This is a genomic window from Streptococcus sp. KHUD_013 (genome assembly GCF_052588545.1).
The window spans coordinates 692059-749729 of sequence record NZ_CP186264.1 but is presented as its reverse complement, the minus strand read 5'-3'; the positions used below and the strand labels follow the sequence as shown (position 1 = coordinate 749729).

The following is a 57671-nucleotide window of genomic DNA, read 5'->3' as shown; positions in this document are numbered from 1 at the left end:
AACAGAGACCTTACCGGCTTCTTCCACTACAGTAGGCTTCTTCTTAGCGATTGGGAGAATACGATCTGCCAAGCTTGCATATTCGGTATCCTTTTCACTTGGTTGGTAGCGGAATAAGAGCGACCGACTAGCTTCGACAGTTGGGATGGTTGTTGAAATAGAGTCTGTTTTGAAGGTCACTTCATATGGATCCGCAAAATAGATATAATCCGGATCATAGGTGTGTAGACTCAAAACCAGACGATGACCTTTTTTCACTGTATACAAGTTTGGCTGCAAGTACATGGTGTAATCATGGAATTCATTTTCTTTCACATCGATGGACTTACTAGAGCTAGCAGAGTCATAGCGAGAAGCTGGATTGGCCAGATTCATCCACCCACGCGCAATTACCACACTCTTAACCTTGTGGGTCTTGTAACGTTTGAGAGGCAAGGTTTCAAGGTTGCTACCATTCCAGTAGCCTGTCTCATCGATGGTTTCTTTTTCCAGTGTGCGCGTGCTGTAGCCATCTTTATCATAGGTGATTTCTTCCTTAACGACATCAAATTCCTCATCGGAAACATCCATCAGGGTCGCACTGACATGGGCATGGTTCTTGTCTCCCTTGACAAAAGCTGCGCTAAAATGCACCGGAATATGACCTTTAATGGTCGTATCTTGGTCGACGGTGGCTGCATAGGAAGCTGCCACTTCGGAAGAATGGAAGGCTGCATCCTGGTTGCGTGTTGTCCAGTTGTTTCCCGTGCCATAATAATCCCCCGTTACCGTTACCTCTTCACGCTTGGAGTAGATCCGACCTGAGATAGCTTGATCCGTATCCCATTTGTCAAAACGGTGCCACTTGCTAGGATCCAAATTGTCCTGAGCCGTTACTTGTGGGAGATTTTCAATGCCATTTTCGATACCGTAGAGGTAATGGCTATACCAGAGATTCATCAGGTCATTAAAAGCTTGTCCTGCCACTTCTGTCCCTGACCAACGCGTGGATGGATAGATGTGATTGCCCTGGTGGAGCAAGACCTTGGGATCGATTCCTGCCTTCTTATAGGCTTCCAGCATAAGTTCGAAATGTTTAGGCTTGACATTGTCGTCATTGAGCCCTTGGATAATGAGAGGGGCCGCCTTTAAGTTGCTTGCATTTAAGGTGTAGTCACGTTTGACATACTCTTCGTTGTAATTATGACCATCCTTGTGTTGGAGCTCATTAAGCTTGGTAATATAGGCAGCATAGTAGTCCTTAACCTTGTCCCAATCCTCCTTATCAAGAATACGGCCTGAGGTATAGACTGATAACCAAGAGAGGTCATTGGAAGCTCCTGTATCAAGGGGAGATCCTTGGCTGTTGAAATGGTCATACCAACTGGCAATCCCTGCTGCTGGCACAATGGTCTTGAGTCCTTCCACCCCAGTAGACGCTACACCAAATGTCGTCGTACCTGCCCAAGACAAGCCTGTCATGGCGACATTGCCGTTGGACCAGTCTGCCTTGACTTCGTGGTTGCTAGTCTTATCAGAGTAGGCTTTTCGTTTGCCGTTAAGCCACTCCACGATATTCTTGTAAGCTGCCACTTCAAGGTCTGAGCCGGTCGTATTGATTCCGTCTGATCCTTTTGATCCCAAACCACTACTGGTCACCACTGCATAGCCACGAACCAAATAGTAATTGTACCAGTTGAGATTTTCATAGTCATAGTGTGTATAGTCATCCGAGCTTTCACGAGGATTGACATAGTACCATTCTTTTGGATCGGTCGCTTTGGCTACTTCTTCTGTCGTTACGGTTTTGCTGGCTTGGCGTTTGACAGGTTTTTTATAGAGCTTGGCCATCTCGAAGTTTCCACCTTCTTTCAGGCCAATCCCTTCTAAAGTCCGCTCTTCGGTCGTGCCTGTTACATAAGGGCTAGCTTCAAAGATACTGGCAGCCTTATAGTCCCCATTGACAGCAGCTTTTGGCACCTGTACAAAGGTCTTGACTAAATCAGGTTTACCGTCCCCATCGGTATCATAATCAGTTTCAACATAGACAATATAGCGGACGATGTCACTCTTGTCATAGGAATAATGCTCAATATCATCCCCAGGTGAAAATGGGAAGATAGGCTGTGCTCGTCCATTCAAAAAGAGAGGGGTCTTTCTGTCTGCGCGGTAAGCGGCACGGAGCTGTTTGGCTACATCAACCATCGAAGTGAGATTAGTAACTGGGGCAGAACCCTCCACTCCCTCCTTGACCATCCCCAGACTCTTAGCAAAAGCCAATCGGTCTTTATCAGTAGATCCGACTTGATTCTCCTTGGTCGAGGCCCAGTTCAAGAGCTGGTTGACAGCGTCTATCACTGTAGCTTCCTTCTTCACATCTGCCTCTGCTACTGGTTGACCTGTCACTTCTGAAAGTTCTCCTAGAGTCACTTTAGGAGCATTAGAAACAGGCAATGGATTCTTCTCTGCAACAGACACTTCTGCTGATTGAGGAGCATCACTAGTAGGCTGGACTGGAGCTTTTTCTGCTACAGCAGTCTCCTTGGTCGGAGAGGATTCATTTCCCGTTGTCGGCTGAATTGTTGTAGGACCTGTTTCAGCAGTCGCTTGGTCCAAGTTAGGTTGATTTGTAAGTTCCTTTTTAGGAGACAGCTCCCCACTTGCTGGAACTGCATCTGAAACAGGGGAGGCTTCAGCTGTACTTTCCTGTCCCACCTGGGTAGTCAAGGCTGGTTCTACACCATTCGTAGCCACTTCCTCCGCCTGGACATGACGCGCCAAAATAACTGGACTTATTAATAAACTTGCAAACACAATCGAAACAATGGTTGATTTTTTCATATACAAACTCCTTTGAAACGTGTCGTTTTGACCGTTTTAACCGAAACGACAAAAAATAGACAAAATCATTCTTTAATAGATGCAGTAAAAACGAACCCTCCTTTCAACAACAGCATCTCCTCCTGTCAGCAAGCTAGTTTTCCTCTTATCTGGTAGTCAGCTAGCTTTCAAACAGGATAACAACTTAACTGACAGCAGGGAAGATCCTACAGACATTCCTTCCTGTCAATCAAATGATGGAGACACTTCTTCGGCTTATAGTCTCTTTTTAGACAGATTGAGCCAACTTGAACAAAACCGAAAAAAATAGTTCCTATTCATGAGGGCAAATTCCCCATTTTTCTCATGCGAGAGCTCGTTTCCAGCCCATTTATCCTTAATCCAATAAAGACAGCGTTTTCGAGAGTGCAAACCTTTGCCCTATCCTTTCATTTTTGGTAAAATAAAGCATTAATTCACGAAAGATGAGAAACAAATGGAAAATCAAACCTTAATGCAATATTTTGAATGGTACTTGCCTTCGGATGGTCAACACTGGTCCCGCTTAGCTACAGATGCTCCTCACCTAGCAGACTTGGGTATTCGTAAAATATGGATGCCTCCTGCTTTTAAAGCCACTTCTGCCGATGATGTCGGCTACGGCGTCTATGACCTCTTTGACCTTGGAGAATTCGACCAAAAAGGGACTGTTCGGACCAAATATGGTTTCAAAGAGGACTACTTGCAAGCCATCCAAGCCTTAAAAGAAGCTGGAATCCAACCCATGGCCGATGTCGTTCTCAACCATAAAGCAGCTGCCGACGGTTTAGAAACATTTGAAGTGGTCGAAGTGGACCCTAACGATCGGACCATCGTCTTGACAGAGCCTTTTACGATCAAGGGTTGGACAAAATTTACCTTTGATGGTCGAAATGGGGCCTACAATGACTTCCACTGGCATTGGTACCACTTTACTGGTACCGATTACGATGCTTCCCGCAATAAGAGTGGGATTTACCAGATTCAAGGGGAAAACAAAGGTTGGGCACAAGACTACCTCGTTGATAGTGAGAACGGAAACTACGATTACCTCATGTACGCCGATATCGACTTTAAACACCCCGAAGTGATCGAAAACCTCAATCAATGGGCAGAATGGTTTATTGAAACAACTGGGGTTCAAGGCTTTCGTCTAGACGCTGTTAAACACATCGACTCCTTCTTCATGAAGAACTTCATCCAACAAATTACGGACAAATATGGAGAAGATTTCTATGTATTTGGTGAGTTTTGGAATGGGGATGAACAAAGCAACAATGACTACCTAGCCAGCATTGACTACAAGTTTGACTTAGTGGACGTTGCCCTCCACCAAAATCTCTTTAGAGCTAGCCAAGAAGGGGAAAACTTTGATTTAACGACTATTTTCAATGGTACACTTGCAAGTAATCATCCAGAAAGTGCGGTAACCTTTGTCGATAATCACGATACCCAAAGAGGACAAGCCCTTGAGTCCACAGTTGGTGAATGGTTCAAGCCTGCTGCTTACGCCCTCATTCTCCTCCGCGAGGCCGGACTTCCATGTGTCTTTTATGGAGACTACTACGGGATTTCAGGTGAGTTTGCCCAGCAAGATTTCCAAGCGGAGCTTGATCAACTCCTTCGTATCCGCAAAGACTTAGCCTACGGTGAACAAAGAGACTACTTTGACGATCCTAACTGTATTGGTTGGACGCGGTATGGAACTGAAGAGACTGCTCCTATCGCCTGCGTTATTTCAAATGCTGGTCCATCCGCAAAACGGATGGAAATCGGCCAAGTCTATGCAGGACGGACTTACTACGACGCTTTAGGAAATTACCAAGATACCATCCAAATTGAAGAAGACGGTTGGGCTGATTTCCCAGTCTCAGACCGCTCCGTCAGCGTATGGGTTTTAGCAGACTAACTAGAAAATAAGATCGACTGAAGAGGCTGGGACAAAAGTTCTAGCCTTTCAATTGTCTTTGGATTGTCGAGCCAGACGCAGTGGTTGAGTGGGACGACGAAATCGAATTCTAACGAATGACCGATTTCTGTCCCACTCTCTTTCTTCTATTTTATAGCAAACCACAGGTTCATTCTAACACCTTAGGAAAGCGCTGTCAATTCTTTATCTGATTCTGTTAACAACTTCATGAAAGAAAAAACTCGCTCACTTCCTAAGTTGGAAATGAACGAGTTTAATCATCTAAGAAGCAAGGGCTTCTTTTTTGTTAGCTTAATTCTGCAACAATCGCTTTGAGTTGTTCTTTGGTATGAACACCAGCAACTTGTTTCACCACTTGACCATCTTTCTTGAATAAGAGAGTCGGGATGGACATGATGCCGAAGTTGCGAGCAGTGTTTGGATTTTCATCCACATCCATCTTAAAGATTTTCAAGTCATCTTCATGGATTTCTTCTGCCAGCTGTTCTAAGATTGGTGCCTGCATCCGGCAAGGACCACACCAAGTTGCCCAGAAGTCGACCAAGACCAAACCTTGGCTAGTTTCTTGTTCAAATGTTGCATCTGTTAGTACGTGTACCATAGTTCCTCCTTTGATCAGTGATTGTCACTAATCTCTCATTGATAGTTCTATTCTACACCAAAATTGAAGTTTTTAGAAATATTTGCTACGTTCCTCAGCCTTGGTTCTCCTCTTTCTTTTTCTTCCAGAAAAGAAGGCTAGACAAGAAGAGGGTACCTAAACCATAGAATCCCATCCATTCCTCTGCGCTACCTGTTTGAGGAAGCTGACCTGCTTTTTCTTGTGCTGGAGTTGCTTCTTTAACCGTCTCAGAGACAAATCTTTGTCCATAAGCAACAGATAGAGACTCTGGTTTTGCCGTTTCTTTCTCAGCTGATTTGACGAGAGGAAGAAGACTTGGACTAGCAGGAATTTCTGGTTTTCCATATCTTTCAGGCTCTGGAAGGACTGGCAGATGGTATTCTTCGATAGAATGAATGGCTGGTTCTACTAATTTTGCTCCTTGAATCTCAGGAAGGGCAGCATATGCTGTATCAGCCGCGTTCGGAAGATAAGAGGCTACCTGGGAACGAGTCCCTTCTACGATCGGAATAGTCGCACGGATCGAATCTGTCTTGAATGTCACTTCATAAGGATTCTCAACGGTTAAGTCTGATGGATCATAAGTATTGAAGACTAGGGCTAGCTTGTGTCCTTTTTTAACCGTATAAAGGTTTGGTTGGAGATGGACCGTATAGTCGTGGAATTCTCCAATTTTTGGCTCGATGCTATTTCTTGAGCTCGCTGAATCATAGCCAGACTCAGGGTTGGCCAGGTTGATCCAACCTTTTGCGATGACCTTATACTTGGTCTTGATGGTTTCGAATTCAGCCACAGAAAGGTTGCTTAAATTGCTACCCATCCAGAAGCCATCTGCTTTTTTATCCGCCTTAACCCCACCGTTGCCGACCACATCAAATTCTTCATCCGATACGTCGACTAAAAGAGCATTGATTTGGAAGTTCTTTCCTTTCCCCTTAGCAAGGGCTGCCTTGAAGTGTACAGGGATATGTCCTTTGATAGTGGTGTCTTCTGTCACTTCCGATACGAAGGTCATGTTGGCTTTTGAAGAACCTTGGCTCACGGTTTCATCACGCTTGGCAACTTCGACACCAGCTCCAGCATAATCGCTCGAAATCGTTTCTTCCAAGCGTTTCGACTGCGCATTGAGGAAGAGGCGCTGCGTGGTCTTCCAATTATCATACGTGGTCCACTTGCTTGGGTCATAGTTATTTTGCGCCAAGACAGCTGGTAGATTTTCGACCTGATTCTCCACTCCATATAGGTAATGGGTCAACCAGGTATTGAGCAGGTCATAGAAATCTTGTCCATTAGCCTGAATACCATAACCACGGGACATAGCTGCTGGATAGACGTGGTCTCCTTGGTGGAGATAGAGTTTGACATCCTGCCCTGCTTTCTTAAGGGCATCGTACATGAGTTCAAAATGCTTGGTTTTGACATTGTCATCATTTAAACCATGAACCAGAAGGGCACTGGTCTTTAATTTTTCAGGATTGAGGGTATAATCCCGTTCCTTCCAGACATCGCTGTAATTGCGTTCATGTGCATTTTGATCCTTATTGAGCTGGTTGATGTAGTTGGCATAATTTTGCCAAATACCAGCCCAGTCAGCTTCATCCAAGATCCGAGTCCCTACGTAGAGGGACAACCAAGAAAGGTCACTGTATGGTGGGTTCCCATAGGCTGTTCCTTGACTGTTAAAATAGTCATACCAAGAAGCAATCCCAGCAGCTGGTACGATGGTCTTCAAACCTTCGACTCCTGTCGCTGCGACACCAAAGGTCGTAGTTCCAGCCCAGGATAGACCAGTCATGGCGACATTTCCTGTAGCCCAATCTGCCTTGATTTCGACATTGCTAGTCTTATCTGTGTAGGCTTTGCGCTTGCCATTGACCCACTCGATAATATTCTTGAAGGCATTGATTTCCAGATCAGACCCTGTCGTATTGAACCCTTCTGATCCCTTGGTTCCTAGACCAGCACTGGAGATAAAGGCATAACCTCTGACCAAGAAATAGTCATACCAGTTCAAGTTTTCGTAGTCATAGATATACTCGTAGGGACTGTAGTAATACCAATCCGAAGCCTTGGCTTTCTTGGCTGCTTCGACTGTCGAAGAGCTTCCGACTGCCTGGCGTTTAGCTGGTTGCTCCCGCAATTTCTTCATATCGTAAGAGCCATCTGTCGGTAAGCCCAAGCTTTCAAGGGTCACATTGTTCTCATCCAAGGTTCCTGCTACATATGGACGCGCTTCGAGAATGGTCGCCGCCTTAAAGTCTCCCCTGGCCACCGCCTTAGGCAACTGGACAATGGCCTTGACTAAGTCTGGCTTGCCATCCCCATCTGTATCGTAATCGGTCTCTACATAGACTGGGAAGCGAACAATTTCGCTATCCTCATAGTGATAGTCTTCATCTGCTTTTTCCCCTGTAGTATAAGGGAAGATCGGCTGAGCTCGCCCGTTTAAAAAGAGAGGAGCTTTCTTTTCAGAGCGATAGGCATCATAGAGCTTCTTGGCAATGCTGTACATATTAGTCAGCTCTTCCTGACTGACCTTACGATTCAAGTCCTCCTGGCTACTAATCATTCCCAGACTTTTAGCAAATCGTTCCCGATCTGCGGTCGATTGACCAGCCTGTTTGGGATCCTTCGCAGCCCACTGAAGCAATTCATCAACAGCATTTTGAACGGTTAATTCCTTGTCCTTAAGGTCACTATTTACCAAGCTGCCTGTATAAGAAGTTAAGGCTTGTCCAGTTGCCGGAGAAGATGTGCCTGCCGAAGTAGCTGGGCTAGCTTGTGCACCTGTTCCCTGAGGCGCCTGTGGGATATTAGTTTTCTCCACAGTCGTAAGATCCTTGTCTTGACCAACTGGCTTATCGACCTTCTCCGTCTCTGCCGGATCTATTGGACTCGCTATTGTTGGTTCAGAAGTCACGTCTTCCTTCTTTTGATCCACACTTGGGACTGATGCAGTCTGATCCGCTTGAGATTGGGAAGCTGCTCCTTCAGAAGTTACAGGCTCAGGAGCCACCTGAGTCACGACTTCTTTCGTTGGAGAAAGCTCTGGTAGATTCTCATCTGCTGCCACCACTTGATTTAAGATAAAGGGAGCTAGCAGGAGGCTAGAAGCCACCATCGACACCATTGTTTTCTTTTTCATAAAAGAGACCTCGCTATTTTGTAATCAATACAGCTATTATACTATGTAAGCGCTTTTATATCAAATTCTTTTTAACAAAAAAATCGAGGCGAACTGCCTCGATTAATTCATGCTTATTTCACATGGTTTTTTAATTCTTCTTGAGCTTTTTGGTTAGACTCTGCTTGCTCTTTCTTCCATTTTTCGAGAGCTTTGTTGTAGTCTTCAGTAGTAACAGCCTTGTCTTGAAGTTCCATACCTTTATAGACAACGTTGTCTTTTCCTTTACCACCGGTCCAGCCAAATGGTGCTGAGAATGGTACAACACGAGTCAAGAATGGACGACCAGTCTTAGATGTTGTTGGGATGACTAATGCACTATCTGTCAACCAAGCTTGAGCTGCAGCATATTTCTCATAACGTTTGTTAAGGTCTTGTGTTTCAGCTCCTGCTTCTGTTACCATCTTCTCAAAGTCGTACAAACCAACTTTCTTAGCTGCCTCATTGTTTTCGCTTGGGTCAAATCCAAGGAAGGTACGAGTGTTTTCACCAGAAGATGCTTTCAAGATATCAAGGTAAGTTGATGGGTCTTGATAGTCAGGGCTCCATCCAACGTTATCTGAGATATCCCAGTCTTCGTCTTCTGCTTTTGCAGCAAAGAGCGTTACGTTCAAGAGGTCTTCTTTGGATACCATATGGATGTCGACAACGACGTTTTCTTTTCCAAGCGTACTTTCAACCGATTGTTTGAAGGATTGAGCACGTTGAACCTTAGATTGAGTCGTTTGGTCTACTGGCATATCCAAGTGGATTGGGAATTTCACACCATCTGCTTCAAGTGCAGATTTAGCTTTCGCAAACTCTTCTTTGGCTTGTTTTGCGTTGTAAAGACCATTTTGACCATCGTCAAGATTTGCATCTTTCCACTCGTCTCCATAAGTCACCAACTCAGATTTAACCATCTCACCGAAGGACTTGCCATCTGCTTGAACGAATGTAGGTGGGATGTACAAGTTACGGATCAGTTTGCTTGCTCCATCTTTACCATTTGCTTGGGCAGCATAGGCTTCACGGTCAAAGGCAAAGCTGATCGCTTGACGGAAGTCCTTGTTCAAGAGAGCTTTCTTAGTAGATGATTTTTCTTCATCTGTTGTTTTTGATGTGTACTTGTATGACTGACGATCGATGTTGACACCGATAACGAAGGTGCTGGCATCTTGAGGAGTGTAGATGATTTCATCTTTAAACTTCTTAGCTTGGTCAGTAAATCCAGGTCCAGTTGGGAACAATTTAGCAAGGCTAAGAGCGTTATCCTCAAATGAGTTGGCCAATTTACTTTGGTCTTGACCATCATAGTATTCTAGCTTAACATCTGTGATGTGAACATTGTCTTTATCCCAGTAGTTTTCATTCTTGCTCATCTCGATAGATGATTTAGAAGTGAAGCTCTTCAAGATGTAAGGACCATTGTAAAGAAGAGAGCTAGTGTCACTTGCTTGGGCAAATTTATCCCCTTTAGATTCTACGAATTTCTCGTTGATAGGGAATGTAATTCCAAGAGTCAACTTAGAATTCCAGAAAGGCTCTGCTTGGTTCAAAGTGATTTGAAGGGTATGATCATCGACTGCTTTAATGCCAACATTTGAGAAATCAGAGGTCTTTCCTTCAACATAATCATTCAAGCCCTTGATGGAATTTTGAATGATGTAGAGCATTTCAGACTTGTGGTCAGCAGCATATTTGATACCTGCAACGAAGTCATCAGCTGTCACGTCCGCATACTCTTCCCCTTCTGAATCATACCATTTAGCATCATCACGAAGTTTGTAAGTATAAGTCAAGCCATCTTCTGAAACTGTCCAATCTTTAGCAAGTGAAGGAATCAAATTTCCATACTTGTCGTTTTCAAACAATCCATCAATCAAGTTTCCTGTGATTTCGTGGGTTGCAGCTTTACCAGATGTGATGTAGTTCAAGTTTTCAGGTTCTGTCTCATAGACATAAGAGAATTTTTGACCTGCTTCACTTGATTTTGAGCTTGAGCTAGATGATTTAGAACCACCAGAACATGCTGCAAGAATACCTGCTGAAAGAAGAGCTACTCCTGCAAGAGCAATGATATTTCTTTTTTTCATTGTTTTCTCCTAATAAATTTTTTAAGGTTGTCTTAAGATTATACCACAAAGATTTTCAGAAGAGAAGTAATTTTCTGAAAATTTATTAAATTTTGTAATTTTTCTTATCCTTAGCATTTATTAAAGTGGGAACCATAGTCTACAAAGTCCTTGACTTGGCTGGTTTTGCCCTCATGAAGGTCCCGAACAATTTTCGATCCGACGATGACACCATCTGATACCTGATTAAAGCGTTGGACATCTTCTTTGGTAGAGACCCCAAAACCTGTCAGTACTGGAATAGTGGCCAAGTCTCTCAAGGTCGCCAAGTGCTGATCCAAGTCATCCCGGTAGTTGCCCATTTTCCCAGTTACCCCATTAATGGCTACCGCATAGATAAAGCCTTCTGCTTCTTGGATCAAAGTCTTCTGGCGTTCGATACCAGTGGTCAAGCTGACCAAGGGAACGAGGGCAACGTCACTCTCTTTCAAGTAAGGGGCTATCATATCCGCATGCTCATTTGGCAGGTCCGGAATGATCAAACCTTTGACTGAGGTAGAAGCTAATTCTTTTATAAAGGCTTCTATCCCATATTGGTAGACCGGATTGATATAGGTCATGATGACGAGAGGAATCTTGGCCTCTTGTTCTTGGAGTTTTTTCACAATAGCTGTTAAGGTCACGCCCTTAGCTAAACTGCGTTGCCCAGCCATTTCGATGACCGGCCCATCTGCTACAGGATCAGACCAAGGAATACCCACTTCAATAGCCGATGCTCCACTTTCTTCCAAGAGCTGGATGGTATCAAATAGGCCATCCAGTCCTTGCTCGTGATCCCCCGCCATAATGTAAGGCACGAAGATCCCATGCTTACTGTCTTTGATGGCTTGTAAATACTCTGTTAGTGTTTTCGTCATTTCTACTTCCCTTCTGCTTCAAACCGTTCTTTTACCTGCATGACATCCTTGTCTCCACGACCAGATAGGCAGATGATCAGCGTTTGGTCCGGACTCATTTCCGCTGCGACTTTTTGCGCTAGAGCGATAGCATGACTGGACTCCAAGGCTGGGATAATCCCTTCCAAACGAGAAAGCAACTGAAATCCTTCTAGGGCTTCCTCATCCGTGATCGCATCATAGGTTGCCCGGCCAATTTCATTGAAATAGCAATGCTCTGGACCCACACCAGGATAATCCAAACCAGCAGAGATGGAGAAAGCTTCCATGATCTGTCCATGGGCATCTTGAAGCACTTCCATCAAGGCTCCGTGAAGGATTCCTGGACGACCTTTGGCAAAGGTAGCTGCGTGTTTGTCCGTATCCAAACCAAGACCAGACGCCTCTGCTCCGTACATAGCTACAGATTCATCTTCTACGAAGGGATAAAACATGCCAATGGCATTGGAACCCCCACCGATACAAGCTAGGACCGCGTCAGGAAGTTTTCCACCTGAGACCTCTGCAAACTGACGTTTTGCTTCCTTACCAATAACAGATTGAAAATCTCGAACAATCTCTGGAAAGGGAGCTGGTCCGAGGGCAGATCCCATGATGTAGTGGGTATCATCAATACCAGCTACCCATGCACGAAGGGCCGCATTGACCGCATCTTTCAGCACGCGCGACCCGTCTGTTACACTATGAACTTTTGCTCCCAAGAGCTCCATCCGAAAGACGTTGAGGGCTTGGCGTTTAACATCTTCTTCTCCCATGTAGATGGTACACTCCATCTCGAAGAGAGCCGCAGCCGTCGCAGTCGCTACCCCGTGTTGACCAGCCCCTGTCTCTGCGATGATCTTCTTCTTGCCCATCCGTTTAGCCAGCAAGACCTGCCCAAGGGCATTGTTAATCTTATGAGCCCCTGTGTGGTTGAGGTCTTCCCGTTTCAGGTAGATTTGAGCTCCACCGATGTGCTTGGAAAGACTCTTGGCATGGTAAAGGGGTGTCTCCCGACCTACATAATTCTTGAGCAAGTCATCCAATTCCGCTTGAAAGCTTGGATCTGCTTTGGCTTCTCTATAAGCCTTATCGAGTTCAATCACGGCTGTCATCAGGGTTTCTGGGACAAACTGTCCTCCAAATTTTCCATAAAACCCTTTTTCATCCGGTAGTTGATAATTCATGCTTTCGCTCCTTCTATAAATGCTTTTATCTTTTCTATATCTTTGCGACCGTCCGTTTCGACCCCCGAGGATACATCTACTGCATATGGCTGAAAGGTCTCTCTAGCTTGGCGGACATTGTCCACTGTCAAGCCTCCTGCTATAAAGAAGTCCTGCTGGATCTTCTGATCTTTCAGCAAGCCCCAATCAAAGGTTTGACCACTCCCAGCTACTGGAGCATCAAAGAGTAGATAATCTGCCTGGCTGCTTACTTGGGCTTCCTGATCACTGAGCTGGATCGCTCGAATGACGGGAACTGAAATCAATGGAATCAGAACTTCATCAAAAGTTCCATGAATCTGAACCATGTCTAAGGGAACCTGACCAATCGCTTGTTCCAAGTCTTCTAGACTCGGTGAGACAAAGACTCCGACAATTTTGGTCTTGCCAGTCACCCGTTTTGCCAATTCCTGGGCTTGCTCCAGACTGACTTGCCGTTTGCTCGCAGCGAACACAAAACCGATATAGTCTGCGCCTGCTAGGACAGCTGTCTCCACTGCTTCCACTGTAGACAGGCCACATATTTTAACCTTTGTCAATTTGTAACTCCTTGACCTTTTCTGCTACATCCCCTGCTGTCATGAGAGCAGTCCCTACTAAAATCCCATTAAAGTAGGGAGCGACTAGGCTTGCATCTGCTCCATTAAAAATAGCGGACTCAGATATATAAACGGGATGGTCTTTAAAATGCGTAGACAATTCAAGACTGGTATTCAGATCCGTTTCAAAGGTGACGAGGTTCCGGTTGTTGACCCCGATAATGTCAGCCCCGATCCGATGGGCTATTTCGAGCTCAGGTAAGTTATGGGTTTCTACAAGAACCTCCAAACCAAGCCCTGTCGCAAAGTCATAGAGTTCTTTGAGCCGGACTTCTGGTAGGGCTGCGACAATCAAGAGAATGACTGTAGCTCCCGCATTGCGAGAGCGGACAATTTGTTTCTCATCAATGATAAAATCTTTGGCCAAGGTTGGAATCGTTACCTGGGAAGAAATCTCACGAAGGTAGTCTAGATCCCCCTTAAAGAAGACTTTGTCAGTCAGGACCGAGATCATGGCTGCCCCATTTTCTTCATAGGTCTTAGCTTGGGCGACAATATCCACATCCAGATTGATATCCCCCATACTAGGACTGGCTTTCTTCACCTCGGCGATGATCTGTAAGTGCTCTTGATGACTCTTGAGAAAATCATAGAGACGGTAGGTCTGACGAAGAGGTTGGAGGTCTTCCATGACCATTTGAGCTACTTCTTTTTCTTTTTGTTCTAGGATCGTTGGTAGAAAGGCTTTACTCATACTTGAACCTCTTGTAAGTGTTGCAATTTAGCAAGGGCAGAACCATCCGCAATCAATTGACGTGCCAACTCTACACCTTCTTTGATCGTGGCGACTTTTCCATTAGCAAAGAAGCCAAGACCAGCGTTGAGAACCGTCGTTTCAAGATAAGGGCTGGCTTCATTCTTCAAGACACTGAGGAGAATGGCAGCATTTTCCTTGGCATCACCACCTGTAATTTCGGACAGCTCCACCTTTTCCATCCCCAGATCTTCATAGGTAAAGGTATGCTGGCTGATGTTCCCATCTTCTAGCAGGGTGTAGGTATTGGTCCCATAGAGAGCCGCTTCGTCCATATTGTCAGGACCTGTGATGACCACTGCACGTTTGCGTCCCAACTGTTGGATAGCATGGGCGACAATTTCTTGCAATTCGACACGATAAAGACCCATGAGTTGTGTTTCTAGATCCAGCGGATTCGCCAGAGGGCCGACCAGGTTCATGATCGTTGGAATCCCCATAGCTTGGCGAGCAGGGCCAATGAAGCGCATAGCCGGATGCATGGTCTGAGCAAAGATAAAGGCCAAACCAACCTCGTCCAAAGCCTTAGAGAGGGTTTCTGGCGAAGCAGCTACGTTGATGCCAAGCGCTTCTAGGACATCCGCAGAGCCTGACTTGGAAGAAACAGAGCGATTGCCGGCCTTGGCCATGCGGATCCCCCCAGCAGCCAGAACGAAGCAAACTGTCGTCGAAATGTTAAAGCTATAGGATTGATCGCCACCAGTTCCACAGTTACACATGGCATCTGAAAAGGTCTCGGGTAAAACCGTTGCATGATCCTTTAAGGCGCGCACAATCCCCGTAATTTCGTCCGCTGTTTCTCCCTTAGTTTTGAGTCCCATCAAAAAGGCAGCGATTTGACTTTCTGATAGTTGGTTCTGCAAGATTTGATCAAAGACTTCTTGGACTTGCTCTTGGGTCAAGTCTTGGCGATTAGAGATTTGTAAGAATAGTTCTTTCATAAGGAGTTCCTCTTGTCTTTTCTACAGGTTTATTCGGTATTCTATCTGCTTAGTACTATCGGTCTAGTCTAGGACTAGCTTCACAAAATTTTCGATCATTTTTAGGCCATCCGGACTACCGATACTCTCAGGATGGTATTGAAGCCCGTAGATAGGCAGACTCTTGTGTTGAATGGCCATGATTTCTTGGTCGTCTGTAGTAATGGCCGTGACCTCAAATTCTTCTGGCAGTTGATCAACGACAATCGAATGGTAACGCATGATGGGGACTTCATTGTCAATATCCTCAAAAATTGGTGAAGGTGTTTCAAAGATGATCTGACTTTGTTTCCCATGCATGACATTCTTAGCCAAGCGCAACTTGCCGCCAAATGTTTCTGCCAGAGCCTGATGACCAAGACAAATCCCTAACATGGGCTTTTTACCAGCGAAGTCCTTGATCATGGCTTCCATTTTCCCAGCATCTGCCGGCCAGCCTGGACCTGGAGAGAAGACAAGGGCATCTGCCAACTCCGCCTGCTCATACAAGCGCTCATCATCATTTCGCAAGACCTCAACCTCTGTAAATGTCCCCAGGTATTGGGCCAAATTATAGGTAAAGGAATCATAATTATCCACTAATAAAATCATTGAACATCTCCTATTCTTGTCATTGATTTTGCCTTGTTAATCGTTTCGTAAAATTCATTCTCCGGAACACTGTCGTAGACAATCCCTGCTCCAGCTTGGACATAGGCCTTCTGATTTTTGAGGATCATGGTCCGGATAGCAATGGCAAAATCCATATCCCCTGTAGCGGAGAGGTAGCCGATCGCACCCGCATAGACCCCACGTTTTTCCTCTTCCAACTCATAGATCCGACGCATGGCCCGTATCTTAGGAGCCCCGGAGACTGTTCCAGCTGGTAGTGTAGCTTTCAAAGCATCCAAGGCTGTTAGGTGAGGCAGGAGTTGCCCCTTGACCACACTAGTCAGATGCATGACATAACGGAAGTACTCCACTTCCATATACTTGGTCACCTCGACCGTCCCATTTTGGGCGATTTTTCCGATATCATTGCGACCCAGATCCACCAGCATGCGGTGCTCAGCTGTTTCCTTGATATCGTGAAGGAGTTCATGAGCCAAGGCTTGGTCCTCTTCCTCCGTCGTCCCACGAGGACGGGTTCCAGCGATTGGATTAGTCGTCACCTCTCCTTTTTTCACCGATACCAGACTTTCCGGACTGGCCCCAATGATTTGGTAGTCGCCAAAGTCGTAGAAATAAAGATAGTTGGATGGGTTAGTCACGCGTAAATTTCGGTAATAATCCAAGGGATCTCCTTCGAAGTCTGCTGAGAAGCGTTGACTGAGGACACACTGGAACATATCGCCTTCTCGGATCAGCTTCTTGGCCTTGGCCACCATCTCCATAAAGACTTCTTTTTCGATGTGGTTACTGAAGTGCAGGGCCTGCAAGGCCTGAGGAGTGAACTCATTTGGTGCTTGAGTTTGTAGATCAGTCACCACTTTCCCCAGTGATTGGCGGACTGCATCATTGCTCCGACCAGAGTAGATATTGTCCTCCACCACATAGACTTTTTCCTTCTTGTGGTCAAAAATCACATAGGACTCGTAGATGAAGAAATGCATGTCTGGTGTCCCGATCGTATCCTGAGGAATCCGTCCAATCTCTTCGTAAACCCCGATCATATCATAGCCTGCAAAACCGATAGCCCCTCCGGCAAAAGGAAGATCAGATGTCAACCCCTTGACCGTTACCTGATGGAGGTAGTCAAAAGGATCTTGCTCCAGCACCTTGCCATTCTCATATAGGATCCCATCCTGATAGGTCACCTCAAAGACTGGATTGTAAGCCACGATAGAAAAGCGGGCATTCTCCTTCTCACGCGGGATAGACTCAAGGATCACCTTATGGTCTCCTTGGACACGCATGTAGGCTAGGATGGGGGTTAAGGTATCAGCTGGTAAAATTTTTTTCATAGGAATTCCTTTCTTTTCCTAAGGACGAAGCCATGCAAGTCCTGATTCAATCACATCCAATACTCTTCAAAGTTAACAACTAGACCAACTTCAAAAGAATACAAAAAACCTCACAGAGTAAAACTCTGTGAGGGCATTAAATCGGATTTAACACGGTACCACCTCAGTTAATGGTCAAAAAGGGTAGAAAGCGACCATTATCTCTATCTCCTCTAACAAGGAGTTGCACGATAAGGGGTGCCTACCGAGAAGAATATGTGTTATCTTCTCCTACTCTAAACAATCAGCCCAATGTTCACTAACTCCGACTACCTGCTCACAATACCCGCAGGCTCCCTGAAAATCTTAGACTAGTTACTTTCTGATTTACTACATATTTTACTACAATTTTTTGGCTTGTCAAGAATTTTTTGACAGTTTATCCTAAAAAATCTGCCCAGTCAACTAGACTAGGCAGATACAAAGCTATTTTTGTGATACCTAAAAATTGAGCTTATTTCACCAAGTCACTCTTGAGATAGGCATCGACCATGCGTTCTGTCGCTACCACAGAATCCACATGGGTCCGCTCATAGGAGTGGCTAGACTCGATCCCTGCTCCGAGAAGACCATGCTTGACTTCTGCTCCTGCACTCATGGCTGCGGAGGCATCAGAGCCATAGAAAGGATAGATGTCCAGTTTGTAAGGGATGTTTTGCTCCTTGGCCAAGGCTACCAAGTGCTGGCGGAAACCATAGTGGTAAGGCCCAGAAGCATCTTTGACACAGATAGAAACCGTGTACTCATCTGTCTGCTGGTCATCTCCCATCGCCCCCATATCCACCGCCAAGTATTCGACAGCTTGAACCGGGATGCTAGAGTTAGCGCCATGCCCTACTTCTTCAAAGACAGAAAAGGCAAAGTGGGTCGTCACTGGAAGAGTCACTCCTTCTTCCTTGTAGACGCGCAAGAGGTTGAGCAAAATAGCAGCGCTGACCTTGTCATCCAAGTGACGAGACTTGATAAAGCCTGTATCCGTGACAATGGTCCGAGCATCAAAACTGATAAAGTCTCCCACTTCAATCCCCAAGTCACGCGTTTCTTTTTCATTGGTTACTTTTTCATCCAAGCGCACTTCCATATTGTCCTGAGTCCGCTCCACGGTTCCCGCATCCTTATAAACATGGCAAGAGGTTTGGTGGACAAGGATAGTACCCGAGTGGGTCTTACCAGTATTGGCTACATGGACAGTACAGTTTTCCCCTTCGATCATGTTCCAAGGAAAGCCCCCGATGCGATCCAGTTTGAGACGGCCATCTGGCTTCACTGCCCGTACGATCGCTCCAAGCGTATCCACATGGGCTGTGATATAGCGGTGTTGTTCGTCATTTTCACCCTTGAGGACAACTGTTACCCCTCCCTTGGCTGTACGGATCGGACTGTAGCCCATCTCTGTCAAGGTTTTCACCAAATAGGCTGCCACTTCTTCTGTAAAGCCTGTCGGTGATGCAATGGCTGTGAGTTCTTTTAGATATTCGACTGTTTGATTCATGAATTTCTCCTTCAATAATCTGCTAGTACGATTATAGCACGACTGCCTTTAAAAGACTAGCAAAGCAAGACAGCAAAAAAGAGTCAGAGAGTGGGACAGAAATCGGTAATTCGTTAGAATTCGATTTCGTCGTCCCACCTCCGCACAGTTGAGTAGGGCTGTAAAAGCTGATGAAATCAGCGTAGTAGAGCCCACTCAACCACTGCGTCTTGCTCGACAATCCAAAGTCAATTGAGAGGCTAGGACTTTTGTCCCAGCCTCTCACTCTTTTATTCATTTCGATCTTGATCCAATCTATAACTGCAGAAACTAAGTTCCCACAGAGAAGATAGGGGATTAGCTAGTCAAACCCCCAACAAACTTATAAGCAGTTACCAAAGCATTTGTCATGGTATCACGAGTTGCTTTGAAGGCCTCAATAAAGGCTGCACGGTGCTCTTCTGGGAAAAGCGTCGTATCATCTCCAAATTGAGTCAGTGTTTCATTCACAGAAGCCAACTCTTCATCCATCTTTTTGATACCAGGTTCCAAGGTCTTGAAGTAAGATTCTTGTTCAGATTTTGGCAATTTTTCTCCCAATTCATTGGCATGCTTCTTATAATTTTCAGCTAGTTTTGCATAAAGTCCCTTGATATCACCGATTGTTTTCGCGTTTTCAATTTCTTGATCTGTCACCAAAACAACTTCTGGAGCTGTTACTTGAGCGCCAGAGCCTGATGAAGACTGACTGGAAGAACTACTTGTATCATCCGTCAACTCAAATTTCTTTGAAGAAAATGATTTCTTCTTAGATGAGGATGTTTTCTTAGAGGAAGAAGATTTCTTTTCCACCTTGCTAGAAGATTTCTCTGAAGAAGCCTCTGGTTTTGCAGTTTGATTTCCCGAACATGCGACCAAGGTCAAGACTGAAAGCAAAGTGATTCCACTTGCGACTAATTTTTTCATGGTTCTCTCCTATAAATATTTTTACTTTTGTAAATTATATCTAAAATTATTTCGAATGTCAAAACACTATAATATCTATATTTCCCTCTCTTACCTTAGGGTTAACTCAGGATTAAATGGTCATTAGACTTTTCTTAAATTGTCGGACTTTTATCATTTGAGACAAAAGACTTGTAAAATTACCTGTTTTTAATTATAATCATTCTAAATAAGTAATTAGGAGACAAGTATGACTGAAACAAAACATGGGGTTGATGCCTCTTTTAACGACCGCTTAAATATCTTACGGGCTGGAGTGCTCGGTGCCAATGATGGCATTATCTCAATCGCTGGAGTTGTCATTGGGGTTGCCAGTGCGACCAGTAACCTCTGGATCATCTTTCTTTCTGGCCTTTCTGCAATTCTTGCTGGTGCCTTCTCTATGGCAGGTGGTGAATACGTGTCTGTATCGACTCAAAAGGATACAGAAGAAGCCGCTGTGAGTCGAGAACAAGCCCTTTTGGACCGCGATCCAAAAGCTGCACGCGACTCCCTCTACGCAGCCTATATTCAAAATGGGGAATGCGAAACAGCTGCTCAAATCATGACCGAGCGGGCCTTTCTCAAACACCCTCTCAAGGCCTTGGTGGAAGAAAAGTATGGCCTAGAGTTTGAAGAGTTTACCAATCCATGGCATGCGGCTATGTCTAGCTTTGTTGCCTTTGTCCTCGGATCTCTTCCTCCCATGCTGTCCATTCTTCTCTTTCCAAAAGAAATCCGAATTCCCGCAACGGTGATCATCGTAGCCCTTTCCCTTCTCTTTACTGGCTACACCAGCGCCAAGCTAGGAAAAGCCCCAACCAAGCAAGCCATGATCCGTAACTTGGTCATCGGCCTACTTACTATGGGCGTTACCTACCTCTTTGGACAATTGTTTAGTATTTAAAAAAGCTGAGACTTCTGTCTCAGCTATTGAAGATAAAATCTTCAAAAAAACTTTCCTTAGGTGAGTACGGAGGTTAGGTGAAATTATCCAGTGGATGATTTCAGCAATCCAGGAAGTTCCATGACTAATTATCGAGCCTCCTCGCTCTTTATTTTCTAGGCTCAGGCTAAAACAGTTCCCCAAACTGTTTTACTCTCAATAATTCCGAGTGCCTGAAACAATTGCGTTTCAAGCACTTTGCACACAGCGGAAAGTTTTAGATCTTCTTAAATGACTAAAAATAGAAGTCATTATATTGAAGAATCATCTAGATAGTTTACGTAAAAAGTAGTTTCTCTACATTCTAAGAGGCTGGGACAAAAATCCTAGCCTCTCAATTGTCTTTGGATTGTCGAGCAAGACGCAGTGGTTGAGTGGGCTCTACTACGCTGATTTCATCAGCTTTTACAGCCCTACTCAACTGTGCGGAGGTGGGACGACGAAATCGAATTCTAACGAATTACCGATTTCTGTCCCACTCTCTTTTCTTATGCTTCCAATAAAGCTTGGGCTTGTTTTTCTAATCCTGCGATTGCTTCGTCTGTCAAGACCAATTCGCCTGTTGCCCAGGCTTCTGGGTTAACGGTTGTTCCAGTGAAGTCTCCCACTACTTGGGTACGAACGAATGGTAAGAGAGCTTGGTAGGCTGCAAACATTGGCTCGTGTCCAGCATTAGCAACTGAAGAGACTGTTACGATCTTGTCTTGAAGAGCAGATGGGCCACGAGTTTCTGAAAGATCAAGGGCACGGCTGAGCCAATCGATCAAGTTTTTCACCACACCTGGAATGGCAAAGTTATAAACTGGTGAGAAGATCCAGATGGCATCCGCAGCAAGGACTGCATCACGCGCCCCTTGCACCGCTGGCAAGGTAGGAGTTTCCAAATCTTGGTTCATCATTGGGATGTCCTTGTAGTCCAAGTACGTCACTGTTGCTTTTCCTTCAAGAAGGCTTTCTGCTTTCTGAGCCATTTGGTGGTTGAAAGATCCTTGACGAAGAGATCCGACGATAAATAAAATGTTTTTCATAGATGTTTCTTCTTTCTGTTGTAAGATTATTTATTACAAGTACTATTCTACACGACCCAGATGTAAAGTCAAGAATTACATCTTAAATATTACTAATTCTTACTATTTTTTTATTTTTTCTCTCAAAAAGACAAATTTATCAAGTTTTCTAACCCTTTCTGACACGGGTCACAATTCCATCCGGGTCTATAAACTCGAGCTCACTTGAGGTCAACCAGGTGACAGCTGCCTCCTGCTCTTTTGCTCGCTCTGCGATGGCAACCAGGTCCTCTTTCTTTTCCACTTGGATGACGTAATAGGCGAGTCCAGGAAGGCGAGCTTCTCGTTTGGCCAAGTGCTTGCCAGCCCACTCATTGACTGCCAGGTGATGGTGGTAGTCTCCAGAGGCAATCCAGCTGGCAGATGGAAGAGTGAACTTATCAGATAATTCCAGCACCTTTTGGTAAAAGATGGACGCTGCCCTGCTATCCCTTACGGAGAGGTGGATATGTCCCATGCGGGTATCGGACGCTATCTGGAAGGGGTCCATCTTGCGCCCCATTTCATAGATTTCTTGAGCAGAGAGTTCCTCTGTCACCCCGATGATGCGACCATCCTCACGGATATCCCACTCCGCCACTGGCTTATCCCGATAGAGCTCGATGCCATTGCCCTCTGGATCTTCTATATAGAGAGCCTCACTGTAGCCATGGTCCGCTGCCCCGACAAAGGGAACCTTCAACTCAGCCATATGTTTGAAGACATCCGCCAAGTCCTCCCGACTAGGTAGGAGAATGGCCATGTGATAGAGACCATAGTTAGCCTTAAGAGCCTCCGTGCGGTCCGTTTGGATGAGGTGCACCAAGGCCTTGCCCCCAGCCCCAAGAAGGACTTCCTCCTCCGTCTGAGACAACATCTCCAAGCCCAGAATTTGGGTGTAAAAAGCGGTCTGGCGCGCCAAATCTTTCACATTTAGCGCTGTTTCTGCCAAGTAAATCTTGCTATTGTAAGCGTAGGTCATCGGTGTCTCCTTTTCGGTTTTGTCTTGTTGTAACTTTTTATATTACATTATTACACACTCTTTTTTCAAAGAAGCAAGAAAAACAACTCGACAGAAAACCCTCCCTAGAAAACTAAGGAGGGTTGTGTCTATTAAATGTGATGAAGAACTAGCCCTTAAACTCTTGGACAAATTTCTTGAGTTCGGCATCGGCTTCTGGCGTTGTTCCATGAAGCTGGCTGAGCATGTCTAAGAGGGAGGCTGTCTGAGTCTCAATCGTTGCGTTGGTTTGGTTGATCTTAGCCACGATATCAGTCAATGGCTCTACTTCTTCTTCCTCAAAGGTATCTACGTAGCGAGGGATATTGAGGTTGTAGTCATTTTCGACGATTTCTTCATAACTCGCTAGATGGGCAAACTTATCGATCTCCTCACGAGACTTGTAGGCTTCCAGGATCTTCTCGATATGAGCATCCGTCATGATATTCTGGTTTTTCCCCTTATCAAACTCCTTAGAGGCATCGATAAAGTAGACATCACGATTGGTACGGTTCTTTTTGAGAATGATGACTGTCGTTGGGATGCTAGTATTGAAGAAGATATTGGCAGGAAGTCCGATCACGGTATCAATAGCCCCTTCTTCCAGCAAGGCCTTGCGAATGGTTCCTTCAGCATTGCCACGGAAAAGGACTCCGTGAGGAAGGACGATGGCCATAACACCCTTATCTTGTTTCAAGTGATAGTAACCATGCAAGAGAAAGGCGAAGTCTGCCTTGGACTGAGGTGCCAGCTTACCAAATGGAGAGAAGCGTGGATCTTGGAGGAAGCCAGAGCTTGCAGACCATTTAGCTGAGTATGGTGGGTTCATGAGAACTCCATCAAAGTTGGTAGGCTCTTGGGTTGGCCAGTCTTCATCCAAGGTATCGGCATTGTGCAAGAACTGGTTTTCCACCGGAACCCCGTGTAGGATCATGTTCATCCGAGCCAGGTTATAGGTTGAGGTATTGAGCTCCTGACCAAAGTACTGAACGGTTTGAGGCTGGTGAGAAAACTTCTTGGCATTGAGCAAGAGCGAGCCCGATCCCATGGTGGCATCGTAGATGGTGAAGCCCTGCTCGTCTTCACGCCCTAAAAAAGCAATCTGGGTCATGAGCTTGGCTACAGGCTGAGGTGTATAGAACTCTCCTGCTTTCTTACCAGAGTCGGTCGCAAACTGACCAATCAAGTACTCATAAGCATCCCCCAGCATATCACCCGCATGACCTGCCACGTCCAGCACTGCCAATTCTTTCATAACGGCAGCAACTAGCTGGTTTTGCTTTTGAGGTGTCGCCCCTAGCTTTTTGGAGTAGAGATCAATGTCCTCAAAGAGATTTTCATAGAGGTCGTCACTTTGCTCGATGTCTCGGAATCCCTGAGCTAGATCTTCTAGCTGGAAGGTCCCTTCATTGACCCGATACACTAAAGCCGTAAAGGTCAAGTCCGGCTTGATGACATAGTTGAGCTCATCAGTGATGACAGAGATCAAGTCCTCTTGAGAGTCAGGATCCTCATAGTAGGACCGGTAAAGCGCCAAGGCTTCATCCAGACTTTCTGTCTCCTCCTCCATAGTCTCCGCCACGAAGAAGAGCAACTTATCTGAGAGGTACTTGTAAAAGATCATCCCCAAAAGGTAAGACTTATAGTCATTGGCATCCATCTTAGAGCGGAGCACGTCCGCTGAGTTCCACAGGGCTTGGTAGAGCGACTGGGAGGTTTGTGTTGTTTCCATAGTAATTCTTTCTGATTTCTTTTAGACCTTTTCTTGTTCCAGTGGGACGACAGCGAGTGTCTTGCCTAGACTGGCTAAGACTTTCAAGACCGTGTCCAATTGAGGGCTGGTCTTTCCTGTCTCCATCCGAGCGATGACTGGTTGACTGACCCCACTGAGTTCTTCTAGTTTCTTTTGGCTAATGCCCTTTTCATGCCGAGCCTCGATCAGCTCTGTCATAATCGCGACCCGCAGATCACTTTCCAGGATTTCTTCCTTAGTGAAGAGCTCTGCCCTCACATCTTTCCAATTGCTACCGATGGCACTATTCTTCATCTCTTAGCCCTCTTTCCTTCAAATCTTGCAACTCCCGCTTGGCTTTCTCGATCTCTCGTCTGGGTGTTTTTTGCGTCTTTTTGACAAAATGATGCAGTAAGACAAAGCTCCCATCCAGCCAAGCCACGAATAAAATCCGATCCCGCAAGGGTCTCAACTCCTAAATCTCCGCATCCAGATGCTTGATGTAGGGTTGACCAGCACGAGTTCCATGCTGGCTCAAAAGCTCAATATAGTCGTTGAGCTTGTTGAGTTTGACCCGGCTGTCCTTGCTATCGTGACGAGCTAGCTCTCTCATGTAGTCCAAGACCGGTTGATTCCCTTGTTTGTCCTTATAAAAATAAATAGCGTGCACAAAGCAACCTCTTTTCGAATTAATTATAACTCTAAAGTTATTAAAAGTAAATACTTTTAAGTTATTAAATACTAAGGAGCACCCTTTGAAAGGATCAAAGGGGCTCACTTATACTATTCGAAAAAGGGTGCGCTTATGGATACTGATAAGGTTATTTTTTGAAGGTTAGATAAACATATCTTGTAAGAGTTTCTTTTGTATCTATATCTAGAAATTAATTTAAAAATCAAGTTTTTTATTATTAAGTAGAGTTACAAATTCATTAAAATATTTTGTTCTTAATAATATATATAGTTCAGAATCCAGGGCTATACGACTTAAAGCTTTTTCTTTGAACTTAGGAGTTATTTCTGTGTTACCTCTGTATTCAATTATTTCTTTTTTTAAGTTACAAATCTTTAATATCCTTGAAAAATCAGATGAAGCCAAACTTTCTTCAACAATAGAATTAATTTTATTAAACGTTGAATCTACATCAAATTCAGAAGATAAGCTATCTAAAAACACATGAGCATCGTGTTCATTTGGTTCACTTATTTCAATTAAATGACTTTCCATGAATTCATCAAGTCTCTTTTTCAATGCTATACTTATTATTTTATCTTTGTTTGCTTTACAAGATTCAATAATACTTTGTTGAAAATTTTCAAATTTTCGTTGTTTTTCTTTGTCGTCATCAAAAGGTAAGCAAGACTTCACTACTGCTTCATCAATAAGTATCATCTCTACTTCATTAAATGGAAGAACAAAAATCCCCTCTTCTGTGTTCTCTTGAATACTACTTTCATTCATCCAATCATAATCAATAATGCCATATGCTTTATTTCCATGCATTTTGTTTAAATAATTATAAGCCTTTGTGTATTGAATAACTTGCTTATGCCCTTGAACTGGTTTGACAAAACAAAATTCACTGAATAATTTGGAATATATTTGGTAGTCCAGACTATTTTTAGTTCCTTCGCAAAACAAAATTGGCTTTTTTGCACCAGATATTTCATTTAATAACGGTAATGGTATTTCTTGTGATTCTTCCAACACCTGATAATCCAAATCATAAGGTGCTTCAAAATTCTTACACCATATATAGGTTGCATTTGTTCTAGATTGAACAAAGTCCATGTTATGTGAAGCAAAAATAAATTGACAATCAGGTCGCTCTGATATGAGCAAATCCCATAATTCATTATAGACAGCAGCATTAAGGAATGTTTCTGGTTCGTCAACGATAATATAACTATTTTCTGGAGCTAGAAGGACATTACCAATATAAAATAATACACAGCGTTCTCCATCACTAAGACCATTTATACTATATTTAGAACCATTTTTTTCAACTTTAACAACTCTATCATCAGGTTCAAGTTCAAATATTATTTCTGGGAAAATTTTATTCCATATTTGCTCTACTCTATCCCATAAAGTTAGAGGTAAATCTTTTTCTTTTCTTGATCTACGAGTAACTATGTTTGTATAGTCTTTTACCAATAATGTTATTAATTTCGTAAAAGTATTTGAAAAATTTGCATCAATCTGATTAAGGTATAGATCTATTGTTTCGTACTTTAGGCTTATATTGTTAAACTCAGTAATATAAGAGTCTTCATCAACTACATTCCTATCCTGAATATGAGTAGCAAAACACAACAGTTTTTGAGCAGGTAAAACATACATTTCATTACTATTAATCTTACTATTATTCTTTCTTAACTCATTAATAAGACTTGTTTTCCCTGCCCCATTAGCCCCAATGATAACTGTGGTAGAATCTATTTTAGCAATAAAAGAGAAAAGTTTAATTACTTTGAAATTATATATAATTTGAGGAAATAAAGAATCATACGAATGAATATCACCACCATAACAATTGCAGATACTTTCTAACAAATTATCACGTAATGTTTTATACCTTACCGTTACATCATTAGACAAAGCTTCTTCATCTAGCTCTTTGTTTATAAAAGAAATAAGTTCAAATAGATAATCATCTACTCGATTATATAAATCTTTTTCATAATCATATATTTGACTTAAATTATCTCGAAACCTTTTCTTTTCAGATTCTAGCTTTTCAATTAAGTCTGTTTTAGAACTATACATAACTCCTCCTTAAATAAACATATCCTGCAAGAGTTTCTTTTTCAGAGTCTCGAGCTGCGAAATTTTTTCTTGGTGAGTAGCGATGAGGTTATCGAGGTTAGAGAAATAGGCCCCGATGGCTTGTTGTTCTTCTAAAGATGGTATTTTTATTTTTAAAGAAGATACTTGTTCTAAGGAAAGATTTGGTTGTGCGCCTACTGTTGGATTTTTTCGGATATAATCTTTCACAACTTCCCCAGATAATACTACCAACAAAAAATATGCATCTAAATTATACCCTCTAATGATTGCAAGAGCTTGATTTGTATTAGCTGGAAGAATATTTTTTTTAACAATTGCAGTTCTACCAAGAGTACCTGCAATCGAAAATAATACATCTCCTTCATACAGTATAGATCTCTTCAAACTTCCGAAATGTTCTTCCTCTGAAATTTTAACAATAGGATAGATTTCATTATCTTTTAAGTTTTCAACCTTAATAAAGTTAACCTTTCCTTGTTCTGATTGCGATTTTCCTGTTGTTCCTTTTGTAATCAAATCACAAAAATCACCTAACTTGATTAGGTCCCACTCACCTTTATATCCATCCAAACGTATTTCAGGAACGGTCTGTCCAGCTTTTGGAAACATCTTAAAGAGCATGGTCGCCTTGAGAGATTGATAATTAGCAAGATTGTCCTTGTAGCTAGCCAGAAGGTCGTCGAGGGTGCGGAAGAGGGTGCCGATAGCAGTTTGTTCTTCTAGGCTAGGTAAATACAATTCAATACTTTTAACAATAGCCGCAGAAAGATTCCCTTGCCCACCTTGTAGATATTTTTCCAAAATATTATCTTTCTCTTTTTTCAGATAATTCATAATAAACTCAGAAGAATATCCTTGATTAGGCTTAATAGCAAGAATTGCCTGATTAATGGCGCCATTGATTTGACTTATCGCAACCTCCCCACTTGTTGCACCATACAGAGCATATAAAATATCACCTTGTGCTACTATTTTTGCTGAAGAGTTTTGTAAAGCTTCATTACTAATAAATAATTCTGTTTGTTTTGATTTAACTTCTCCTGACCTTATAAAGGGTATGTCCCCCTCGTAATAACTCTTATTACTTGATTTTGGAGTTCCTCCAGAAAAACTTGTGGTTATCTCTCCGATCTGTTTTCTTTCAAGAGAATTATCATATCCCTTAAATCTAATTTTTGAATTATTATGTTGATTCATTTAAAATCTCCACTAAAATACATCTAACAAAACCATGGCATAAAATGAGGAATAACCTCGTTCTTATAAAGAGTAACCTTTTCTTTACAATATTTGTAAATTTCTTGGTTTCTATTATCCTTTAAATAGGATAATATTGATTCTAAATCGACAAAATTTTCATCGTCAAAAAAGAACATCGGCGGTAATAAAGCATCTTCGCTTTTACCACATGCAAACATTTCCAATGCTAAAAAACCATCAGAATACCCTCGATCATAATAAGCTCGTAAATATTCATTTTCATTCATCCTTTGGTTATAGAAAAGTAAATATCTACGAACAACTTTATGAATATATTGTGGCATTAACATTCTTCCTGACTTTTTATCGGCATGACACCTCTGAAAAGCATGAATTAGGCCATCTTGATAAGCAATACTTAATAAAAGTTCGGGATATTCTTGTAAAATTTTATGAAATTTTGAATCATCCATCCACTTAACATGCTCATTTACTAAAGTATCATTTGCAAATTCAGTAAATTGGTATAACTCGCTATCAAAAATAATTTTTCTTTTAATAAGTTCCTTTTTTAAAGAATTAACAAAATACGTCCCATCTGTAATTATTGGAATTATATTTTCGGGGGGATTATCTAACCACTTTTCATCAATTGTAACTAAATAAAATTGATTAGCAAACTGTCCCAAATCATCTGAAAGAATTTCAATAATTTTATTCAAATCTTCATCACCAAAAGAAAAACCTATAAACACCACTGTCTTTGTAGATAAAATTGTTTTTAATCTATCACCAATAGGCTTTGTGGATAATTTTAAATAACAATTTTCATAATCTGCAGCGGTTGCAATAATTGAACCTAAATTCTTAATAGAGCCATGAATTTTAAATACTCTTTTTTCAAACGTATCCCACAGAGCAACATCCTCATTGTAAATAATTGGAAACATATCACAATTATCCTCAAAAAGACAATCCCAATTAGTCGTTATCACTGTTTCAATTTGAGGAATTTGTGAAACTTCAGTATGGAATTCAGAAGCTATTCTATACAATTCAGGAAAATTCTCAATCATCTGAAATCTCTTATTTATTTTTTGAAATAATTTTTTTCGACCATTAGAAACATTACTACAGTATAGGCTCATAAGAGATGAAAAAGATAAATCATCCCTCACATTAACTTTATTATCTTTTTTTAATTCTTCAAACACATCTGTATAAAATGTGTAAGGCATAACTTTTTTAGATTCTGTGCTAATACCTGCCCCACAAAATAGTACCAAATTTTTATTAATAACAGCTTGAATAATATCTTCAGGTAAAATAAAATCACTATTTTTCAAACATTGAAAGCAACCTTCTATATTTTCTCCACTAACATGTATCATAATTATAATCCACTCTCAATCAACTTAATTTTTTATATAAAATCCATCGTAATTAATTATCTTGTAAATAATAGAATTAATTCTATCAATTTCATCATCTACTATTTTCATTAAATTCTTAAAATTTATTTTAGTTTCATACTCAACCATATCTATAAAGTAACTACTAGAATTTAAAAAAACTAGTTCGGGAAATGATTGAATCTTGTAGTGAAATATATTATTTCTTAAGCTACAATTATTTGGAAAATACTTGTTTTTAACTTTAAAAGTACACTTGAAATCATCCTCATATTCTTTTTTTAGATATTCATTGTATTTATTATGTACTTTTATCAGATAATTAACACTTACAAGATAAGTTTGAATTTTTGATCTATAAAATAGAATACCTTTAGAATTAAATCCTTCTGATAATACACTAGTTATAAAATTATTCTGACATAATACATTGAAAAGCTGTAATTGAACCTCCATTGGAAGATTTCCTTGCAAAATATTTCTACGTTTCTCATCAATAAGAAAATAATCTTTATGGCTCATGTTATTACTGTCTAATTTGATTTTAGAACCTTTAGAAATAGAATTTGATTTATTAAATAGTTTTATTATATATTCAATAATAAATCCAATATGTTTAGAATACTCAAAAATAACCTTTTCTATTTCTAATGACCATGTTTTAAAAGATACATTTTCCTCAAACTTTATAAAATCTTCAAAATAAAGAAACTGTTGACTGGTATTTCCAAATGGAATATTATTTATACTAAAAACTCCAAAGTCACATTGCCCAAACAAATAAACAAAAAGTTTTTGTAAAGCATTATAATCTGTTTGAAGTATGGCTTTAAATTCTTCCGAATTCTTTCTTAGTAGTTTACCAGCCTTTGATAATTTTTTATCAGAGTATAATTTTAATCCAACCCTAGAACTTTTTAGTAATTCCTCAAAATTATAATCCCCTGTTTTAAAGACATCCATTTTTACATCTTCATCCTTAAATATTTCAAGCCATCCTAAACAAATAGATGAGATAATTGGAATTAAAGCAATATAAATTTCATTATTGCTAGCTTCATCTTTGGAATTATAAATAAATTCTAAAATTTGTCTTAATTCTATAGTTTCCTCTAGCAGAATTGATTTGGATACTTCGTGTAGACATTTTTGTTTCATTATTTAGCCATTCTAACGCTTTTCTATCTCACATATTGTCAGTTTATATACTTACAAAGTATAAATAACAAAATTTAGAAATTATATTCAATATTTTTTGTATTATATTTTTAGTACTTTTTTGCAATAAACGTTAAAATTATCGTTTATAATTTTACCTAAATCATCAATTAAATTAACTGATCTATTTTCAATATTAGATTTTTCAAAATTATCTCCTCTAAAAACTTTGTTAATGTAAAAATATAACTCATCCTCATCACGTAACACTCTCATTTTTTCTTCAAAATTTTTATCTGAGATTTTTACATTTGTATCCCTATGCAACAAGGTTAAATTCCCTAATCTATTCTCGTCTGAATCTTCCTTTTCAAAATTACTTTGGGGTATAATATGTTCCAACTGCCAAATCATTTTACCTTTATGATCTAATTCTGTAAAATCTATTGATCTCCCATTACTTTTAAATTTCTCAATACTAATAAGCAGAAAACGAGTGAAATGAACATGTGTCCCGCTATAATAATTAACTCGCTCTCTCTGTTCATCCTCAACAAATTTCTGAATTACTTTTTTATAGTCATTCAATTTTAAGTAATGGTGCTTCTTTTCCTGATTCTTAAAATATTCTAGAAACCGATTACCAAAAACTGTTTTAAAACTATCTAATAATTTATCCACATTATCTCCTCTACCTCCCCACTCTCAGTGGTTCAATCACTTCTTCAATCAGTTGGGTATAGGCTTCTTTGATTTGTTTTTTGTAGCTGAGTGGGTTGAGAGCATCTGTTACTTCTGCCTTGTAGTCTTTGTAGCGTTGGCTCTTGGTCAGCTGGCTTTCACCGGCTTGTTTTTTAGAGCCTTTACGGTAGTGTTGGATATAGTAACGGAGTTCGTCGGCTCCGATATACCAGTTTTTGGCGAAACTTACGATATGGCTATCAATGACGGATTCGATCATCTGGTCCAAGACTCCGGTAATGGATTGTCCTCGGTAGCGTTCGGGCTCTTCTTGGACTTGGGTCCAAAGGTTTTGGATGATCTCGGCTAGGCTTGGATTGGTCCGGTTCAGGCTCTCGATATAGCTATCCACAGTTGCGATGTCCTTGTCACTCAGGGTCTGCTCGTCATTTTCCTCCTGCTGGATCATACTCTGGATCAGCATCAGGATATAGGCATAGTTGATCTCATCGACTTGGACAGACTCTAGCTCATAGTGGATGTCCAGCTCATCTTGGCTGTCCACTTCTGGGTCCCTGCTCTTGATCTCCGCCAGGATATTTTGATAGAGTCCCAGATAGACTTCGAGCTGACTGTCGCTGAGGCCTGTTTCCCGATAGATCTCTTCCTTATCATACTCAGAGTAGACACGGATCGAGGCTTGGTACTTGTCAAAGACCTGATAGGCTTTGGCGACCTTACGGAGCTGAGCTGTTGGAGCTTGCTCGAGGGCGACGCCTTCTTCTTCGATGTCTGTGACTTGGCCTTTAAACTCTGCCCAGGCTTTTAAGAAGTTGCGCTTCTCTTCTTCCCAGCTAGGTGCTAGGACCTCATTTTCTCCTCCATTGGAGTAGAGCTTGAGGGCATTGTCAACGGCTTCCTTAAAGGCTTGAGGGCGCTGGAAGGTGATGATATGGCCGAAGTGTTTCTTGTCATCAAAGATCCGATTGGTCCGGCTGAAGGACTGGATCAAGTCCTGTGGGCGCATGGGCTTGCGATCGATAAAGAGCGTAGAAAGACAAGGTGCATCAAAACCAGTCAACAGACGGTCAACCACGATGACCAGATCCAACTGTTCATTGCGATAGAGATACTTGTCCTGCTTTCTGGCCAAGCGATTATTGACATCGGTGTTAAAGCCCCGCAGATCTGCTAGGCTAAAATGCGTTCCAAACTCTTGGTTGTAGTCCTCCATGACCTGCTTCATATGGTCTTGGTAGCCGATGGACTCTTCCTCATTTTCAGACACCGAGTAGGTGATGGTAAACTTTGGAAAATCTGGCAAATGGCGTTTGACCCGCTCGGAGACCTTGACCCGCTCCTTGCCCGCGAGTATGCTCTTGAGCAGATTGTAGTAAGCCTGTGCTCGTGGGATGGACTTGACTGTCAAGATAGCCTCATAGCTCTTTCCAACCCCTTTAGGGATATTGAGCTGTTGCTGGCTCTTATTGAGAATGGCATCTAGGACCTCTAGCATGTGCTCCTTGTCCTCATAGGCCTGGTCTGGGATCTCTTCTTCTAGGAGATTAGAGATGATGGTGTTGCGGTAGTCTACCTTAAAGCCAAGAACCGCTCCATCATGGATGGCTTCCTTGACCGTGTATTCATGCAGGCGATCACCATACTGTTGGTGGGTGGTCTGAGCCAGGTCTCCCACTTGTTTGCGTTTGTTTTCCTTGAAGATTGGAGTCCCTGTAAAGCCATACCAGAGAGAGTTTTTGAAGTAGGCTTTGATCTCTTTTTGCGTCTGTGGGGTGACCGCCCGGTGGCACTCATCCACGACAAAGGCCACGCGCAGATCCTTGATCTTCCCAGCATCCCGCTGATACTTTCCTTCTTCGAACTTGCGTATCATGGTCGTGATTTTCTGGATGGTCGTGACCACCACGCGTTTGTCATTGCCCCCTAGGCGCTTGACCAGTTCATGGGTATTGTCCGTCTCGTCGATGTCGATGACATCATTGGCCGCATAAGAGAGGAAGGACGAGGTCGTCTGTTGGTCCAAGTCTCTGCGGTCGACGACAAAGATGGTCTTTTGGATCGCTGGGATCTGCAAGAGATTGCGCGCTACCTTGTAAGAGGTCAGAGTCTTGCCTGATCCAGTCGTATGCCAGATATAGCCCGACTCTTGGCGACGAGAGGCTTCCTGTACAGCCTCGATGGCATGGATCTGGTAGGGACGCAGGAGGATGAGTGCTTTCTTGCTATCGTCGATGACTGAGTACTGCATGACCATCTGGTGGGCCCGAGGAATGGAGAGAACCTCATGGGCAAAGCTGTTGAGATCGATCATAGGTTGGTTATCCTTGTCCACCCACTTGGTCAGGAATTGCTTGTTTAGCTTGCTTTCACGGGCTGCAGCGATATAGCGTGTGTCGACTTTATTGGTCACGACAAACATCTGTAAGCTCGAGTAAATGCCCCGGAACTTACCTTCTCGGTCGTACTTTTTGATCTGGTGAAAGGCATCTAGAAAGGCTACTCGTGGACTCTTGAGTTCGATATGGATGAGAGGCAGGCCATTGATCAAAAGGGTCGTATCGAGCCGGCGATCTTGGTCTAGCGGATAGGCCTTGTCGCGTTCGACTTGGTTGACCACTTCATAGCTCGACTTCCCAGCAGCGATATTGTCCCGCCAGATGACCGCTAAGCGGATAGTTCCTAGACTAGCATCCTCCCGTTGGACTTCTACCTTGGCGATGCCATTTTCACCTGCTAGCCACTTGGCCGCTTCATAATAGCTGACAAAGTTGAGCTGGTTCTTGATCTGGCGCTTTTCTTGGTCGGTCAAGGGATGGTCCGCCAGCACGGCGACATTGTTTTGCGCGAGCTTATCAAAGAAATTGTCCCACAACTGGTCTTCATTCTTGAGATCCTCTCGGTAGGTCCACTGACTCTCTCCTGATGTCAACTGCTGGATCAACTGTCTTTCAATCTCAAGTTCTGGAGTTGCTACTGCCTTCATCCGTCTATCCTTTTCCTGTACATAATCTCCTATTATTATAGCATGTTTGGGAAAGAAATTAACGCTTTCAAAGCATTTTGTTGCTTTTTCGCGCAAAAAAACGAACCTGGTCTGGTCCGTTTTTTCTTAATCTAATTGAATCCCTTTTTCTGCTAGATTGTCTAGGCATTCTTGGAGGTAAGTAGCCTGATGCTCGGGATAGATGGGTGTACTCAAGGCTTCTTCTCCCAGTTCTGGGTAGGCTGGGCAGGTCTTGCCTCGGTAGGTCGGCTCCCACCACTCTGGGCTGACCTTGTAGCCACGAGCGGTCATCTCCTCCATGATGAGGCGGTGATAGGCATAGAGGCGATAGGGCGAGTAGTCAAAGACATAGTTGACCGTCGCGTGCTTCTTGCCCCAGCCGTTGCCTCGAAGGGCGCAGCATTCCCGATGTTGGCCGAGGAGCTGGGGACGAGGGAGTTTGCTAATCAAGTCTTGGTGCCACAGTCTCATCTATTGACCTCCTAGTAATGTCGAGTCTTGCAAGTAGCGATTGGGATAGCGCTCAAGGAGCGTCTGGATCCCCTTGATGAGATCCTCTTGGCTAGCTTGGCCATGCTGGTATTTCTCAAGTAGCAGCATGAAGTCGGCCTTTTCCTCAGGAGTCGCCTGCTTTTTGAAATAGCCCCAAATATGCTGGAAAGCATTGGAGACCTGGCCACGATTTTCCGGCAAGGCCAGCGCTTGCTGGATCAGGTCCTCGACGTGACTGACCTCAACCTGGTCTTGCTTGAGGTATTCTCGGATTTCCTTGTAAATGTTGCTGGAATGACTCAGCACCAGGTATTTATTTTTCGCCCATAGGACTTGGCAGTGATGTTTTTGATCCACTCGTGTCTCCTTTTGATCTTCTCTATCAATAGTCCTCCCATTATACCATGGAAATGAGTTAAGTCATAAAAAAAGTGGACCTACAAGGCCCGTTTTTCTCGCTGTTTTATTTATCAAAGGGAGGCTTTTAACTGCTCTATCTGCTCTTCACTTAAATCGGTATACCGTTGGACATCTTCGGTGCTAAAGCCATTGGCCAAGAGTCCTTGGGCGATACGAAGGGTAGCTTCTTCTCGTCCTTGTTCTAACCCCTGCATTCTTCCTTGTTCTAATGCAATCTTGCCAGCTTCTTCCTTGGTTTCTTTGAGCAAGGTTTCCATACACATATTCCAGTTTTCTCTGAGGCGGATGCGTTCATCTATCATGTCTTTTTCCTCCTTGGTCCAATTGGATGGGATTAAGAGCGACTCTGCTTGTTCGATCACTTGATCTGGTTGATGACTAAAGGGATGATTCCCGAAGAATTCTAGCCACTGTTGCAATGGATCACTCACTTGCGTCCCTCTCCTTTCATTATACTTGTCCAATTCTAAAAAGGCAAGTCGCAATAGATTATGACGTTGATTCCCCTTGCTATTAGCGAGAAGGGGACCCCCATGGATGGCATGACGCACTTCATACACATTGACAGGAGAAGCCTCATCAGGGAAAATACTCTTCTCCAAAATCGCAATCCCATAGACTGGAACCAGATCCTCGTACATCTGATGAGTTTGGCCTTTCTTCCGTTTTTTTCGGACATTTTCAATCAACTGGTTGGCCAGATAATAATAAAAACGATTGACAAAATACTCCTGCTTCATGACTTGAATCTCAATAATGACTTCTAGGCCCGAATCTAATTTTGCTCGCACATCTACAGAAGTCTCAAATGGGTAATCTCCTAAAAATCCTTGTTCATGAATTTGATTGCCTTCTAAGATTTCTACCGAGCGGATGGGTAAGTCCAGGACCTCTTGGATAAATTTTGCAGTGACATCTGGAATACTAAAAATTTTCTTTGCAATCAGATCCAGAGTGGGTGAAATATGGGGATGGCGTTTGCGCATCTTTTTCCTCCTTTTACATTCTTAATGAGGGAGAACCAACTCCTCCCTTACTTATATCATTCGTAAAAAGATTCTCTCCCACGAAAAAAAGCCTGAGACCTGCTCAGACTTTTTTTGTTAATCAATTTCAAGGCCACCGGTGTAGAGGCGGTAATAAGTCCCGCGTTCTGCCATCAAGGAAGCGTGGTTGCCTCGCTCGATGATGCGTCCCTTGTCCATGACCATGATCACATCAGAGTTGACGATGGTTGAGAGACGGTGGGCGATGACAAAGACAGTCCGTCCTGCCATCAGGCGATCCATCCCCTCTTGGACCATCTTCTCTGTCCGTGAGTCGATTGAGGAAGTTGCTTCATCAAGGATCAAGACTGGTGCATTGGCCAAGGCAGCACGCGCAATAGCAATCAACTGACGTTGACCGTTAGAGAGACCAGCTCCATCATCGTTCAAGACGGTATCGTATCCTTGGTCCAAATGTTTGACGAAGGAATCTACATTGGCAATGCGGGCTGCTTCCAGGATCTCCTCCCGGGTCGCATCTGATCGACCATAGGCGATATTTTCTGCGATGGTTCCAGTAAAGAGGTGGGTATCCTGCAAGACGATCCCAAGCGAACGACGGAGCGAATCCTTCTCGATCAGCTTCACATCAATCCCATCATAGGTGATAGATCCTGATTGAATATCGTAGAAACGATTGATCAAGTTGGTAATGGTGGTCTTTCCTGCTCCTGTCGCGCCGACAAAGGCCACCTTTTGCCCCTTGTCTGCGTAGAGGTTAATATCGTAAAGGATTTGGTTCTTCTCATTGTAGGAGAAGTCTACATTGGTAAAGACGACATTTCCGACCAGTTTGACCAGTTCGTAGTCGCCATTTTCCCGAGGGTGTTTCCAAGCCCAGAGATTGGTCTTCTTATCAGTGATGACCATGCGACCATCGACCTCTTCATAGTTGACCAAGGTGACTTTCCCTTCATCCACTTCGACTTCTTCATCCAAGAGATCAAAGATCCGATCCCCCCCAGCAAGAGCCATGAGGACAAAGTTCAACTGTTGCGATACTTGGGTGATAGGTCCGTTGAAGGAACGGTTGAGCTGGAGGAAGGCCATGAGTCCACCAATGGTGAGGCCACTGATACCATTCAAGGCAAAGATCCCTCCGACCAGTGAGGTCAAGACGAAGGAGACATTTCCCAGGTTCCCCAAGATAGGCATCAAGACATTGGCATAGCGGTTGGCTTGGTAGGAAGATTCAAAGAGCTGGTCATTAATCCTCTCAAAGGCTTCAATACTTTCTTTTTCATGAACGAAGGCCTTGACCACCTTTTGACCAGACATCATCTCTTCGATAAAGCCGTTTTCAATCCCTAGGTTCTTTTGCTGATCGGCGAAATAGCGACCAGATTTGCCAGAGATATCTTTGATGACATAGGCCATGACTCCGACCATCAAAAGAACGAGAAGGAAAAGGAGAGGGCTAATCATGATCATGCTGACAGCTACCCCGATAATGGTGATGGCAGACTGCAAGAGCTGCGGGATAGACTGCTCGATCGCTTGGCGAAGAGCATCGATGTCATTGGTATAGATAGACATGATATCCCCGTGCTGGTGGGTATCAAAGTACTTCACAGGGAGCTTCTGCATACGGGCAAAGAGCTGGTTTCGTAGAGAGCGCAGGGTATCTTGAGATACTGTCGCCATAATGAGGGAGAAGCCATAGTTGGCCAAAACACCCAAAATACCGACTACTGCCAGCATCATCAAGAAGCTGAGGAGAGGACCAAAGTCCTTGCTACCACTATCTAACATAGGTTGGATGTATTGGTCCACCAAGGCCCGGATAGAGGAGGTAATATAGACCGTAGAGAGGGAGGCTGCCACAATGAGGATAGCCGCTAGTAGGAGAACAAACTTATATTGTTTCCACATATAGTCTAGCAAGCGTACGAGAGAGCCCCAGCTAGCTTTTTTCTTATTCTTCATCTGCTTGTCCTCCTTTCCCTTGGGTTTGCATGTCATAGACTTCACGGTAGATGGCATTGGTCTCAATCAAGTCGTGGTGAGTACCAATCGCATCGATCTTCCCATCATTCATGACCACGATTCGGTCTGCATCTTGGATAGAAGAGATCCGTTGGCCAATGATGATCTTAGTTGTGTCTTTAAGACTGGTAGCCAATCCTTGACGGATCAGGCTATCGGTCTTAGTATCGACAGCCGAGGTCGAATCATCCAAGATCAAAATCTTTGGATTCATCAAGAGGGCGCGGGCGATACAGAGACGTTGACGCTGACCACCTGACACATTGGCTCCACCACGTTCGATCATGGTATCATAGCCATCCTTAAAGTTCTGGATAAATTCATCCGCTTGAGCAATCTTACAAGCTTCTATGATTTCTTCATCCGTCGCGTTCTTATTCCCCCAGCGCATATTTTCCTTGATGGTACCAGAGAAGAGGACATTGGTTTGAAGCACCATGGCTACTTGCTTGCGCAAATGATCCAAATCATAGTTTCGCACATCCTGACCAGCGACCTTGACGCTACCTGACTCCACATCATAGAGACGAGGGATGAGCTGGACCAGACTAGACTTACCGGAACCAGTCCCCCCAAGGATCCCGATCACTTCACCCGAGCGAATGCTGAGGTTGATATCGGACAAGACATGGGCCTTGTCGCCATTTTCGTCCGTGTAGGCAAAGTCCACATGGTCGAAGGTAATCGATCCATCCGCTACTTCTGTCAGACCATTCTCCGGAGAGACGATGGTTGACTCTGTCCCAAGGACTTCATTGATCCGTTCTACAGATGCCATAGAGATCGAGAGCATCACGAAGATCATCATAAACATCATGAGGGACATAAGGATGGTCATGACATAGGCAAACATAGACGTCAGCTCACCAGTGGTAAAGCTTCCACCCACGATGAGTTGTGCCCCGATCCAAGAGATCAAGATAAAGGAAGCATACAAGGAGAGCATCATGGCTGGACTACTCAAAATCACGATGCGAATAGCCTTCATGAACATGTTGTAGATCAAGCGAGAAGCTTTCTTAAACTTGACAGTCTCTTTTTCTTCCTTGACATAGGACTTGACCACGCGCATGTTGGTGATGTTTTCCTGGATGCTATTGTTCAAGTTATCATAGGCATCAAAGACCTTGGTAAAGAGTGGATAGACGATCTTAGTAATCACACCCAAGACCAGCCCTAAGAAAAGGGTAATCCCTACAAAGATACTAGCCATCTGCGGATTGATCAAGTAGCTAGCAACGATAGCAAAGATCAGATTGAGCGGTGCCCGCACACAGATCCGGATCACCATCTGATAGGAGTTCTGCACATTGGTCACATCCGTCATCATCCGGGTTACCAGACCACCTGAGGAGAAGCTATCGATGTTTTCGAAGGAGAAAGTTTGGATCTTCTTGAAAATTGCCTTCCGTAGGTTCTTAGCAAATCCAGCTGAAGCAAAAGCCCCGTAGCGAGCCGACTGCATCCCACAGAAAAGAGAGAGAAAGGCGAAGACCAACATGAGGAGACCATAGGTGAGAACAGTGGTCATATCCCCCTTCTGAACCCCCTTGTCCAAAAGCGTCGCCATAATGAATGGAATAGAAATCTCAAACATGACCTCAAACACCATATAGAGTGAGGCTAGAATAGAGGGTTTCTTGTATTCCTTGATTTCAGCAATCAATGACTGAAGCATAGTTACCTCCTAAAAATACTAGTTAGTAAAGTTTTCTTTACTGGCAGTCCATTTCCGAACAAAGAAACAGTCCTTCGTTCTGAGAGGATTGCGCCTACAAAAGAAAGCTATAGAAAGAGAAAGCACCCTGACAGCGTTACTGTAGGGACGACTTTCATTATTCATACTACTTAGTATAGAGGAATATGGAAGAAAAATCAAACATTTAGGTAACATCACTAAAGAATATTCCAATTTGGCCATCTTGAAACCTAGTAAGCCAGATTTCTATTTAAACCGTATTCCTATTCACTGGTACTGAGGGACACCAAGCTCAAGGCCGCAACCCCAATACCAATCACAAACTGCAGGAGGATCCCCACAGAGATAAAGGACCATTTGTTGCGCCAGATTAAGTAAAAGGCCCCCTTCAGGTCCTGCCAGTAGCTCCGTTTCATGATGTCTCCCTTTCATTTCTATTATTCCCCTAGAATAGCGGAAAAGCCTCTCTCTTTCAATCATTTATCACAAGCAAAAAAGGCTGGGAAGCCCAACCTTTTTAATAATTCTATGGCAGATCATTACCCGCAGCCAGGTAGATTTGGTACCATTCCTTACGCGTTAGGGTTACTGTTGTTGCTTTCCCCGCTTCAAGGACATGCTGGGGTTTGGTCGTTCCGATGACGGCCTGCATCTTACCCGGATAGCGGAGGATCCAGGCTAGGGCAATAGCGGTCGGAGTGACCTTGTATTTCTTCGCCAAGTCATTGAGGACATGATTGAGGGCCGCAAACTCTTCCTTGCCGACAAAATTCCCCTTGAAATAGCCATGCTGGAGGACAGACCAGGCTTGAATCACTGTATCCGTTAAACGACAATACTCAAAGACACTGCCATCTCGCACGGCTGCTTTTGGCCCTTCCATATTGACATGAAAACCAGCTTCAAAGCTCGGTGTAAAGGCGGCACTCAACTGCAACTGGTTAACCTTGAGAGGCTGTTTGACAGCCTTTTTGAGCAATTCCATCATCATAGGATTTTGATTGGACACTCCAAAATGACGGACCTTGCCCGCTTGCTCCAAGTGATCAAAAGCTGCTGCTACTTCTTCCGGCTCCATGAGAGCATCCGGTCGGTGAAGGAGGAGACTATCTAAGCGCTCGATCTGCAGGCGCTCGAGGATGCCATCGACGGAGTCCGAAATATAGTCCCTAGAAAAATCAAAATAGGTAAAGCCGTCTTTGCGAATGCCACACTTGGACTGGATCCACATCTGATCTCGAAGATCCGGACGGCGTTTGAGAACCTTACCCAACAGGACCTCACACTGGCCATCACCATAGATGTCCGCCAGATCAAAAGTGTTGATCCCAATTGACAAGGCTGCCTCCACCAAGGCCTCCACCTCATCTTCACTCATCTGGCTGATCCGCATCATCCCAAGGACAATCGTGGACAGATGCTCATTTTCAGCAAACTCAATATAGTTCATGTCCGCCTCCTTTTCATTCTACTTTCATTATAAAGTAAAGAGGACTAAACAGCAATGATTTCACAAAGCAAAGAGACTGGGACAAAAAGTCCTAGCCTCTCAATTGTCTTTGGATTGTCGAGCAAGACGCAGTGGTTGAGTGGGCTCTACTACGCTGATTTCATCAGCTTTTATAGCCCTACTCAACTGTGCGGAGGTGGGACGACGAAATCGAATTCTAATAAATTACCGATTTCTGTCCCACTCTCGTCTCTTTTAGCGATAGCTTAAAGCCTTTTTAACAGTCTTGACTAAACCTAGATCATCTGTTTGTAGGATGAGGCTTGAATAGATTTTTCCAATGATCATGGTGCCGAGGAGCGTGAAGGCCAAGGCAATTCCGAATGACCCCCACGATTCAAGTCCACTTGCATAGCCATTAATAGTACGGAATGGCATGAAGAAGGTTGAAATGAATGGAATGTAGGATCCAATCTTCAATAGAGGGACATCTCCTGCGCTACCCAAGGCAGTCACTCCAAAGAATCCAACCATCACTAACATCATCAGAGGAGAGAGGGCCTTTCCTGTATCTTCTGGACGAGCAACTGTTGAGCCTAGGAAAGCTGAAAGAACAACGTACATGAAGATTCCGAGAATGATAAAGAAGAAGGTGTTCAAGGAAATAGATTGTCCAATATGTTGGGTGATAGGAGAGTCTGGAGATAAAATATCTTTCACAAGAGGAATGGAATCTCTAAACATCCAAACACCTCCCAAGCCGACTGCATAGATACCAATATGGGTAAAAATTACTCCAAAAAGACCAATCATGCGAGCATAGAAATAGTGAGTTGCACGAATGCTTGAGAAGACCACTTCCATAATCTTGGTTCCTTTTTCACTGGCTACCTCTTGAGCAGTGATACTTGAATAAAAGATCAGAATCATGTAAAGAAGAAAACCGATTCCTCCAGCTACCATGGTTTGCACCATTTTTAGCCCTTCTTTCTTCTCATCAATTTTTTCAGTCAATGAGACCTGTTGCGAAAGGGCTGTTAACTGCTCTTGGCTTAAGTCCGCCTTAGAAACATTGAGCATTTGTTGGACCTGACTCAATTTTGCCATAAGGACTGATTTGAAATCTGGCTTCATGGCATCCTCACTCTGGTAGCGAGCCTCTAGCTGGCCATCCTTTTCTTCAACTGTGAGGATTCCCTTGATTTCTTCCTCTTTCATGGCCTTCTTAGCTGCTGCTTCATCCTTATAGTCAAAGGTCAAGCCATCAGTTCCTTTCAAGCCTTCCTTGACAGGAGCTTGATCTGTAATCAAGGCAATATTGCTTTTCGCAGAGGTAGAAGAGCCAACGAAGTAGTTTATTCCGATCGTCAATCCAATGAAGATAAAGGGAGAAAGAACCATCAGGAAAAAGCTCCATGATTTCACTTGGCGTAAATAAGTTTCTTTGATAACAATCAGCATCTGTTTCATACTTCTACTCCTGATTCTAGTTTAAAGATTTCATCAATGGTTGGGGCTTGTTGGTCAAAGGTTGCAATATAGCGACCCTTGGTCAACTGGTCAAAGAGGTCTGGACCTGCTGTCTCATCATCCAATACCAACTTCCATAGACCTTGCTTGGTCATAGTCACTTTAGTCACATGAGGCAATACTTCCAACTCCTCTTTACTGAAGTCATTGGATACGAAGAGACGAGTCTTCCCGAAACTATTGCGAACTTCTTGTACGGGACCTGAAAGAATCACTGATCCATCACGAATCATAACCAACTCATCACAGAGTTCTTCCACATTGGTCATGACGTGGTCAGAGAAGATAATGGTCGCACCGCGTTCTTTTTCTTCAAAGATGACCTGCTTGAGCACTTCCGTATTGACAGGATCCAGTCCACTAAAAGGCTCATCCAAAATGATCAATTTTGGCTCATGGATCATGGTAATAATCAATTGAACCTTTTGCTGATTCCCTTTTGAAAGGCTCTTAATCTTATCGGTTAATTTCCCTTTTACTTGGAGCTTTTCCATCCAGATTGGCAGTTTCTCCTTGACCTCAGCAGTTGACATTCCTTTGAGATTAGCAAGGTAACGGACTTGCTCATAGATGGTTAACTTAGGCATAAGGCTTCGCTCTTCTGGCAGGTAGCCAATTTCCTTATAGGTTTCTTGACTGATTGCTTGGCCATCCAATTGGATATCACCACTGTAGTCAAGGAAGCGGAGGATACTATGAAAGATAGTGGTCTTCCCAGCTCCGTTCTTCCCGATCAAACCTAAGATGGATCCTTTTTTCGCAGTCAAGTCAATCCCGAACAAGACCTGCTTCTTGCCAAAACTCTTTTCTAAATTTCTAATTTCTAACATGGATGACTCCTTTACTCTTTATAATAACGTTTGGTAATCTTGTATTGTGAAATAAGGATATAAATATAGATGATGGAGACAACGAACAAAGCTAAGAGAATATCCGTATGGAAGGCAATCCCAATGATTAAGAGACCAATGAGAAGGCTCGGCAAGATATAATTGCTTAACTTGACCACCACTTCAAAATTTTCCTCGTAGTTAATCTGCTTTTCTGCTTCATCCATCATACTCATCATAAATTCCCGCACTTCCTTGGCATTGGCATTGCGGGGAATCGGTTTTCCATAAATCAGATGGAAGGTCTTGCGAAAGAAGATATCCGATAGGAAAAATAGGGCAAACAAGACAAGAAAGAGATAGAGCATGGTAAAAGTTCCAAAGATAAAAGCCAAGTGCCCTGTGGAAGGTCTATCCATATACACCAATTGACTATAAAAGATGACGACTAAAAAGTATGGCAAGATCATGATACCTTTAAAAATGGTCGCTAACCCATACAGTTTTTCCTTCTGGATGTCATAGTGATAGGCTTCGTCTTCGTCTTCTATCTGGAGCATTTTTTGATGGACTTTTCTCGCGCTTATGAGTAAGGCTATCGTGACCATAAACAAGATAAGAAACAAAAGTATTGAGCCCAAAAGGAGTACTTCTTTACTAAAGAAGGATTGGATTTCAAGGGGCTTTTCGGATCCGAACATGCCTATCAAAAAACCAATGACTCCTCCAATCAAGCCGGAACCTGTGATGATTCCGACATTTCTCCAAAAACGGTAACGAGCGGATCGTTCTTGTTGTTGCTTTTTCATTGTTATTCCTCTCCCTCTACTAGACTAAAGACATTCTCCACCGGTTCCTTGAAAATTTGGGCGATTGTGATGGCAATAATAACCGAGGGGGTGTATTCCCCCCGCTCCAAGAGACTGATGGACTGGCGCGAGACCCCTGCTAGCTTAGCTAGCTCGGATTGGTTGAGTCCATCACGCGCCCTCAGCTCTTTCAGTCGATTTTTTAAGATCATGGCTTTCGCCCCCTTATAGTTGAATACCTTGAATATCTTCGATGCGGACTAATTTGGTTTCCCTTTGTTGTTTATGATTCACACGAGTCAGTTTAACCCAATCTTCATCGATATCCAAAATTTCATACTCGAATCCAACACCACTTACTAAAACAGTGGCCGTTTGGCCTTTCAATTCTTCTAAAAGTCTAGACATGTCTTGATTTCCTTTCACTTGTTTTTCTAATCTTTTGATGCGTTTGTTCAACCTTTTTATCTTCTTTTCTGAGCTTGCATAAATGATAATCAGAAAAAGGATAAAAATAATCCACACGGCTCCCATAAGAAAACCTCCTCTTCTTTCAACTAAAATCATTGTAACACTTCTTTTTCTTTTTGACAAGTATATTTGTCAAAAAAATAAAAATATTTGTCAAAAATAGAAAGATGGTTGACATGGATATTTTGAATCCTTAAAGGAATTTCTTTATTTTTATAGGGTTTTAAGCTCTATATCAAGTAAATTCTGTAAGAAAAAAACAGCTGAGAAATTCTCAACTGTTCCAAATTTTTACGATTTACCGCACTTCTGCGTCTACTTTTTCTTCAAGGGAAGCTTGGATTTTTTCCATGTAGCGTGCGACTTCTTCGTCTGTCAAGCTATCTTCTGGATTTTGGAAGGTCAGACTGTAGGCCATAGACTTCATTCCGACACCCAGTTTTTCACCTGAGAAGACGTCAAAGAGCTTGATGTCTGTCAAGCGTTTCACGCCCGCAGCTTGGATGGCATCGACCACTTCTTGGTGGGTCACTTCAGCTTTGAGGAGAAGAGCGATATCACGGCTCACCGCTGGGAACTTGGTGATTTCCACAAATGGAGCGGCTGGTTGAAGGGCTGCTTCGATAGCTGAAAGGTTAAGCTCTGCTACATACGTCTCTGGAATATCATAAGCCTTAGCCGTTACAGGATGCACTTGACCGAGGAAACCAAGGACTTGGTCACCGAGTGAAATCAAGGCTGTCCGTCCTGGGTGAAGACTCTTGATCTCTTGCGTTGCGGTATAAGTCACCTCAAGACCCAAGCGAGCAAAGAGGGCTTCCAAGATTCCCTTGGCATAGAAGAAATCAACTGGAACAGCTGGCGTTTGGAAGTCTTTTTCAGCGACTAAACCTGTCAAAGCAAAGGCAAAACTGTTGATTTCGTTTGGCAATTCTTCTTTTGGATTTCCAGTTTGCTCGAAGACTTTTCCAATCTCGTAAAGGGCCAAGTCTTTGTTCTTACGAGCCACGTTGTAAGCAACGGTATCCAAAATACCTGAAACCATATTTTGACGAAGGACTGAACGATCCACAGTCATTGGCCACATGAGCTCAGTTAAGTTGCTTGGTGTAGTCGTAAATTCAATCGCTTTTTCAGGTGTTGTCAAAGCATAGGTGATGATTTCAGTCAGTCCTGCTCCTTCTGCAATGGTGCGAACTTTACGACGCAATTTTTGAGTCACAGTCAATTCACCGGCTGTCCCATCGTCTTTTGGAAGACTGGTTGGCAAGCGGTCATAGCCATAGATACGTGCGATTTCTTCAAAGAGGTCCGCTTCGATGGTGATATCCCAACGGCGACGTGGTACGCTAACTGTGAAGCTCTCTGCATTTCCAGAAAGACCAAATCCAAGACGACGGAAGACATCTTCTACATCCGCGTAGGAAAGTTCTGTACCAAGGACACGGTTAACGTCTGCAAGGGTGGAAGAAACCTCTACATCCGAAGTATCCAACTGGCCTGCTGAAACGATCCCCTTCCGCACTGTCGCACCAGCCAATTCAGCAATCATGCTTGCTGCCGCATCAAGGGCTTCATTAACAGTTGCCACGTTGATGCCTTTTTCAAAGCGAGAAGATGATTCCGAACGAAGGTTGAGGCGACCGCTGGTCTTACGGATTGATTTACCATTGAAGACAGCAGCTTCAAGGACAACACGAGTAGAGTTTTCAGAGATTTCTGTAGCTTGTCCGCCCATGACACCTGCAAGGGCTACTGGTTTGTCAGCAACCGTAATCACTAAGTCAGTTACTTCCAAGTCACGTTCTTCCCCATCCAAGGTCACCAATTTCTCACCAGCACGCGCTTCACGCACACGGATGTCGTTTCCTTCAAAGGTATCCAAGTCAAAGGCATGCATAGGCTGACCAAAGTAAAGCAGGATATAGTTGGTCACGTCGACGACATTGTTGATTGGACGAATGCCTTCATTCATGAGAAGGTTTTGCAACCATTGTGGACTTGGCGCAATAGTCACATTGTCCAAGATACGGGCTGCATAGTAAGGTGCCTTGTCTGTGTCAATGCTGACTGAAAGAGCATCTGCTGCAGCTTCGGTCGTTTCTGTTAAAGTAAATTCTTTGAAGGTCACTGCCTTGTCATAGATGGCTACCACTTCGTACGCAACCCCACGCATAGAAAGAGCGTCTGCACGGTTTGGAGTGATGGAAAGTTCGATAATTTCATCATCCAAGTCTAGGTAAGAGAATACTTCCTCACCTGGTACTGCATCATCCGGCAAGATTTGGATGCCATCCGCAAATTCCTTTGGCACAACGGAGTCAGAAATGCCCAATTCACCAAGTGAACAGATCATCCCTAATGACTCTAAGCCACGGATTTTCCCTTTTTTGATCTTGTAGTTATCCGCGATGCGGGCACCCGGAAGAGCTACCATAACCTTGATGCCAGCGCGCACATTTGGTGCTCCACAGACGATTTGACGGGCTTCTTCTTCACCCACATTGACTTGGCAGACATGAAGATGAGTTTCTGGCACATCTTCACAAGACAAGACTTCTCCGACAACAATTTTTGAGAGACCAGTAGCTGGTGATTCCACACCTTCTACCTCGATCCCTGTGGTTGACATTTTTTCAGCCAACTCTTGTGATGGCACATCAATGTCCACCAATTCTTTTAACCATTTATAACTAACTAACATATGTAAGATACCAAGGGTTCTACTGAAATCTAGATGACTGTCCTAGATTTCCTTTGACCCTCGTTTAGATCCTTTCATTTTGTGTTTTCCAACTCGAGGCTGGCTTAGGTAGGTCTAGTAACCTCCCCTTCTCTAGAATAGAAGATTCTTGTCCATTCTAGGTCAATTTCTTTCTCAACAACCAATCTATATCCACGGTATCTCCGGTAATATACTGGTGCTCACTAAATCGTTCAAATCCAAATCTGTAGTAAAAATCTTGCGCCTTAAAGTTGCGTTCCCAGACACCTAGCCAAGCCCATTCAAAGCCACGGCTTTTCGCTTGATCCAGCGCAAAGGTAAACATTTCCTTGCCGAAACCAGCCCCATGATATTCCTTTTTGACATAGATCCGTTGGATCTCAAAGGACTTGTCCATCTCTACTGGCTCCGTCTGCGCTTGCCCCCAGTTGATCTTGAGAAAACCACAGATTTCTTGTTCTTCATTGAGGACAAAATAGGTTTCGGATTCTGGATCTAGCAGATCCTTCTCGATTTGCTCCAAAGAGAGCACCGTAGAGAAGTACTCTTCCAAGTCTTCCTCAACAATATAGGGACCAAAGGTATCCCGATAGGTTTCCACCTCTAGGTCGCGTAAGGTCTGCAATTGATCGATTTTTACTCTAACTAACATGATTATTTAAACTGTTCTGAGAAGCGAACATCTCCTTGATAGAAGCCACGGATATCATTGATTCCATAACGAAGCATGGCTACACGCTCCTGACCAAGTCCAAAGGCGAATCCTGAATAGACTGTTGAATCAATACCACTCATCTCAAGTACGCGTGGGTGAACCATACCGGCCCCCATGATTTCGATCCAACCTGTCTTCTTACATACATTACATCCTGCTCCACCACATTTGAAGCAAGAGACATCTACCTCAACGGATGGCTCTGTAAATGGGAAATAAGAAGGACGCAGACGGATTTGGCGTTCTGCACCAAACATCTTCTGCACGATCAACTGAAGCGTTCCTTGAAGGTCTGCCATAGAAATGTTCTTCCCAACGACCAAGCCTTCGATCTGATGGAACTGGTGGCTGTGGGTCGCATCGTCTGTATCCCGGCGGAACACACGCCCTGGAGAGATCATTTTCAAAGGTCCCTTGCTAAAGTCATGCGCATCCATGGCACGCGCCTGAACTGGTGATGTGTGGGTCCGAAGCAAGATTTCTTCTGTGATATAGAAGGTATCCTGCATATCACGAGCTGGGTGATCCTTTGGCAAGTTCATGCGTTCAAAGTTGTAGTAGTCTTTTTCGACTTCAAAGCCATCTACAACTTGGTAGCCCATCCCGATAAAGATATCTTCGATTTCTTCACTGGTTTGGGTCAAGACATGGCGGTGACCACTTGCAACTGGACGTCCCGGAAGGGTCACGTCGATACTTTCACTAGCCAATTTAGCTTGAACTTTCTTTTCTTCCAAGAGCTTGGCTGTTTCTTCAAAGGCAGCCGTCAAGACATCACGGGCTTCATTGACATGTTTCCCGATGACCGGACGCATTTCAGCAGAGACATCTTTCATCCCTTTAAGGATTTCAGTAAGGGAACCTTTTTTCCCAAGGAGAGAAACGCGTAGCTCTTGCATCTCTTTTTCATTTTCAGCAGAGATCTGCTTCAAGGCTGCCAGCGTTTCTTCTCGAAGCGCTTTTAGTTGTTCTTCAATCGTTGACATATTTCCTCCATCATGGTCCTCACTCAGACATAGAAAAAACCACGTGCCACACCCATATTCGGAGCGTTGACACGCGGTACCATCCGTTTTTTATCTGAAACTCAGACCTTAATTTCTAAATCCTTGCGCAAGTGAATTCACTCAGCTTTCATGCAAAGAGCTTTCAGTCACGGCTCTTCTCCCTGTTGCACTTCCCTTGAGGTACTAGTCTTGCAGATTTCTATTCAATTACTATCTAGTTTAGCAGAATTTTAGTTAAAAAACAAGTTAGATGAGACTAATTTCAACATAGAAGGGAACAAGACGCAGTGCATTATCTATTTGCCTTGTCTCTTTCATCTACTTTCTTTTTTAATAGAAGAGTTGCTGCTTGGTTAAAGCCATCACACCAGTTATACCATTTCGCTTCATACTCATCTTGAGGTAAGATATGATTTTTTAAGTCCAAAACAGAGCAAATCTTTCTTTCCTCACAAGCTTGCGCATAGAGATCATACAACTCATCGCCACCATCTCTATCAAACTCAGCAGAAATTGTATCTTGACCTGCCAATAAAGCCTGATAAGCCCTGTGATGCCCATCTGTAATCAACAAGCCATTGCCAAATGCCAGAATACTAATTGGATCAAGATTGATAATTTCTTCCGACTGATAAAGCAACTGGATATTTTGTAACTTCTTTTCTGATAAATATAGTTGGGTCGGATGAAGATCTGCTATCTTGACTTTCATTTCTTTCTCCTCAAAGAAATTCGTTTTTATTCGATGACTTGTCCTGCTTCTTTCAAGACAGATTCTGGAATGGTAATGCCTAATTCTGCTGCCACTTTTTTGTTAATGACAGACTTACCATCTGTGAAGATTTCAACTGGTGTGTCAGCTGGTTTTTGACCTTTCAAGATCTTCGCAGCCATTTTACCAGTTGCCACGCCAAGATCATGCTGGTCTACGACCACAGATCCTAAACCACCTGCTTCGACCATGGCCGTCGCACTTGGGAAGATTGGCTTTTTAGCTGTTTTGTTGGCTTCAACAACAGTTGAGAAGGCTGATGCAATGGTGTTATCGATTGGAACCCAGATAGCATCGACTTTACCAGTCATAACAGAAACTGTTGAAGCAACTTCGTTTGTTGAAGGTACAGAGTAAGGAATCACCTTGAAACCTGCTTTTTCAGCCAATTTTGTAAATTCTTCTACTTGAGATTTAGAATTGTCTTCACTGGTTGAGTAAAGGGCACCGATTGTTTTTACGTTCGGAGTCAATTCTTTGATCAATTTCAATTGTTGCTCCGTTGGATTGTGGTCAGATACTCCTGTGATATTGCCACCAGGTTTTTTCAAATCTTTAACCAAGTTAGCTCCGACTGGGTCTGTGATAGCACCCATGACGATTGGTTTGTCCTTAGTCGCACTAGCCAAACCTTGAGCAGATGGGGTTGCAATTCCGATCAAGACGTCGTTGTTGTTTTGGACCAATTGTTTGCTCATGGTTGCAACCTTGTTTTGGTCTCCTTCCGCATTGAGGAATTCGATCTCAATCTTGTCCTTGTCGTAGCCTTCTTCAGCCAAGCCATCTTGAATCCCCTTGTAGATTTCGTCTAGCGATGGGTGGCTGACCAACTGCAAGACACCTACTTTTACCTTCTTAGTTCCATTTGTTTTATTCGCATCATTTTTGTTGGTCAACATTGGATAAACAACAGCTACCAAAATAACAGCTAATAAAGCACCAATCATTCCCAATACACGTTTGTTTTTCATATTTTTTACCTCTATCATTTATTTTTTCGTTTTTTTTCATCTTTGTTAAAAACTGAGTCGCCATCGTTTCTTCATCTTCTTTTCTCCCTTCTTTCTTGAAACAAAAAACACGCCTACACATAGCGAAAGCTATGTGAGGACGTGTCATCGCGGTGCCACCTCACTTATGGGAAAATTGATAAACTCCTCCCACATCTCTGTCTTGTCTAGCAACAAGTTGCACGATAAGGTGTGCCGACCGAATTTTTATTGTTTCAAATTCATCTCATCATTAGTCCAATTTCATAAATGTCCACTACCCACTTTCACCAACCGTGAGCTCTCTAATAAATTTTCATTTATTACTTTTCTAATTGAATCCATTGTAAATGTTTCTGTAAGCCTTGTCAATACTTTTTTATGTTTTTTTTGAAAACGTTCGTCATTTCCTGAAATTCTTTTCCTAGTGAGGTTGTTTTTGCAAAATGTTTGTCCTTCTTCTTCCTAGGTTTTCAGGCACTTTTTTGATATAATTTACTAGAACTAGTCTAGAATGTTGAGGAAACCCATGTCTTTTGATGGATTTTTTTTACACCATATGGTGGATGAATTACAAAGCGAACTCTTAAATGGTCGCATCCAAAAAATTAACCAACCCTTTGAACAAGAGTTGGTTTTACAAATTCGTAGCAACCGCAAGAATCAAAAACTCTTGCTTTCTTCTCACTCTGTTTTTGGACGGATCCAACGAACCCAGACCAACTTCGAGAATCCTGCCTTCCCCAATACCTTTATCATGGTCATGCGCAAGTATCTCCAAGGGGCAGTCATTGAGCAGATCCAGCAAGTGGAGAATGACCGCATTTTAGAAATCGCCGTCTCCAATAAAAATGAAATTGGAGATGATATATCTGTGACTTTGATTATTGAAATCATGGGCAAGCACAGCAATATCATTCTTCTGGACAAGGCGACAGGAAAAATTATCGAAGCAATCAAACATGTTGGCTTCTCTCAAAATAGCTACCGGACCATTTTGCCAGGCTCGACCTATCTAGCTCCTCCAAAAACCGATGCGGTCAACCCTTTTACAATCAAGGACGAAGTATTATTCGCCTTTCTCCACCGGGAAGAGTTAACACCTAAAAACCTTCAAACCCATTTCCAGGGTCTTGGCCGAGATACTGCTCAAGAATTGGCCAGTCGATTAGAAACTGGAGAAAAATTAAAAACCTTCCGGGCATTCTTTGAGGCTCCAACAGATCCTCGTCTAACGACAAAATCCTTCGCTGCTCTCGCTTTTGCTGATAGCCAGGAGGAAACCTTTGAGACCTTATCGGATCTACTCGACCACTATTACTTGGACAAGGCCGAGCGCGACCGGGTCCAACAACAAGCTGGAGAACTCATTCGCAAGGTGGACAATGAACTAGAAAAAAACCGGAAAAAGTTGGCCAAACAGGAAGCCGAACTGGCAGCGACAGAAAATGCCGAAGACTTCCGGCAAAAAGGGGAGCTTCTCACCACCTTCCTCCATCAAGTCCCAAATGATCAAGATCAGGTCACCTTGGACAACTACTATACCAATCAACCTATAACCATTGCCTTGGATAAGGCTTTGACCCCCAGTCAAAATGCGCAACGCTACTTCAAGCGTTACCAGAAGTTAAAAGAAGCTGTTAAACATTTGACCTCTCTCATCCAGGAAACCAAGGAAACCATCTCCTACCTGGAAACAGTCGAAACCGCTCTGGCCCAAGCAAGCCTTTCTGAAGTCGCCGAGATTCGAGAAGAGCTGATCCAAACAGGCTTTATCAAACGACGCAACCGAGAAAAGATCCACAAACGCAAAAAACCAGAGAAGTATTTAGCTTCTGACGGGAAAACCATTATCTTGGTCGGCCGAAACAATCTTCAAAACGAAGAATTGACCTTTAAGATAGCTAAGAAAGATGAACTCTGGTTCCACGCCAAGGATATTCCAGGTAGTCACGTGGTTATTACTGGTAACCTCAATCCTTCAGATGAGGTCAAGACAGATGCAGCTGAGCTAGCGGCTTATTTCTCTAAGGGACGACTCTCTAATCTAGTTCAAGTCGACATGATTGAAATCAAAAAACTCAACAAACCGACCGGAGGAAAACCTGGCTTTGTAACCTATACTGGTCAGAAAACCCTACGGGTCACCCCTGAAGAAGAAAAAATTAAATCCATGAAACTAGCAGATTAATGTCAAAAAGGTTGAGCGACGCTCAACCTTTTATTCTGCTTTATTGATATCCTCTTTGACCTGATCAACATTAAACTTAGCAAAGAGATACTGGCGATCCTGGACAGGGAAACGTTGATCCAATTGATCAATGGCCCCAACTTCAACAATCCCTTCTTTGATAACAAAATCCATGACATGACCTCCGAAGGTATGATCATCTGAGATAAAGTGAAGGTGATAGCCTGCTACACTGACCCCATGGAAAATCTCTGGTGTCCAAAAACCAACAATAGTTCCTGTAACATTTTCTCGCGTAAATTCAGGCTGATGGGTCGCCACATCTGCAAATTTGGTGTCTGAAGTTGATTTGGGAATCATACGCACATGCATCTTGGCGAAATCACCGTGAATCTTGATGGAACGAAACAAATTTTCGCCATCATAATAAGATTCAATGCGAGCCTCTAATTCCTCATCCGTCATTTCAAAGCGCTGACGAAAAATCACTTCGGCCTGATGGGGCACGATGGCCGCATAAGGGACTGTCGCATCCGGGGCCACTTCCACAATCTCTGGCTCCTCTCCTGATCCCTTAGCTTGGTAGGCTTTACCATCTAAGACAATCAGTTCGCCATCAATGGAGTCCAGGGTCCCAATTCCAAGATCTCCATGCTCTAGTAATTCTTTAATGGTAAAGGATCCTCCATAGAGACCAGCCATCAAAGCCCCCAAGGTATTGTATTGAAACAATTTCACCGGTTCCATTATCTTCTCCCTCATTCATCTTGTCTTCTTTTCAGCCCTTCCAGTATACCACAATCTCAAGGACAATGACAGAAAGACTGATTAAAAAAAGAGCGGGCCAGAACAAGGATGCACACTTGTTCTGATTCCCGCCCTTCAAGGGTCAAGTAGTTAATCTTCTAACAGGCTCTCATAGAAAGCTTGCATTTGCCCATCATCTGGGACTAGCTGCAAATAGCCTTCTGCCACTTCCCGGGCTTTTGCGACATAACCCAACTCTCTCAAGAGGTAACTATAGCTTTCTAAGTACTCTGGATTTTCTTTCAAATCTGGGAAGAGCTCTTCATAGATCGGAGCCGCTTTTTCAACCTCTTCGAGTGCTACCAAGGCACGAGCGATATTCCAACGGGTGACGACATTTTCCACTTCCACTTCTTGCCATTCAAGGACGTCTTCATAGCGTTCCTGTTCCAAATAAAGAGTTGTTAGGCGAAGGGCGATATCTTCAAGATCCTCAGCAACTTCTTTGGCTTCTAACAAATACTTCTCTGCCTTTTCTGGCTGGTGCAACTCGTAGGCCAATTGGGAGGCTAGAAGGAGGAGATAAGCGTCAAAAGGATTCTTTTGGATCCCTTGCTCTGCTATTGCTAACGCTGTTTCTCGGTCATTCTCAGCTTGTAGAGCCAAGGCATAGCCGTATTCATACCCTTCAAAGTCTGGCGACAGTGTATCAATCTGCTTGAAGTAGATCAGAGCACGTTGATACTCTTCTCGGTCAGAGAGAAGGGTTGCCAATTCATAGGCAATCTGGTCATCAAACTCAATTTCCAAGGCCTTTTCTAGAAACTCAATAGCAGACTCAAACCGACCCAGATTCGCATAAGCATAGCCAATCCGCTGGTAGGTGGAAATGCCCGTTTCTTCTAAAATGAGACGGTTGTCTAACTGAGCATACTCTTGAATGGCTTCTTGGTAATTTTCAAGTTCTAAATCAATCTCTGCCAAGCCTAGTTGAATAATAGGGTCATCTGAAAGAGTCGCTGCTTCCATCAGTTTTTCTCGAGCCACATCTGCCAAGCCCTCACTTTGGTAGAGGTCTGCCTTGACTAAAAGGCTGGCTAGATACCATTCCGAACTTTCCGGGATTTCTTCCAAATAAGCAAAGGCTTCTTCCATTAGGCCATCTTCCGCTACGATGGTGGCTAGACTCAAATAGACCTCTGGAAAATCATCTCTTAGATGCAAGTAGGTTTGCTTGGCTTCTGGGTAAAAACCAATACTTTCAAAATATTGTCCCAATTCTAACAAGGTTGCTGGATCATCTTCTAGCAAAGCCTTATCCAAATAAGCTGGTAGACGATCTAGCTCTTGTTTCTCAATTGCTTCTAAAATTTTTTGACTATTCTTCACTTTGAATTTCCTCAACTTCGTCCTTTTCGTACAAACCACTGACCTCTTTGTACCATTCAAATAGAGCACTGATGACTACTTTAGCCGAAGCATAAACCGGGATTCCTAAGAAGACTCCCCAGATTCCAAACATAGAGCCAGAAGTAATCAATACAAACAGAATCGTGATTGGGTGGATATTGAGCTGACTCCCCAAGACAAATGGGGAAACGAAACGTCCCTCGATGGTTTGCTCAACAATAAAGACAATGACGACTTTGACAAACATCTCTGGTCCTGCCACCAACCCCAAGACTAAGGCTGGGAGCATGGCCAAGAAGCTACCCAAGTATGGTATCAAGTTCAAAAAACAAGCGGTTACACCGAGTGTCACAGCGTAACGAAGCCCAATGATCTTAAACAAAAGAATAAACATTAAAGCTACGATGATAGCAACAGTAATCTGACCTCTGACATAATTGGCCAATTGTGTATTGACATCAGACAGGACTTTGTCTGCAGATTTACGAATCTTGGTTGGCAAGAAACGGATGATTTGCCCTTTTAAGTTCTTTCCATCTCTCAAAAGATAGAAGACGATAAAAGGCATAATAATCAAAGCGATAATGACCTGAGAGGCGACAGTAATCAGATTGCTGACCCAGTTGACTGCTCGGGCGGAAAAAGAACTCGCCCAACTGGTAATATTCTGCGACAATTGGCTGGTCCATTCATCCAGCTGAGGCTTGATTTCTGGAGACACTTTGTTGTCTAAGACATCATCGATGGTCATATTAGCCTTTTCCAAGTAATCTGGCAGGTTCTTCATAAAACTAAGAACCTGACGTTGAATGGCTGGAATAGCGACAGCCAAGCCCCATAAAATGAGAAGCGCGATCAAAATAAAGACGATGGAAATTGCAATAATCCGTTTGACCCGGTGCCTTTCCAAAAAGTCGACGATTGGATTTAACAAATAATAGAGGAGCCCTGAAATAATGACTGGCAGCATGACTGCTGCTCCGAACTCTAACAGGGGTGTAAAAATAAAACTAATCTTGCTGAGAACTAAAATATTCAATCCCATCAGCAAGGTTACTAGAAAAACAGTAATGGCCTTATTATCTACAAACCATTTAAAAAACCAGGATAAACTAAAATCTTTTTCTTTATGTTCCACGGGAATCTCCTTCGTTTTCAATCTGTTTTTATTTTAACATTTTTAGTCCATAATTTCACGATATAGCTGAAATGTGAGCTTTTTTTTAATGCTTAGCTTGTCAATCCTTCACCTAATCGTTTTCCATCCCCTTCTTTTCTGATATAATGGAGCTATCAACAAAGTCGAGGTGCATGTGATGCAAGATATTTATTTCGGAACCTATACCAAACGAGACTCTAAAGGAATTTATAAGGCTTCCTTCGATGAAAGAACTGGTCAACTTAGCGACTTACAACTAGTTGCTCAAGAGCCAAACCCAACCTATCTCGCTTTTTCAAAAGCTGGTTTCTTATACAGTGTGGGTGCGGACCAAGGTCTTGGCGGCATTGCAAGCTTTAGTCCTGACCATCAGTTAATCAATCATGTGGTCGAGGAAGGGGCGCCCCTCTGTTATGTCTCTGTTGATGAAGCCCGGGGGTTGGTCTATGGAGCTAACTACCACAAGGGACAAGTTCTCTCTTATCGCATCCATGAAGATGGCCATTTAACTTTTGTCGACCAAGCGACTCATCAGGGTTCTGGACCTCACGAAAACCAAGCGAGTCCCCATGTACATTATGCAGATCTCACTCCCGATAAGCTACTCATCACTTGTGATTTGGGTACCGATCAAGTAGTGGTCTATCAAGTCGATGATCTTGGAAAACTAACG

At 43.2% G+C, this 57671-nt stretch carries 47 protein-coding genes, 1 pseudogene and 1 other annotated feature (2 of these 49 only partly in view); of the genes and pseudogenes, 4 read left to right on the top strand and 44 right to left on the bottom strand.

All coding sequences use genetic code 11. From position 1 onward, the window contains the following. On the bottom strand, positions 1 to 2820 hold the 5' portion of the coding sequence (locus tag ACOXXR_RS03365) for a CocE/NonD family hydrolase (RefSeq protein ID WP_445278725.1). Its footprint begins 273 nt before the window's first position; only the first 2820 of its 3093 coding nucleotides appear in the window; its start codon is at positions 2818 to 2820; its stop codon lies beyond the left edge, outside the window. Between the two features lie 475 nt (positions 2821 to 3295). Here ACOXXR_RS03365 and ACOXXR_RS03360 point away from each other — a divergent pair, with 475 nt between their 5' ends. Further along, positions 3296 to 4747, top strand: a complete 1452-nt coding sequence (locus ACOXXR_RS03360) for an alpha-amylase (protein ID WP_445278724.1) — start codon at positions 3296 to 3298, stop codon at positions 4745 to 4747. Between the two features lie 307 nt (positions 4748 to 5054). Here the strand turns inward: ACOXXR_RS03360 and trxA are convergent, their stop codons facing one another. The 12 genes from trxA to ACOXXR_RS03300 all read right to left on the bottom strand — a co-directional run bounded on the left by trxA (position 5055) and on the right by ACOXXR_RS03300 (position 19541). After that, positions 5055 to 5369 carry a thioredoxin gene (gene trxA / locus ACOXXR_RS03355; RefSeq protein ID WP_006595996.1) on the bottom strand — a complete coding sequence of 105 codons (315 nt, stop codon included), beginning with the start codon at positions 5367 to 5369 and terminating at the stop codon, positions 5055 to 5057. Positions 5370 to 5463: 94 nt separating this feature from the next. After that, positions 5464 to 8535: a CocE/NonD family hydrolase gene (locus tag ACOXXR_RS03350; RefSeq protein ID WP_445278723.1), complete on the bottom strand. Its 3072-nt coding sequence runs from the start codon at positions 8533 to 8535 to the stop codon at positions 5464 to 5466. A 113-nt stretch (positions 8536 to 8648) separates the two neighbouring features. Beyond that, on the bottom strand, positions 8649 to 10649 hold the full coding sequence (locus ACOXXR_RS03345; RefSeq protein ID WP_270285329.1) for a peptide ABC transporter substrate-binding protein: 2001 nt from the start codon (positions 10647 to 10649) through the stop codon (positions 8649 to 8651). Positions 10650 to 10759: 110 nt separating this feature from the next. Further along, on the bottom strand, positions 10760 to 11545 hold the full coding sequence (trpA, locus tag ACOXXR_RS03340; protein WP_445278722.1) for a tryptophan synthase subunit alpha: 786 nt from the start codon (positions 11543 to 11545) through the stop codon (positions 10760 to 10762). A 2-nt stretch (positions 11546 to 11547) separates the two neighbouring features. Further along, complete coding sequence (trpB, locus tag ACOXXR_RS03335) at positions 11548 to 12750, bottom strand: tryptophan synthase subunit beta (RefSeq protein WP_445278721.1); 1203 nt, start codon at positions 12748 to 12750, stop codon at positions 11548 to 11550. Further along, positions 12747 to 13328 carry a phosphoribosylanthranilate isomerase gene (locus tag ACOXXR_RS03330; RefSeq protein ID WP_445278720.1) on the bottom strand — a complete coding sequence of 194 codons (582 nt, stop codon included), beginning with the start codon at positions 13326 to 13328 and terminating at the stop codon, positions 12747 to 12749. Before ACOXXR_RS03330 ends, trpB begins: the two co-directional genes overlap by 4 nt. Next, positions 13315 to 14082, bottom strand: coding sequence for an indole-3-glycerol phosphate synthase TrpC (trpC, locus tag ACOXXR_RS03325; protein WP_445278719.1), 768 nt, complete (start codon positions 14080 to 14082; stop codon positions 13315 to 13317). The genes ACOXXR_RS03330 and trpC overlap by 14 nt, the downstream gene beginning before the upstream one ends. Beyond that, positions 14079 to 15083 carry an anthranilate phosphoribosyltransferase gene (trpD, locus tag ACOXXR_RS03320; RefSeq protein WP_342992048.1) on the bottom strand — a complete coding sequence of 335 codons (1005 nt, stop codon included), beginning with the start codon at positions 15081 to 15083 and terminating at the stop codon, positions 14079 to 14081. The genes trpC and trpD overlap by 4 nt, the downstream gene beginning before the upstream one ends. Positions 15084 to 15146: 63 nt before the next feature. Continuing rightward, complete coding sequence (locus ACOXXR_RS03315; RefSeq protein WP_342992049.1) at positions 15147 to 15713, bottom strand: aminodeoxychorismate/anthranilate synthase component II; 567 nt, start codon at positions 15711 to 15713, stop codon at positions 15147 to 15149. Next, on the bottom strand, positions 15710 to 17065 hold the full coding sequence (gene trpE, locus ACOXXR_RS03310) for an anthranilate synthase component I (RefSeq protein ID WP_445278718.1): 1356 nt from the start codon (positions 17063 to 17065) through the stop codon (positions 15710 to 15712). The genes ACOXXR_RS03315 and trpE overlap by 4 nt, the downstream gene beginning before the upstream one ends. Positions 17066 to 17558: 493 nt before the next feature. After that, a complete protein-coding gene (locus ACOXXR_RS03305) occupies positions 17559 to 18596 on the bottom strand; it encodes a M42 family metallopeptidase (RefSeq protein ID WP_445278717.1) in 1038 nt (345 codons plus the stop codon). Positions 18597 to 18932: 336 nt separating this feature from the next. Beyond that, positions 18933 to 19541, bottom strand: a complete 609-nt coding sequence (locus ACOXXR_RS03300; RefSeq protein WP_195348321.1) for a hypothetical protein — start codon at positions 19539 to 19541, stop codon at positions 18933 to 18935. 229 nt (positions 19542 to 19770) lie between these two features. Between ACOXXR_RS03300 and ACOXXR_RS03295 the strand changes: the two genes are divergently transcribed. Then, positions 19771 to 20466 carry a VIT1/CCC1 transporter family protein gene (locus tag ACOXXR_RS03295; RefSeq protein WP_117744435.1) on the top strand — a complete coding sequence of 232 codons (696 nt, stop codon included), beginning with the start codon at positions 19771 to 19773 and terminating at the stop codon, positions 20464 to 20466. Positions 20467 to 20993: 527 nt separating this feature from the next. Here ACOXXR_RS03295 and ACOXXR_RS03290 read toward each other — a convergent pair. The 28 genes and pseudogenes from ACOXXR_RS03290 to trpX all read right to left on the bottom strand — a co-directional run bounded on the left by ACOXXR_RS03290 (position 20994) and on the right by trpX (position 51401). Then, positions 20994 to 21533: an NADPH-dependent FMN reductase gene (locus ACOXXR_RS03290; RefSeq protein WP_445278716.1), complete on the bottom strand. Its 540-nt coding sequence runs from the start codon at positions 21531 to 21533 to the stop codon at positions 20994 to 20996. A gap of 148 nt (positions 21534 to 21681) precedes the next feature. Then, the gene (locus tag ACOXXR_RS03285) at positions 21682 to 22533 is read right to left on the bottom strand and encodes a VOC family protein (protein ID WP_445278715.1); all 852 of its coding nucleotides are present in this window, start codon (positions 22531 to 22533) and stop codon (positions 21682 to 21684) included. A gap of 148 nt (positions 22534 to 22681) precedes the next feature. Next, positions 22682 to 24283, bottom strand: a complete 1602-nt coding sequence (locus ACOXXR_RS03280; protein WP_445278714.1) for a type I restriction-modification system subunit M — start codon at positions 24281 to 24283, stop codon at positions 22682 to 22684. Between the two features lie 21 nt (positions 24284 to 24304). Next, positions 24305 to 24598, bottom strand: a complete 294-nt coding sequence (locus tag ACOXXR_RS03275; RefSeq protein WP_021144391.1) for a helix-turn-helix domain-containing protein — start codon at positions 24596 to 24598, stop codon at positions 24305 to 24307. Beyond that, positions 24588 to 24953, bottom strand: a pseudogene (locus tag ACOXXR_RS03270) (type II toxin-antitoxin system RelE/ParE family toxin). The gene ACOXXR_RS03275 and the pseudogene ACOXXR_RS03270 overlap by 11 nt, the downstream one beginning before the upstream one ends. A gap of 219 nt (positions 24954 to 25172) precedes the next feature. Then, positions 25173 to 27053, bottom strand: a complete 1881-nt coding sequence (locus ACOXXR_RS03265; RefSeq protein WP_445278713.1) for an ATP-binding protein — start codon at positions 27051 to 27053, stop codon at positions 25173 to 25175. A gap of 9 nt (positions 27054 to 27062) precedes the next feature. Next, positions 27063 to 28271, bottom strand: a complete 1209-nt coding sequence (locus ACOXXR_RS03260; protein ID WP_445278712.1) for a restriction endonuclease subunit S — start codon at positions 28269 to 28271, stop codon at positions 27063 to 27065. A 23-nt stretch (positions 28272 to 28294) separates the two neighbouring features. Then, complete coding sequence (locus tag ACOXXR_RS03255; RefSeq protein WP_445278711.1) at positions 28295 to 29665, bottom strand: SIR2 family protein; 1371 nt, start codon at positions 29663 to 29665, stop codon at positions 28295 to 28297. A 24-nt stretch (positions 29666 to 29689) separates the two neighbouring features. Continuing rightward, a complete protein-coding gene (locus ACOXXR_RS03250; RefSeq protein WP_445278710.1) occupies positions 29690 to 30844 on the bottom strand; it encodes a hypothetical protein in 1155 nt (384 codons plus the stop codon). Positions 30845 to 30946: 102 nt separating this feature from the next. After that, a complete protein-coding gene (locus tag ACOXXR_RS03245; protein ID WP_445278709.1) occupies positions 30947 to 31525 on the bottom strand; it encodes an HNH endonuclease family protein in 579 nt (192 codons plus the stop codon). Positions 31526 to 31535: 10 nt separating this feature from the next. Then, a complete protein-coding gene (locus ACOXXR_RS03240) occupies positions 31536 to 34529 on the bottom strand; it encodes a type I restriction endonuclease subunit R (protein ID WP_445278708.1) in 2994 nt (997 codons plus the stop codon). 126 nt (positions 34530 to 34655) lie between these two features. Next, on the bottom strand, positions 34656 to 35021 hold the full coding sequence (locus ACOXXR_RS03235; protein ID WP_445278707.1) for a TIGR02328 family protein: 366 nt from the start codon (positions 35019 to 35021) through the stop codon (positions 34656 to 34658). After that, positions 35022 to 35399, bottom strand: coding sequence for a YbgA family protein (locus ACOXXR_RS03230; protein WP_003017122.1), 378 nt, complete (start codon positions 35397 to 35399; stop codon positions 35022 to 35024). It abuts the gene before it with no gap. Between the two features lie 113 nt (positions 35400 to 35512). Further along, positions 35513 to 36448, bottom strand: a complete 936-nt coding sequence (locus ACOXXR_RS03225; protein WP_445278706.1) for an Rpn family recombination-promoting nuclease/putative transposase — start codon at positions 36446 to 36448, stop codon at positions 35513 to 35515. A gap of 117 nt (positions 36449 to 36565) precedes the next feature. Continuing rightward, positions 36566 to 38434 (bottom strand): ABC transporter ATP-binding protein, encoded by a 1869-nt coding sequence (locus ACOXXR_RS03220; protein WP_445278705.1) that lies wholly within the window; start codon positions 38432 to 38434, stop codon positions 36566 to 36568. Then, a complete protein-coding gene (locus tag ACOXXR_RS03215) occupies positions 38424 to 40172 on the bottom strand; it encodes an ABC transporter ATP-binding protein (RefSeq protein WP_445278704.1) in 1749 nt (582 codons plus the stop codon). The genes ACOXXR_RS03220 and ACOXXR_RS03215 overlap by 11 nt, the downstream gene beginning before the upstream one ends. A gap of 284 nt (positions 40173 to 40456) precedes the next feature. Further along, complete coding sequence (locus ACOXXR_RS03210) at positions 40457 to 40609, bottom strand: dTDP-6-deoxy-D-glucose-3,5-epimerase (RefSeq protein ID WP_123159054.1); 153 nt, start codon at positions 40607 to 40609, stop codon at positions 40457 to 40459. 110 nt (positions 40610 to 40719) lie between these two features. Next, positions 40720 to 41643: an aldo/keto reductase gene (locus tag ACOXXR_RS03205; RefSeq protein ID WP_445278703.1), complete on the bottom strand. Its 924-nt coding sequence runs from the start codon at positions 41641 to 41643 to the stop codon at positions 40720 to 40722. Positions 41644 to 41898: 255 nt separating this feature from the next. Next, positions 41899 to 43113 carry an ABC transporter permease gene (locus ACOXXR_RS03200; protein ID WP_445278702.1) on the bottom strand — a complete coding sequence of 405 codons (1215 nt, stop codon included), beginning with the start codon at positions 43111 to 43113 and terminating at the stop codon, positions 41899 to 41901. Continuing rightward, complete coding sequence (locus tag ACOXXR_RS03195) at positions 43110 to 44003, bottom strand: ABC transporter ATP-binding protein (protein ID WP_129821914.1); 894 nt, start codon at positions 44001 to 44003, stop codon at positions 43110 to 43112. Before ACOXXR_RS03195 ends, ACOXXR_RS03200 begins: the two co-directional genes overlap by 4 nt. Before the next feature lie 11 nt (positions 44004 to 44014). Beyond that, positions 44015 to 44812 (bottom strand): DUF3169 family protein, encoded by a 798-nt coding sequence (locus tag ACOXXR_RS03190; RefSeq protein ID WP_023027049.1) that lies wholly within the window; start codon positions 44810 to 44812, stop codon positions 44015 to 44017. A gap of 2 nt (positions 44813 to 44814) precedes the next feature. Next, positions 44815 to 45024, bottom strand: a complete 210-nt coding sequence (locus ACOXXR_RS03185; RefSeq protein WP_003002675.1) for a helix-turn-helix transcriptional regulator — start codon at positions 45022 to 45024, stop codon at positions 44815 to 44817. A 13-nt stretch (positions 45025 to 45037) separates the two neighbouring features. Beyond that, entirely contained in the window at positions 45038 to 45346 is a 309-nt protein-coding gene (locus ACOXXR_RS03180; RefSeq protein ID WP_023027050.1) for a hypothetical protein, read from the bottom strand. Between the two features lie 235 nt (positions 45347 to 45581). Further along, positions 45582 to 47987, bottom strand: coding sequence for a phenylalanine--tRNA ligase subunit beta (pheT, locus tag ACOXXR_RS03175; RefSeq protein WP_445278701.1), 2406 nt, complete (start codon positions 47985 to 47987; stop codon positions 45582 to 45584). A gap of 157 nt (positions 47988 to 48144) precedes the next feature. Beyond that, a complete protein-coding gene (locus ACOXXR_RS03170) occupies positions 48145 to 48660 on the bottom strand; it encodes a GNAT family N-acetyltransferase (protein WP_270615679.1) in 516 nt (171 codons plus the stop codon). A gap of 2 nt (positions 48661 to 48662) precedes the next feature. Further along, positions 48663 to 49709 carry a phenylalanine--tRNA ligase subunit alpha gene (gene pheS / locus ACOXXR_RS03165; protein WP_445278700.1) on the bottom strand — a complete coding sequence of 349 codons (1047 nt, stop codon included), beginning with the start codon at positions 49707 to 49709 and terminating at the stop codon, positions 48663 to 48665. A 313-nt stretch (positions 49710 to 50022) separates the two neighbouring features. Beyond that, positions 50023 to 50442: a chromosome partitioning protein ParB gene (locus ACOXXR_RS03160; protein ID WP_342992064.1), complete on the bottom strand. Its 420-nt coding sequence runs from the start codon at positions 50440 to 50442 to the stop codon at positions 50023 to 50025. A 26-nt stretch (positions 50443 to 50468) separates the two neighbouring features. Beyond that, positions 50469 to 51401 carry a tryptophan ABC transporter substrate-binding protein gene (gene trpX, locus ACOXXR_RS03155; protein ID WP_445278864.1) on the bottom strand — a complete coding sequence of 311 codons (933 nt, stop codon included), beginning with the start codon at positions 51399 to 51401 and terminating at the stop codon, positions 50469 to 50471. Positions 51402 to 51605: 204 nt separating this feature from the next. Further along, positions 51606 to 51840, bottom strand: a binding site (T-box leader). 180 nt (positions 51841 to 52020) lie between these two features. Between trpX and ACOXXR_RS03150 the strand changes: the two genes are divergently transcribed. Beyond that, positions 52021 to 53682 (top strand): Rqc2 family fibronectin-binding protein, encoded by a 1662-nt coding sequence (locus ACOXXR_RS03150; RefSeq protein WP_445278699.1) that lies wholly within the window; start codon positions 52021 to 52023, stop codon positions 53680 to 53682. Positions 53683 to 53712: 30 nt separating this feature from the next. Here the strand turns inward: ACOXXR_RS03150 and budA are convergent, their stop codons facing one another. From budA to ACOXXR_RS03135, 3 genes are all read right to left on the bottom strand, one after another. Then, positions 53713 to 54444, bottom strand: a complete 732-nt coding sequence (budA, locus tag ACOXXR_RS03145; RefSeq protein WP_023027055.1) for an acetolactate decarboxylase — start codon at positions 54442 to 54444, stop codon at positions 53713 to 53715. Positions 54445 to 54579: 135 nt separating this feature from the next. Then, positions 54580 to 55818, bottom strand: a complete 1239-nt coding sequence (locus ACOXXR_RS03140; RefSeq protein WP_270285308.1) for a tetratricopeptide repeat protein — start codon at positions 55816 to 55818, stop codon at positions 54580 to 54582. Next, positions 55808 to 56977 (bottom strand): AI-2E family transporter, encoded by a 1170-nt coding sequence (locus ACOXXR_RS03135; protein ID WP_154853366.1) that lies wholly within the window; start codon positions 56975 to 56977, stop codon positions 55808 to 55810. Before ACOXXR_RS03135 ends, ACOXXR_RS03140 begins: the two co-directional genes overlap by 11 nt. A 175-nt stretch (positions 56978 to 57152) precedes the next feature. Between ACOXXR_RS03135 and ACOXXR_RS03130 the strand changes: the two genes are divergently transcribed. Further along, on the top strand, positions 57153 to 57671 hold the 5' portion of the coding sequence (locus ACOXXR_RS03130; protein WP_445278698.1) for a lactonase family protein. The gene runs 492 nt beyond the window's last position; only the first 519 of its 1011 coding nucleotides appear in the window; the start codon lies at positions 57153 to 57155; the stop codon falls past the right edge of the window.

Coding starts and splice junctions, on each gene's coding strand:
- pheS (WP_445278700.1), bottom strand. CDS start 49,709: ATGTCAACGATTGAAGAACAACTAAAAGCGCTTCGAGAAGAAACGCTG.
- ACOXXR_RS03210 (WP_123159054.1), bottom strand. CDS start 40,609: ATGAAACGGAGCTACTGGCAGGACCTGAAGGGGGCCTTTTACTTAATC.
- ACOXXR_RS03305 (WP_445278717.1), bottom strand. CDS start 18,596: ATGAATCAAACAGTCGAATATCTAAAAGAACTCACAGCCATTGCATCA.
- ACOXXR_RS03225 (WP_445278706.1), bottom strand. CDS start 36,448: ATGCGCAAACGCCATCCCCATATTTCACCCACTCTGGATCTGATTGCA.
- pheT (WP_445278701.1), bottom strand. CDS start 47,987: ATGTTAGTTAGTTATAAATGGTTAAAAGAATTGGTGGACATTGATGTG.
- ACOXXR_RS03190 (WP_023027049.1), bottom strand. CDS start 44,812: ATGAAAAAGCAACAACAAGAACGATCCGCTCGTTACCGTTTTTGGAGA.
- trxA (WP_006595996.1), bottom strand. CDS start 5,369: ATGGTACACGTACTAACAGATGCAACATTTGAACAAGAAACTAGCCAA.
- trpD (WP_342992048.1), bottom strand. CDS start 15,083: ATGAAAGAACTATTCTTACAAATCTCTAATCGCCAAGACTTGACCCAA.
- ACOXXR_RS03350 (WP_445278723.1), bottom strand. CDS start 8,535: ATGAAAAAGAAAACAATGGTGTCGATGGTGGCTTCTAGCCTCCTGCTA.
- ACOXXR_RS03150 (WP_445278699.1), top strand. CDS start 52,021: ATGTCTTTTGATGGATTTTTTTTACACCATATGGTGGATGAATTACAA.
- trpB (WP_445278721.1), bottom strand. CDS start 12,750: ATGAATTATCAACTACCGGATGAAAAAGGGTTTTATGGAAAATTTGGA.
- ACOXXR_RS03170 (WP_270615679.1), bottom strand. CDS start 48,660: ATGTTAGTTAGAGTAAAAATCGATCAATTGCAGACCTTACGCGACCTA.
- ACOXXR_RS03300 (WP_195348321.1), bottom strand. CDS start 19,541: ATGAAAAAATTAGTCGCAAGTGGAATCACTTTGCTTTCAGTCTTGACC.
- ACOXXR_RS03275 (WP_021144391.1), bottom strand. CDS start 24,598: ATGAAGAATAGTGCCATCGGTAGCAATTGGAAAGATGTGAGGGCAGAG.
- trpE (WP_445278718.1), bottom strand. CDS start 17,065: ATGAAAAAAATTTTACCAGCTGATACCTTAACCCCCATCCTAGCCTAC.
- ACOXXR_RS03290 (WP_445278716.1), bottom strand. CDS start 21,533: ATGAAAAACATTTTATTTATCGTCGGATCTCTTCGTCAAGGATCTTTC.
- ACOXXR_RS03360 (WP_445278724.1), top strand. CDS start 3,296: ATGGAAAATCAAACCTTAATGCAATATTTTGAATGGTACTTGCCTTCG.
- ACOXXR_RS03200 (WP_445278702.1), bottom strand. CDS start 43,113: ATGAAACAGATGCTGATTGTTATCAAAGAAACTTATTTACGCCAAGTG.
- ACOXXR_RS03235 (WP_445278707.1), bottom strand. CDS start 35,021: ATGAGACTGTGGCACCAAGACTTGATTAGCAAACTCCCTCGTCCCCAG.
- ACOXXR_RS03265 (WP_445278713.1), bottom strand. CDS start 27,053: ATGTATAGTTCTAAAACAGACTTAATTGAAAAGCTAGAATCTGAAAAG.
- trpC (WP_445278719.1), bottom strand. CDS start 14,082: ATGAGTAAAGCCTTTCTACCAACGATCCTAGAACAAAAAGAAAAAGAA.
- ACOXXR_RS03160 (WP_342992064.1), bottom strand. CDS start 50,442: ATGAAAGTCAAGATAGCAGATCTTCATCCGACCCAACTATATTTATCA.
- ACOXXR_RS03205 (WP_445278703.1), bottom strand. CDS start 41,643: ATGAACTATATTGAGTTTGCTGAAAATGAGCATCTGTCCACGATTGTC.
- ACOXXR_RS03285 (WP_445278715.1), bottom strand. CDS start 22,533: ATGACCTACGCTTACAATAGCAAGATTTACTTGGCAGAAACAGCGCTA.
- ACOXXR_RS03240 (WP_445278708.1), bottom strand. CDS start 34,529: ATGAAGGCAGTAGCAACTCCAGAACTTGAGATTGAAAGACAGTTGATC.
- trpX (WP_445278864.1), bottom strand. CDS start 51,401: ATGTTGACCAACAAAAATGATGCGAATAAAACAAATGGAACTAAGAAG.
- ACOXXR_RS03180 (WP_023027050.1), bottom strand. CDS start 45,346: ATGGGAGCCGTGTGGATTATTTTTATCCTTTTTCTGATTATCATTTAT.
- ACOXXR_RS03295 (WP_117744435.1), top strand. CDS start 19,771: ATGACTGAAACAAAACATGGGGTTGATGCCTCTTTTAACGACCGCTTA.
- ACOXXR_RS03215 (WP_445278704.1), bottom strand. CDS start 40,172: ATGCTTCAGTCATTGATTGCTGAAATCAAGGAATACAAGAAACCCTCT.
- budA (WP_023027055.1), bottom strand. CDS start 54,444: ATGAGGGAGAAGATAATGGAACCGGTGAAATTGTTTCAATACAATACC.
- ACOXXR_RS03185 (WP_003002675.1), bottom strand. CDS start 45,024: ATGATCTTAAAAAATCGACTGAAAGAGCTGAGGGCGCGTGATGGACTC.
- ACOXXR_RS03315 (WP_342992049.1), bottom strand. CDS start 15,713: ATGATTTTATTAGTGGATAATTATGATTCCTTTACCTATAATTTGGCC.
- ACOXXR_RS03280 (WP_445278714.1), bottom strand. CDS start 24,283: ATGGAAACAACACAAACCTCCCAGTCGCTCTACCAAGCCCTGTGGAAC.
- ACOXXR_RS03220 (WP_445278705.1), bottom strand. CDS start 38,434: ATGAAGAATAAGAAAAAAGCTAGCTGGGGCTCTCTCGTACGCTTGCTA.
- ACOXXR_RS03195 (WP_129821914.1), bottom strand. CDS start 44,003: ATGTTAGAAATTAGAAATTTAGAAAAGAGTTTTGGCAAGAAGCAGGTC.
- ACOXXR_RS03255 (WP_445278711.1), bottom strand. CDS start 29,665: ATGATACATGTTAGTGGAGAAAATATAGAAGGTTGCTTTCAATGTTTG.
- ACOXXR_RS03250 (WP_445278710.1), bottom strand. CDS start 30,844: ATGAAACAAAAATGTCTACACGAAGTATCCAAATCAATTCTGCTAGAG.
- ACOXXR_RS03345 (WP_270285329.1), bottom strand. CDS start 10,649: ATGAAAAAAAGAAATATCATTGCTCTTGCAGGAGTAGCTCTTCTTTCA.
- trpA (WP_445278722.1), bottom strand. CDS start 11,545: ATGACGAAAACACTAACAGAGTATTTACAAGCCATCAAAGACAGTAAG.
- ACOXXR_RS03260 (WP_445278712.1), bottom strand. CDS start 28,271: ATGAATCAACATAATAATTCAAAAATTAGATTTAAGGGATATGATAAT.